Source organism: Leucobacter sp. OLIS6, from assembly GCF_002752355.1.
GTDB lineage: Bacteria > Actinomycetota > Actinomycetes > Actinomycetales > Microbacteriaceae > Leucobacter.
On sequence record NZ_MRAV01000013.1, the window covers coordinates 57,672 to 115,342 of the forward strand.

A 57,671-nucleotide genomic window follows, 5' to 3' on the forward strand; every position below is an offset into this window, starting at 1 on the left:
TGACCGCGAGGATCACGAGCAGCAGCCAGCCGTTCTCGACGAGGATCCGGCTCTCGGTGAGGGACTGCACGAGCAGGGCGATCATCATCAGGAAGGGCCAGAGCGCGCTGGTCGCGTAGGGCAGCGCGGCACCGGGGCCGCGGCGCGGCTGATCGACGGCGCGGAACCAGGTGCGGAGCAGGGTGAGTACGACGAGCGGTGCGAACACGAGCACGCCGAGCAGGCCGAGCTGGAACCAGACGTCCAGCCAGGCGTTGTGCGCGCTCGGCACGGGCAGCCCGACCTTCGTGTCGAGGCTCGCGAAGGGCTCGATCCAGGTGGGCCAGTAGCTGACCCAGCCCCACCCGACCCAGGGATGCTGCGATCCGTGATCGATGACCTTCTGCCAGATCTCGATGCGACCCGTGAGGTCCGAGCTCTTGCCGAACAGGCCGAAGACCGTGTCGCGGGCGAAGGCGACCGAGAGCACCCCGGCGAGGGCGAGGGCGAGGCCCGTGAGGTAGACGGGCACGCGGCCCTCGGGTCCGCGGCGGCGGGCCCAGAGCGCGAAGGCGAGCGCGGCGGCGACCGCGATGAACGCCACCCACACCGTCGCGCTCCGGGTGAGCACGATGCAGAGGAACGCGAGCACGACCCAGAACCAGCCGGCGACGGGGCGCACGAGACCCGCGCGGAGCTGAATGCCGAAGGCGATGAGGGCGAGCAGCGCGAGGAACCCGAACAGCACCGAGCTGCCGAGCAGTCCCTGGATCGGGCCGCCCGAGAACAGCAGGTCGCGGCTCCACCAGGTGAGCTTCGAGAACTTGCCGTCGGGCCCCGGTTCGATCCACCAGGGCACGACCGGGTGCTGCACGAAGACCGACACCCACAGTTCGAAGAGGATCGAGAGCCCGATCAGCCAGCGGAACGCCGACGCGAGGGTGCGCAGCAGTTCGTGCCAGCTGAGGACGAAGGCCAGAACCACCGCGACGGCGGTGGTCGCGAGCTGCACGGCGACGCCGATCGCCGACCAGGCGGTGTACTGCGACCAGGCGATCGAGACCAGCGCGACGCCCAGGAACCAATAGAGCGGAGCGGGCAGACGGTACCAACGGAAGTCCGCCGGGCGCAGCCGCACGAACAGCACGACGCTGACCACGACGATCACGCCGGCGATTGCGAAATACGCGGGGATTCCGACGAGATTCCGCACCGCGTTGCCGCCGAAGGTGAAGAGGAAGACGGCGATCGCGTGAGCGCTCACCCCGAGCCTGGTCTTCGTCTCTGCCACAGACGGTATGGTAAGCCATGCCCGCTGCCAGGACCCTATTCGTCGGAGGCGACGCACGTGCTGATCTTCATCCGGAACACTCCGCGCAACTACGCGTGGGGCTCCCGCGATGCGCTGCCGGAGCTGCTGGGAACCGCTCCGACGGGTGAGCCGCAGGCCGAGCTCTGGCTCGGCGCGCACCCGGGCAGCCCGGCCTCCGTGGCCAAGGCGACCCCCGTCGCGCACACGCTCATCGATCTGATCGCGAGCGACCCGGACCGCTACGGCGTCGACGGCGACCGCCTCCCGTTCCTGCTCAAGGTGCTCGCCATCGGCGCGCCGCTCTCGCTGCAGGTGCATCCCGACGCGGCGCAGGCCGCGGCCGGGTTCGCCGCCGAGGAGGCCGCGGGGATCCCGCTGGACGCCAGGGAGCGCAACTACGGGGACCCGGGACACAAGCCCGAGCTGCTGGTCGCACTGGGCGAGGTGAGCGCGCTGAGCGGGTTCCGCCCGCTCGCCGCCGCCCGCGACGACTACCGCGCGCTCGCCGCAGCGGCCGGCGGATCCGGAACCGCGGCGGGCCGCGCGCTCGCCGGCCTGGCCGAGCACTGCACGGCGGTCGGCGAGGGGGATCCCGCCGCAGAGAGTGCTCGCCGCCGTTCAGCGTTCCTCGCCTGGGCGTTCAGCGGAGCGCCCGAGGTGGACTCGGCCGGGCAGGCGCTCGCCGATGTCGTGCGGGGCAGCTCCGCGTCGATCGAGGGGATCGATGCCCATCGCCTCGCCGCGCTGCGCGGCCTCGTCGCCGCGCACGCCGGCGACCCGGGAGTGCTGGTCTCGGTGCTGCTCCACCTGGTGCGTCTCGCTCCGGGCGAGGCGATCTATCTCGGTGCCGGCCAGCTGCACGCCTATCTGAACGGGATCGCGGTCGAGGTGATGGCGGCGTCGGACAACGTGCTGCGCGCGGGGCTCACGCAGAAGCACGTCGACATCGCGGAGCTCACCCGCATCGTCGACCTCGGCGAGCTGGACGAGCCGCGGTGCGTCGCGGGGAACCCCGCTCCGGGGGTGCGGTCGTGGGAACCCGACATCCCGGACTTCCGGCTGATGCGGGTGCGGCTGCGCGAACCCGAGGAGCCGGGGCTGCCCGTCGGGGACGCGACGGACCGCGCCGTGATCGAGGCGCCGTTCCCGCTCGTGCTGATCGCGACCGAGGGGCGGGCCCGGGTGGAGCGCCCGGAGGCGGATCTCGCGGAGGTCGCGAACCTGCGCAGGGGGCAGTCCCTGTACGTCTCGGCGGGCGACCCGATCGAGCTGACGGGGACCGGCGAGGTGTTCCTCGCGACGGTCGGGCGCGGCTGGGCGGGACGCGGCGCGAGCGTGTCGCAGACCCTCAAGTAACACTTGAGGGTTTAGACTCTTCGGCTTGACTTCATCGAATTACACCGGTGTAATGATTCGAGGCGTCGGTTGACGCGACGGTTTTCGGGAAGGGAGAGAAGCACAGATGTCTGATACCTCCCCCACCTCGGTTCCGGGTAACTGGTTCGTCGACCCCGTATTCCTCGGGGTTCCCGGCGTCCGCCCCTCCGAGGACGAAACTCTCGCCTGGCAGTCGGATGCGCTCTGCGCGCAGACCGACCCCGAAGCGTTCTTCCCCGAGAAGGGCGGATCGACCCGCGAGGCCAAGCGCATCTGCGAAAGCTGCGAAGTGCGCTCCGAGTGCCTCGACTACGCGCTCGCCAACGACGAGCGCTTCGGCATCTGGGGCGGGCTCTCCGAGCGCGAACGTCGCCGCCTCCGTCGCGAAGCCATCTAGCCTTCCCGCGCTCGCCACCGGATCCGGCCGCTCCTCCCTGTGAGCTCGCCGCTCACCGGCATGGCGGATCGTCGCGGGCCCCATGCCCGCCTAGGCTGATTCCGATATGCGCACCAGAGTGACCGCCATCCTGGTCGCCCGGCAGGGCGGCGAATGGCTTGACCAGACCATTGCGGGGCTCGCCGCGCAGACGCGCCGACCCGACCGCGTCATCGCGGTCAGCAACGGGGGGTCCGAGCGCGTCGCGGGCCAGCTCGCCTCCGCGGGACCCGAGCGGGTCGTGACCACCACCGGTCAGCTGTCCTTCGGCCAGGCCGTGCAGCGCGCGATCGACACGCTGCCGGAGCCCGCGGGCGACGACGAGTGGTTCTGGCTGCTCAGCGAGGACTCCGCTCCCGAGCCCGCCGCGCTCGAGCGGGTGCTGTCGACGGTGCAGCGCGCGCCCTCGGTCGCCATCGCGGGCCCCAAGCTCGTCGACTGGGATCACCCCGAACGCATCATCGAGCTCGGGCAGAGCCTCACCCGCAGCGGGTCCCGCTGGATGCTCCGGCGTCAGGAACTCGATCAGCAGCAGTACGATCACCTGCAGGACGTGCTGGGCGTCGGCCCCGTCGGCATGCTGGCACGACGGGACGCGTGGGCCGAGCTCGGCGGCTTCGACCCGGCGCTTCCCGTCTTCGACGACGGCCTCGACTTCAGCGTACGCGCCCGCCTCGCGGGGTACCGCGTCGTGGTGTCGCCCGAGTCCCGGATCCGATTCGCGCAGAGCGGTGTCGCAGGCCCCCGGATCGACCGTCGCCGTTCCGTGATGCGCACGGCCCACCGGCAGGCGCGCACCGCGCACCTGCACCGGCGGATCGCCTACGCGCCCGGATTCCTCGCCTTCGTCATGTGGCTCGGGCTCCCGCTGCTCGGCATCGCGCGCGTGTTCTGGGCGCTGATCCGCGAGCAGCCCGGTCAGATGCTCGGCGAGTTCGCCGCGGCCTTCACCGTCTTCTTCCGCCCGGGCGCGATCCTGGCGTCGCGACGCAGGATCCGCGCGGCGAGCAGCGCGGGCTGGGCCGCGGTGCGGCCGCTCCGCATCGACCCGAAGGCGGTGCGCACCGCACGCATGATCGACCGGGAGGCGATCCTCGCCTCCCAGGGACGCCAGCGCCGCGAGCTGCACTTCATCTCGAGCGGCGGGCTCACCGTGCTCATCGTCTCGGTGTTCGCGGCCGTCGCGCTCTGCTGGTGGACGCTCAGCCGCACCAGCCTGGTCGGCGGCGCGCTCGCGCCGCTGAGCCCCATCGGCGAGCTCTGGCGGAACACCTTCATGCACGAGGGCGTGCCGGCCGATCCCTTCGCGTGGGTGCTCGCCGTGCTCGGCAGCCTGACCTTCTGGAACCCCTCGCACATCGTGGTGCTCATGTTCATCGCCGCGATCCCGCTCTCGGCGCTCGGCGGTTGGGTCTGGGGCGCGCAGCTCACCGAATCCCGCGCCGGACGCGTGCTCCTCGGCCTCGGCTGGGCGCTCAGCCCCGTGCTGCTCGGCTCGCTCTCCTCCGGCCGCCTGCCGACCCTGATCCTCGCGGTGGCGCTGCCCTGGCTGCTGCTCGCGGCCTCCCGGTGCCGGGAATCGTGGAGCTGGGCCGGGACCGCCTCGCTCCTGGCGGCGGTGGTGCTCGCCTGCGCGCCCGTGCTCATCCCCGCGGCGCTGCTGCTGCTGATCGTCGGACTCTGCACTTCGCTGCGCGGGATCGCCCGGGTCCTCTCGACCGCGATCGCACCGGTCGTGCTCTTCGCGCCGAAGGCGATCGCCGCTTTCGCAGCAGGCCGCCCGATCGACCTGCTGCTCGATCCCGGGATCACCCCGGCCTATCAGCCGGGCAACACCTGGCACCTCATGCTCGGATTCCCGGCGTTCGGCCTCGAAGGCTGGTCGGGCATCTTCGACGCGATGGGGCTCGGGGGCGCGCCGGCGACCCTGCTCGTCGGCGTGCTGCTCGCCCCGATCGCGCTGCTCGCCGTACTGGGACTTCTCACGGGACGCATCGCGGTCACGCTGCTGCTCGCGCTGGCCGGCGCCCTGGGGTTCCTCACCGCGATCGGTGCGGCGCAGCTGCACCTGCTGGTCGAGGGGCCCGACAGCGTGGCGCTCTGGACCGGATCCGGGGTCGCCCTCTACTGGCTCTCGGTCCTGGGCCTCGCGGCGGTGGGCTGCAGCGTGCTGCGTCGCGCCGCCGGTCCGCTCGTCGCCGTCGCGCTCGTCGCGGCGCTGCTGGCCGTCGCTCCGCTCGCCGTCCGACTCGTGACCGACCAGACCGGGCTCCGCTCGGCCGACGCGCAGATGCCGGCCATCGTGCAGGCCGCGGGCGCCACCGACCCCGAGATCCGCACGCTCGTGCTCACCGCGACCGGACCCCAAGAGGTCCGCGCCGAGCTCGTCACCGGAACGGGCGTGCGGCTCGACCAGGTCCGCACCGCGGAGCGCGCTCCGAGCCTGACCGCCGAGGACCGCGTCCTCGGTCGCCTCGTCGGAGGGCTCGCCAGCACGGGCGGCCCCGATCTGCGCGGAGATTTCGCGAAGGAGCGCATCGGCTTCGTGCTGCTCGCCGCGGGCGGCGACGACGGCGAGCGCGGCCTGCTGCAGTCGGCGTTCGACCAGCAGACCACGCTCTCGAGCGCGGGTCAGACGGCGCACGGACTGCTCTGGCGGGTCGAGGGCCAGGCCGCCTCGGACGGCGGCGATTCGCACTCCGACGGCAAGCTCACGGGCACCTCGCTGAGCGCGACCACCATCTGGTGGGCGCAGGCGATCGTGCTGCTGGCGATGCTGCTGCTCGCTCTGCCGACCGGTGAGGTGGTCGACCGCCCCGAGCGCCGCAAGAAGCCCAAGCGCCGCCGCGGGGACGAGCCCGGGACCGGGCCGAGCCTCGCCGTGACGCCCGAGGCGAGCGCTCCCGAGCCGGCGGAGGCTCCGGATCCCGGCGTCGATGCGATGCCCGAGATCCAGCCGCCGGTGCAGCCGGAGCCGGATTCCGCGCCGGAGCCGGTACCCGTGTCCGAGCCTGAGCCTGCGCCTGCGGCGGAATCGGCTCCCGGGACCGAGCCGGATCCTGAGCCGGAGACCGGGCCCTCGGACGATCCCGAGCCCGCTGCGGCGGTCGGCGCGGAGGCGGACGCGGAACACGAAGACGGACCCGAGGAGCAGAAGCGATGAACAACGCCCAGCGCGCCCTGCGCGGCGGACTCCGCGCGGCGACCGGTCTGATCGTGCTCGGCGCTGCGGCGGCGGGTACCGTGCTCGTCACCTCCGCGTCGCTCCCCACGGTGCGAAACGCTCCGCTCTCCGTCACCGCGAGCACGCAGGCGGACGCCGTGCGCTCGATCGTGTGCGCGGGATCGTTCGCCGAGCTCGGCGCGAACCCGCGGACCCCCGATGCCGCGGTCCCGACCGGCACCGCCGCCGTGACGCAGGTCGGTTCGACGGACGAGAAATCCGAACTGAAGCGCGACGTGCCCGGCGGCACGGCCCCCATGGTGCTGCGCGCGTCGGGCGCCAACCCGCTGGGAGCCGCGCAGACCCAGACGCTCGACACCGCCACGCTGCGCGGCCTCACCGCGACCGCGTGCGTCGAGCCGGCCAACGAGCAGTGGCTCGTCGGCGGGTCGACGGCGCTCGGGTCGAGTTCGACGGTCACCGTCGGCAACCCGAACACGGTTCCCGCCACCGTCAAGTTCAGCCTGTTCGATACCGCGGGCGAGGTCGCCTCGTCGCAGACCGTGGGCGTGCTGGTGCCGCCCGGCGCCGAGCGCACGGTCGCCCTCAACGGCTTCGCGCCCGGCCGGGACGGCCTTGCGGTCCGGGTGGAGAGCACCGGCGCTTCGGTGACCGCGGCGCTCGGGCTCTCCCAGACCGAGCAGCTCTCGCCCAAGGTCGCCGACATCGAGACTCGGCAGCTCGCACCGAGCACCCGGCTCGTGATCCCCGGGCCGACGAACATCTCGGGCGAGGACATGCACGGCGACGGCGACGGCGGCAGCGCGGGGGACTCCTCCGGCATGGTCGTGCGCGTCCTCGCCCCCGGACGCGACGGCGGCACCGCGACCGTCCGCGCGCTTCGTCCCAAGGGCGGAGCGGTCGAGCTCGGGACGGTCAAGCTGAAGGCCGGTGCGCTCGGGCAGCTGAAGGTCGCCAAGTGGCCGGCGGACGCGACCGCAGTGGTCGTCACCTCGGACGTTCCGGTGGTCGGCGGGGTGCTGGGCACCGCTTCGGCCGGGGGATTCTCGGACGGCGGCTGGTTCGCGCCGGCCCCAGAGGTCGCCGCCGGAACCACGGTCGCGGTTCCGATCGTCGCCGACGGGCAGCTCGTCATCGCGAACGACGGCGATTCGACGGCCACCGTGTCGCTCGGTCAGGGAGACGGCAAGCAGACCTCGACGGTCTCGGTTCCCGCCGGAGCCGCGGTGATCGCGCGGGCGCCGAAGAACGCCCAGCTGATCAGCGATCAGCCGGTGTCCGCCGGAGTCCGCGTGGTGAAGGGCTCGGGGATCGCGGGCTACCCGATCATGCCCGGCGAGGTGCGGGCGCGCACGATCACGGTCTTCACCGACTGAGCTCCTGCGGCTCGCGTCCGGGATCGTGACGCACGAGCGTCCAGCCCGCGGGCGGGGAGAGGCGGTCCCGGTGCCTGGCGCAGAGATCGAGCGCGGGAGGTGTGCGCTCAGGGCTCAGCGGACCGACGGCCATGACGCTGCCGCTGTAATCGGCCGTCAGCGTCGCGACCGCGGGCGCGCCGCATGCGACGCGTGCGCAGAGCCGGTCGCCCGGGCCGGGCTCGCGCGACGGGGTACCGCCTTCGGTGTTCGAATCGGGGGTCTCTTCGCTGGGAGCTGCGCTACTCATCGTCTCCAGCGTAGGCTCGGATCCTCGGAACGGTGGCCTAGACTGGCGGCATGTTCGGGCGCTCACGATCCGGCCGGGAGCGGCCTTCTCAGCCGGTCCCGGTGCGGGGCTCTGCCGCGGGCCGCCACCGCCACGGCCGCCGCCCCATCCGGTCGTCCCTGACCGGCCCCTCGCTCCCAGACCCCGACGCGCGGGTCGTCCGCTTCGAGATCGATGCGCGCGCCGCCCTCGAGGTGCTGCAGGCCGCGTTCCCCGACGAGCTCCGAGGCGTGCGCTTCGCCTACGCCACCGCTCCGAGCGGCCAGGGCGACAGCGAGCATCCCCAGTTCTACGCGATCGATCGGCGAGCCCGGTCCATCGTGCTGTTCCGCATGCCGATCCAGCGCGCGCGGGGCCTGCACATCGACGACGAGGAGCACCGCGCACTGTTCGTCGGGCGCTGCGTCTACCTCGCCGTGTGCGAATACCTGGGGCAGGATCCGTGGGATCTGCTGCCCGGCCGCTTCGAACATTTCTGATCCGGCCCTCAGCGGGGCGGGCCCGGGGGGCCCGGTTTCCGGACACCGGCACGGATTCCTCGGGAGATATCGGCGAAACCGCATCGCCGACCAGACATAATGGGTGCATGAGCGCGCGGATTCTGGTGGTTGACGACGACAGGTCGCTGGCTGAGATGCTCGGCATGGTGCTCGAAGGTGAGGGATTCCTCACCGACCACTCCGCCGACGGTTCCGAAGCCCTCGAAGCCTTCCGGGTCTCGCGACCGGACCTCGTGCTCCTCGACGTCATGCTGCCCGGCATCGACGGCATCGAGGTGTGCGCGCGGATCCGTGCGGAGTCCGGCGTCCCCATCATCATGCTCACGGCCCGCACCGACACGACCGATGTGGTGCGCGGCCTGGAGGCCGGGGCCGACGACTACGTCGTGAAGCCGTTCAACCCGGCGGAGCTGATCGCCCGCATCCGCGCCCGCCTCCGCGAACCGCAGCAGGAGGCGAACGAGCGTCTGCGCATCGGAGACCTCGACATCGACGTCGCCGCCCACGAGGTGCGTCGCGGCGAGACCGTGATCCCGCTGACCCCGCTCGAGTTCGATCTGCTCGTCATCCTGGCGCGCAAGCCCCAGCAGGTGTTCACCCGCGAGGTGCTGCTCGAGAAGGTGTGGGGCTACCAGTACAAGGCGGACACGCGACTGGTCAACGTGCACGTGCAGCGTCTGCGCGCCAAGATCGAGCAGGATCCCGATCGCCCCGCGATCGTGACCACCGTGCGCGGCGTGGGGTACCGCGCCGGCATCTCCGACGCCTAGCGGGTCGACATGGCGGGAGGACGCACAGCGCTCGGGCGGTGGCTGCGACGCGCGCGCATCCGCTGGATCCGGGCCAGCCAGCCGGTGCTCGGGCCGTTCCGCGCCCGCTGGCGCCGGTCGCTCCGCTTGCGCACCATGACCTACACGGGTCTCATCACGGGCGTCATGATCCTGATCTCGGGGACCTACATCCTGGCGAGCATCGGCGACGACCTCTATTCCTCGCGGCGCGATCAGGTGCTGCAGGACGCCGCGCGGGCGACGCTCGCCGCGCAGAGCCAGCTCGACGGATCCGACGCCGCCGACCGGAGCGCCCTCTCGTCGCTGGCCAACTCGGTGCGCGCCACGGTGGGCGACACCACCTCGAGCCAGATGATCTACGTCCGGCGGCAGCCGCACCAGACGCCCCTGGCGGACGCGCCGCTCGACAGCAACACCTCGCCCGACCTCGTCAACGCGATCACCGCGGAGCTCTCGGACGCGGTGATGTCGCGCAACCAGCCCCAGTACTGGCAAGCGGTCACGCTGCACTCGGCCAGCGGGGAGCCGGTGCCCGGCATCGTGGTCGCGTCGACGCTGACCTTCCCGTCGGGCACGGGCAACTACGACCTCTTCATCGGGTACAGCCTCGCCGATACGCAGCGCACGCTCGGGTTCATCCAGCGCACGCTCGTGCTGACCGCACTGATCCTGATGCTGCTCATCGGCGCGCTCGTCTGGATCATCGCCCGCATCGTGTTCCGACCGATCCGCGCCGCAGCCGATGTGAGCCGCCGCCTCGCATCGGGCGAGAGCCGAGCACGAATGCCGCTGCAGAACGACGAGCACTTCGACGAGCTGTCGGCGAACTTCAACGACATGGCCGACACGCTGCAGGCCCGCATCGACGAACTCGACCAGGTGTCCGAGATGCAGCAGCGTTTCGTCTCGGACGTCTCGCACGAGCTCCGCACTCCGCTCACGACGATCCGGCTCGCCAGCGAGGTGCTGCAGGCGCCGACCGCGGCGCCCGACGGGCCGGAGCTCACGGGTTCGCAGCAGCGCGCGCTCGAGGTGCTGGGAAACCAGGTCGAGCGCTTCGAGCAGCTGCTCGGCGACCTGCTCGAGATCTCGCGCTACGACGCCGGGCGCATCACCATCGAGACCGAGCCGACGAACCTCGTGTCGCTCACCCGCGAGGTCGTCGACGGCCTGCAGTCCCTCTCGCACGGACTCATCGAGGTCCGCGCGATCGGTGGCTACAGCCCGATCGAGGTCGACCCGCGGCGCATCCGGCGGATCGTGTCGAACCTCGTGGGCAACGCGATCGAGCACGGCGAGCGGAAGGCGATCGTGGTCACGATCGATTCCAACGCGGCGGCTGTCGCGATCTCGGTGCGCGACTGGGGCATCGGGATGAACACCGAGGATGTGGCGCACGCGTTCGACCGCTTCTGGCGCGCGGACCCCTCGCGCAAGCGCACGCTCGGCGGAACCGGCCTCGGCCTGGCGATCGCCCGGGAGGACGCCGCGGTGCACGGCGGGTTGCTGGAGGCGTGGTCGCGACCCGGTGAGGGATCGAACTTCCGGCTCACCCTGCCGAGGCGCGAGGGGACGGCGAGCTTCGTGTCGCCGATCCCGCTCGTGCCCGACGACGTGGTGCCCGACGCCGGCGACCCCCAAGCCACCGGGGGCTGGTTGCGGAGGCCGAAGCGACGCGTGAAGAAGGAGGGGCGATGACGGGGCGGATCCGGAACGTCGGGCGCATGGTCGGAATCGCGGCGATCGCCGCGAGCGCGCTGCTGCTCGCGGCCTGCAACGCGATCCCTCAGTCGGGGCCGGTCAACGTCGGTCTCTCGGACCTGACGAAGGGCGATCAGCTGGTCTCGTATTCTCCGCCGGGACCGGCGAAGGGCGCGAGCCAGAAGGACGTCGTGATCGGCTTCGTCAACGCCGCCTCGTCGAGTCAGGACGACTACCGGGTGGCGCGCGAATTCCTCACGCCCGAGTACTCCAGTCAGTGGGATCCTTCCACGGGGGTGTTCGTCTACGAGGGCGCCCGGCCCTACCGTTCCGAGGAGGACGACGTCGCCGTGCTCTCGCTGCCGGGTATCGCGACCGTCGATGAGCGCGGCGTGCTCACTCCGTCGCGACCGGGTGCGACGAGCGACGTGCGCTTCGAACTCGCCAAGGTCGACGGGCAGTGGCGCATCGCCTCCGCTCCGGCGGGCGTGATCCTCGACCGCAACGTGTTCCGGACGGTGTGGGCGCCGCGCGATATCTCGTTCCTCTCACCCGACGACCGGCTCATCACCGAGACCCGGTGGTTCCTGAACGGTCCGGGCATGGCGACCCAGGTCGTGAACGCGCTGCTCGGCGGTCCGTCGGAGGAACTGCGCGGGGCGATCCGCACGGCCTTCCCGGAGGGAACCGGCCTCGTCGCGAACTCGGTCACCGTGCTCGACGGCACGGCGAAGATCGACCTGACGGGTCAGGCCGCCTCCGCGGACCACGGCGCCCGCCAGCTGATCCTCCGCCAGCTCGCCGCGAGCCTGCAGTCGGTGCAGGGGGTGAACCGTTTCGACCTCTCGATCAACGGCTCGCTGATCGAGAGCTCCGCCGTGGGCTGGAGCGACGGGGGCACCCCGACCGCCGATCCGCGCAACACGCTCGTGCTGTCCCACGGAACCTTCGGCAGTCTGCTGGCGGGCAAGGTCGAGGCGCTGCCGAAACTCGGATCGCGTATCGCCGAGCTGCGTCCCGACGCGGTCACGGTCGCAGTCGACCGCAGCTCGGCCGTGGTGCGGTCCGGCGGAACTCTGACCTGGACGGACGGCGCTCAGGAGATCGAGATCCCGACGTCCGGTTCGCAGCCGCTCGACCCGTCGATCGACCGCTTCGGCTACGTCTGGAGCAGCGCGAAGGGGGTCGGAGGATCGATCATCGCGGTCAAGCCGGGCGAGGACCCGATCACCCTCGCCGTGCCCTGGGCCGCCGGGCTGCGGCCGGTCGGGATCCGGATCTCGCCCGACGGGGTCCGGCTCGCGATGCTGCTGGCCGACGGCGACGGCAGCACGGTGCGGGTCAGCGGGATCGTTCGCGACGCCCACGGGAAGCCGAGCGCGATCACCGCGCAGGGGCCCGAGCAGATGTGGGCCACCGGTGCACCCCTCGACCTGGATTGGAGCGACGCGCAGCACTTCGCGGTGCTGACGCGGGTCGGCGAGGCCGGGAAGGTGACGATCGGTGCGCCGAGGCAGTTCTCCGCCGAGTCCGGATCGGTCGCCGGCGCGACCCGGTTGAGCGGCGGCGGCAGCAAGGCGTTCCTGCGCGTGCTCAACGCGGACGGGCGGCTCTTCGCCGGTCAGGGGATCGGTTGGCAGCCGCAGTTCGAGGACGTGCAGGTGCTCGCGAAGGTCGGCTGAACCCGGACCTCGGGGTCGTCCTCCACCGCGTGCGCGGACGCGTGTTCTGTCCGGATCCCGATCGCGCGCTGCGTGCGGTGGGAAGCAGGCGTCCCCCGAGCGGAACGCTGGGCGCATGACCTCAGAATTCTCCGTCCGCGCACGATGGAACGCGCTCCTCTCCGACCTGCTCGCACTGCTCTGGCCGGGCAGCTGCGTCGCCTGCGGCGCACCCGATCGCGTGTGCTGCGAGCCCTGCCTTGCGGAGATCCGCGGACGGGACGGCGAAGCTCCGCGACCGCTCGAACGTCGGCTCCCGCGCCCGGAGCGAACGGCGCTCGAACTGCGCGCCGCCGGGCGCTACGACGGTGCCCTCCGCGCCGGGCTCGTCGCCTACAAGCACGCGGGCCGGGTCGGCCTCGCGAAACCGCTCGGTGCCCGGCTCGGCCCGGTGCTCGGCGCGGCGATCGCGGCGGCTCCCGAACCGCCGCTCGTCGTGGCGGTGCCCTCGCGACCGGCGCGCGTGCGGGAACGCGGGATCCGGCACCTCGAACCCGTCATCCGCACCGCGCTCCGGCGGTGCCCGCCTCGTGGCGGGACCGGGCTCGCGCTGCGGGCGCTCCGTACCACGCGCGGACGGCGCAGCCAGGTGGGGCTCGATCGCGCAGCGCGGCGGTGCAATGCGGCACTGGTCAGGGTTCGGCGGTCCCATGCGGGGCGCGTCCGGGGCCGGGCGGTCGTGCTCGTCGACGACGTCTGCACCAGCGGAGCCACGCTCTCGGCGGCCGCCGAAGCGCTCGAACGGGCGGGCGCCCGACCGGTTTCCGCGGTTTCGATCTGCGTTGTCGAAGAGAACGCTGAACCGGGTGGCAGCGGGGCCCGCGGAAGCGGTAGGGTGCCTGAAAGGCGTAACGGTGCGCCAGGCAGAAGGCCACCCGCCTGATCCCTTTACGGAGGTCACCATGGACGTGAACATCCACGGACGCAACGTCGGCATCACCGACCGGTTCGAATCCTATGTGGGCGCGAAGACGGAGAAGGTGGCCGGTCTGCTTCCGAAGGCGAGGTCCTTCGAAGTGCGGGTATCGCGGCTCAGCGACCGAAGTCCGCAGCACGGGGATCGCGTCGAGGTGACGATTCACGGTCCCGGCCCGATCATCCGGGCCGAGTCGGCCGCAGCCGACAAGTACTCCGCCTTCGACATCGCCTACGGGCGGGTGCTCGAGCGCATCCGTCGGGTGAAGGACCGCCGCAAGGTCCACCGCGGCAGCGGTCGCGTCTCGCTCGGCGAGGCCGCCGCGAACGATTTCCAGTCGGTCGATCTCACCCCCGCACCGCTCGAGGTCATCGAAGCGGTGGCGACCGGATCCGTGCCCGTCGTCACCGACGGCACGAGCGGTGAAGAGGCGTACTCGCCCGTGGTCATCCGATCCAAGGAGTTCCCGGCGGAGCACCTCAGCATCGAGGACGCGGTCGATCAGATGGAGCTCGTGGGTCACGACTTCTTCCTCTTCATCGAGCACGGCTCGCAGAAGCCGAGCGTGGTCTACCGGCGCAAGGGCTGGAACTACGGCGTGATCCACCTGGTGGACGAAGCAGACTGACGCACGACGGGGCGGGGCGGGGCGGTCGACTCTCGGGTCGGCCGCCCCGCCCCGTCTTCACAGGAACCCGCAGGCGACCTCTCAGCGCCCTTGCTAAGCTGAGTGAGTTGTCACAATTCGGCAACGGAAGCGGCGCGGGCGACCGGGCCACACCCCCACAGGAGACAACACGTGGCGACTGTCCTTGACCGGATCCTTCGCGTAGGCGAAGGCCGCACCCTGAAGAAGCTCGAGCGCATCGCGAAGACGGTCGCCGGGCTCGAGGAGTCGTTCGCGGCGCTCACCGACGAGGAGCTGCGCGGCGAGACCGAGGAGTTCCGCGCCCGGCTCGAGAAGGGCGAGACGCTCGACGACCTGCTGCCCGAGGCGTTCGCCGCGGTCCGCGAGGCGGCGAAGCGCACCATCGGGCTCAACCCGTTCCCCGTGCAGATCATGGGCGGCGCCAATCTCCACCTCGGCAACATCTCCGAGATGAAGACGGGCGAGGGCAAGACCCTCGTCGCGACCATGCCCGCCTACCTCAACGCCCTCGCGGGCAAGGGCGTGCACATCGTCACCGTCAACGACTACCTGGCGACCTACCAGAGCGACCTCATGGGCCGCGTCTTCCGCGCCCTCGGCATGACCACGGGCTGCATCGTCGCAGGCCAGGATCCGACCGAGCGCCGTAAGCAGTACGACGCCGACATCACCTACGGCACGAACAACGAGTTCGGCTTCGACTACCTGCGCGACAACATGGCCTCGACCTCCGAGGAGCGCGTCCAGCGCGGGCACTTCTTCGCCATCATCGACGAGGTCGACTCGATCCTCATCGACGAGGCCCGCACCCCGCTGATCATCTCGGGCCCCGCATCGGGTGAGGCGAACCGCTGGTTCGCCGAGTTCGCGCGGCTCGCGAAGCGCCTGAAGCCCGAGGTCGACTACGAAGTCGACGAGAAGAAGCGCACCGTCGGCGTGCTCGAGCCCGGCATCGAGAAGGTCGAGGACTACCTCGGCATCACCAACCTGTACGAGTCGGTCAACACCCCGCTCATCTCGTTCCTCAACAACGCGATCAAGGCCAACGCCCTGTTCACCCGCGACAAGGACTACGTCGTGCTGAACGGCGAAGTGCTCATCGTCGACGAGCACACCGGCCGCATCCTCGCCGGTCGCCGCTACAACGAGGGCATGCACCAGGCCATCGAGGCGAAGGAAGGGGTGCAGGTCAAGGCCGAGAACCAGATGCTCGCGACCGTCACCCTGCAGAACTACTTCCGCCTCTACGACAAGCTCTCGGGCATGACCGGTACCGCCGAGACCGAGGCGGGCGAGTTCTACTCGACCTACCAGCTCGGCGTGGTCCCCATCCCCACCAACAAGCCGCTGCTCCGCAAGGATCAGCCCGACCTCGTCTACAAGAACGAAGAGGCGAAGTTCGCCCAGGTCGTCGAAGACATCGCCGAGCGCCACGAGAAGGGCCAGCCCGTCCTCGTCGGCACCACCAGCGTCGAGAAGAGCGAGTACCTCTCGCGCCTCCTCGCGAAGGCCGGCGTCCGGCACGAGGTGCTGAACGCGAAGAACCACGGCCGGGAAGCCGCGATCATCGCGCAGGCCGGCCGCCTCGGCGCCGTCACCGTCGCCACCAACATGGCCGGTCGAGGCACCGACATCATGCTCGGCGGCAACGCCGAGTTCCTCGCCGTGCAGGAGATGACCGCGCGCGGCCTCTCCACCGACGAGGACCCCGACGGCTACGAAGCGGCCTGGGGCGACGTGTTCGCCGCGGTCAAGGAGGCCGTCGCAGCCGAGGCCGCGAAGGTGACCGAAGCCGGCGGGCTCTACGTGCTCGGCACCGAGCGCCACGAATCGCGGCGCATCGATAACCAGCTGCGCGGCCGCTCCGGCCGACAGGGCGATCCCGGCGAGAGCCGCTTCTACCTGTCGCTCACCGACGACCTGATGCGCCTGTTCAACTCCGGCGCCGCCGCGGCGCTCATGAACCGCTCAAGCTTCCCCGACGACCTCGCGATCGAATCGAAGGTCGTCACCCGCGCCATCCAGAGCGCGCAGAGCCAGGTCGAGCAGCGCAACTCCGAGATCCGCAAGAACGTCCTCAAGTACGACGACGTCCTCGACCGCCAGCGCAAGGCGATCTACACGGACCGTGCGCAGATCCTCGACGGCGAAGACATCGAGAACCGCATCGACGTGTTCCGCGAGCAGGTCATCGACGCGATCCTCGACTCTCACGGCACCGGCGACGAGTGGAACCTCGACGCGCTCTGGAACGATCTCAAGCAGATCTACCCCGTCGCCATCACCGTCGACGAGGTGCAGGCCGAGACCGGCGGACGCCGTGTCGACCGCGCCTTCCTGCGCCGCGAGATCCTCTCCGACGCCGAGGTCGCCTACGAGAAGCGCGAAGAGGCCCTCGGCGAGGAGGCGATGCGCGAGCTCGAGCGCCGTGTCGTGCTCTCGACCGTCGACCGCCGCTGGCGCGACCACCTCTACGAGATGGAATACCTCAAGGAGGGCATCGGCCTCCGCGCCATGGCGCAGCGCGACCCGCTCGTCGAGTACCAGCGCGAGGGCTACACCCTCTTCCAGAGCACCATGGGGCAGATCAAAGAAGAGTCCCTCGGGCTCCTCTACAACCTCGAAGTGCAGGTCCGTCCGGCCGAAGGGCCCCAGGACCACGTCCACCTCGAAGGCGGCGGACTCGAAACGCCCCAGACGACCGACGAGTCGCAGCTCAGCTACTCCGCGCCCAGCGAGAGCGGCGAGACCGAGGTGCACGGCGCCGGTGCCGACGAAGCGGATGCCCCGCAGCAGCGCGGCGCCTTCGGCCAGCCGGTCAACAGCTCGGCGCCCGTGAACCGCGCCCAGCGCCGCGCGAAGAAGAAGTAGACACGAGATCCATGATCGGCGACCACCCCGGAACGCCGGCTGAAACCTGGAGACGGTAATGGCAGACGACGCACGATCGCGCCCGACCAAGAACGAACGCCGACAGGCGGCCCGCGAGCAGGCCCGCCAGGCCCGCGAAGCGGAGAAGAAGCGCGAGAAGCGCAACCGGCTCTTCCTGCAGGGCGGCATCGTCGTCGGCGTCGTCGCGATCCTCGCGATCATCGGTCTCGTCATTACGACCGCGAACGCGCCCGCCGGCCCCGGGCCCAAGAACATGGCCTCCGGCGGCGTCACCTTCATCAAGGACCTCAAGGTGAAGGAAACCCCCGCGCTGGCGGCCGGCGCCGAGCGCAAGGCGCCCGAGGTCGACTGGAGCAAGTCGCCCGTCGACGTCACGGTCTACGCCGACTACATGTGCCCCGCCTGCGGCGCGTTCGAGCAGACCTACGGCACCATGCTCGAGAACTACGTCGGCTCCGGCGACATCACCCTGCGCATCTACCCGCTGAACTTCCTCGACAACGCGTCGCAGGGCACCAAGTACTCCACCCGCGCGGCAAACATGTTCAGCTGCGTCGTGCAGGAGCAGCCCGACGTCGCGTTCAAGCTGCACAACCTCCTCCTCAGCAAGGACGAGCAGCCGCAGGAGGGCACCCCGGGCCTCACCGACACGCAGCTCCTCGACGTCGCCAAGAAGGCCGGCGTGAAGGTCGACGACACCCTGAAGAACTGCGTCCAGGACGGCACCTTCAAGAAGTTCATCGACCAGAACACCAAGCAGGTGCTCGAGAACCAGATCCTCGGCCTCGCCAAGGGCGCCCAGCTCGTCGCCAACCCGCAGACCGGCGAACTGCAGAAGGCCGGCGATCCGCAGCGCCTCAAGAGCACCCCGACCGTCATCATCAACGGCAAGCAGTGGGTGCCGCAGCGCGACGGCGAACTCGAGCCTTACATCCTCAAGCTGAAGGCCGAGCTCGACGCCAACGCGGCGGACAGCGCCAAGAAGCAGTAGCCGTTAGGCTCGAGGGGTGCCCCGAACGGGGCGCCCCTCAGGCGGTCCCACGGGCCGCCGCATGCCGCCTTAGCTCATCTGGTAGAGCAGCGCCCTTGTAAAGCGCAGGTGGTCGGTTCGAGTCCGACAGGCGGCTCCAGTAAGAAACGCGCCAGCGTTTCGTCGCAGAGCCGCGGCGCCCACGGGCGCCGGCCACGGAGCGAAGCGAGGGCCGGGCTCCATACGTTGCTCTCCCGGGTGCCGGCGGCGGTGCAGTTCCGTGCGCCGATCCATCCGCGGTCCTCGTGAACGCTGGCGCGTTCGCGAGGACCGCTCCCGCCAAACCCGCCAGGCGCACGGAACACACCGGCGCACCGGAAACCCGGGCGCTGCGGGGGCTCCTTCCGTGGCGCGCGTCGGGCGATCCCGGGGGGAGGCACTCGCGATGATGCGCTGCGAGTGGCGGCAAACCGCTGGAACAGCGGGCGATTCGAGTGTTTTGCCGCCACTCGATGGAGACCCTGTGCGCGGACGCGCTCGCCCGCGCGCACGCCCGCCCGCGCCCACGCGCACGCACCAGGCGCCCGGCACGGCGAAGGCTAGAGTGGGCGGGTGACGCAGACGAACTCGCGATTCCCCGTGTGGGCGGCCCTCCTCGGCTCCGGGCTCGCCGGCATGCTCGTGGCCGTGCAGTCGCGCGTCAACGGCGGCCTCAGCCGCGAGATCGACAACGGCTTCCTCGCGGCACTCGTCTCCTTCGGCTCCGGTCTCGTCATCATCGGCGTCGTGCTGCTCTGCACGCCGTCCGCCCGCCGAGGCCTCACGCAGGTCGCCCGCACCGTGCGTGCGGGGGAGCTGCCCGTGTGGGGCCTGCTCGGCGGCACCTGCGGCGGCTTCTTCGTCCTCAGCCAGGGCCTCGTCGCGCCCGCGCTCGGCCTCGCCCTGTTCACTGTCGGCATCGTCGCCGGGCAGATCAGCGGCGGACTCGTGATGGACCGGGTCGGGCTCGGACCCGGCGGACGCGTCGATCCGACTGCGGCGCGCGTCATCGGCACCGTGCTCGCGATCGTCGCGGTCGTGTTCACCGTGTGGGCGGATCTGCGGCCCGGCTCGCCCATCTGGCTCGTCGTGGTGCCCGTCGTCGCCGGGGTCGGTATGGCCTGGCAGTCCGCCGTCAACGGACTCGTTCGGTCCGCCGCTCACAGCGCCATCACGGCGACGTTCATCAACTTCGTCACCGGTACCACGATGCTCGGGATCGCCGCCGCGATATCGCTCGCGGTGCGCGGCTGGCCCGCGCACTGGCCGAGCGAGCCGTGGTTCTACATCGGCGGCGTCATCGGCACCCTGTTCATCGCGGTCGCCGCGGTGCTCGTGCGGACCGCGGGCGTGCTGCTGCTGAGCATGTCGAACGTGGCCGGGCAGCTGATCGCGTCGGTGGCGCTCGAAGCCGGGCTGCCGCTCGCGAACGGCGTTACGCCCGGCCTCATCGCGGGTGCCGCGGTCGCGCTCATCGCCGTGGCCGTGGCGGCGTCGAACATCGGGAACCGGCGACGGCCCCGGCCCTGAGCCCCGTCAGTGCCCGGGCTCCGATCAGGCCTGCGGCTTGGCGCCCGCCTCGAAGTCGAGGGCGAGGCTGTTCATGCAGTAGCGGTCGCCGGTCGGCGTGCCGAATCCGTCCGGGAACACGTGGCCGAGGTGCGATCCGCACGCTGCGCAGCGCACCTCGGTGCGCACCATGCCGAGGCTGTGATCCTCGAGCAGTTCGACGGCCTCGGGGCGGACGCTCTCGTAGAAGCTCGGCCAGCCGCACCCGGAATCGAATTTGGTGCCCGCGACGAACAGCTCGTTGCCGCAGGCCCGGCAGCGGTAGAGCCCGTCGCGGTGCTCGTCGAGCAGTTCGCCGGTCCCGGCGCGCTCGGTCGCGGCCTGGCGCAAGATCGCGTACTCCTCGGGGGAGAGCTGCTCGCGCCACTCGGCGTCGCTGCGCTGCACCCGGTAGTCGCCTGAGGTCTCGGACTCGCCCATTCTCGCTCTCCCGTTCGCTGGTGAGTCCCCATTCTACGGTTCGGATCCGAGGGGGAGGAGGGTGCGGAGAGGCGCTGCGAGCGAACACGCCGAAGCCTGGGAAATGCCCCGGGCTTGCAACATCTGATGTTATTCATCAGACTAGAGGGGTAGTTAGGTGAGGGTAACCTCACTTCGATCCGATGTTGGATCCGCGTGGCGCTCGTCGCCCGGTTCCGCCGGGCGTGATCTCAGGGGATTTCGAGCGCCATGCGTCCATCCCCGACCGAAGGACACAGTCATGTCTGCCTCCACCCCCGTCCCGGTTCGCCACCGGTTGCGCAGCGTCGTCTCCGCGACGCTCGCCGGCGCGCTGATCGCGAGCGGTGCGCTGCTCGGATCCACGGCGGCATACGCCGAGACCGGGGAGGCGCCGGCTCCGGCGACTCCCGCGGCGGAGCAGCCCGCGGAGCAGACGCCCGCCACCGAGCCCGCGGCGGAGCCGACCGTCCCCACGGAATCGCCGGCCGCGACGCCCGCGGCTCCCTCGGCGCCGAAGACCGAGGCGAAGGCTGCGCCGCAGCAGGCGCCCGCCGCGGCAGAGCCCGCCGCAACCGGTTCGATCACCACCAGCGTGACCGGGACCAGCGCGGCAGACGGGCTCCGGCTCGCGGTGACCGGCACCGGCCTGCCCGACGGGCAGGTCTATGCGGGGCTCATCGAACGCGGGCGCGAGGCCGACGTCTCGAGCGGTGGCGGCTACGCCGCCTTCGCGCAGCCGTTCCCGACGGTCGCGAGCGGTGAGACCAGTTTCGCGCTGACGGCGCCGGTCGCGAACCTCGACCGTTCGAAGCAGTACGAGGTGCTCGTCTGGAAGCTGCACTCGCAGCCCGACGCCAGCACGATCCTCGCCCGCGCGAACGTGGACCTGACTCCGGCGCAGTGGAATGATCTGATCCCCGCCACTCCGCAGGTGATCGTGTCGCAGACGACCGGTCTGGATCCCGGGCAGACCACCGAGGTGACCGTGCGCGGCACCGGTTTCTTCCCGCACGCTCCCGAGACCAGCGGTACGCGTCCGCCGCTCGCCGGCAAGTTCACCGGTGTGTACGTCGCCTTCGGTTCGTACGCGCAGGCGTGGCAGCCCTCCACCGGCGCCGCGGCAGCGACCCGGTCGAACGTGGACCAGAAGTGGGCTGTGCCCGCCGAGAGCATGGGCGCCATCGGCGGTGCTGCCGCGGGTGCGATCGAGCTCACAGCCGACGGCACGTTCGAGACCGTGCTGAAGGTCTCGAAGAACGACGCCAAAGCGATCACCGACGGCTCGTGGGGCGTCGTCACGTACCCGGGCGGCGGGGCGAAGTACGCGCCGTTCGAAACGCTGACGCCCGTGACCTTCGCGGCCCCGACGCCCAAGGTCACCGTGTCGCAGACGACCGGCCTGGATCCCGAGCAGACCACCGAGGTGACCGTGCGCGGCACCGGCTTCACGCCGCGCGAGCCCGACACCACCGGTAAGCGTCCGCCGCTCGCAGGGAAGTTCTCGGGGACCTACGTCGTGTTCGGCTCCTTCGCCGAGAAGTGGCAGCCGTCCGCCGGTGCCGCGGCAGCGACCCGCAAGGCGTTCGATCAGAAGTGGGCCGTGCCCGCCGAGAGCATGGGCACCATCGGCGGTGCTGCCGCGGGTGCGATCGAGCTCAAGGCCGATGGCACGTTCGAGACGACGCTGAAGGTGTCGAAGGACGACGCCAAGGCCATCGAGGGCGGCACCTACGGCGTCGCGACATACTCGGGCAGCGGCGCGACCGCGGCCGCGTTCGAGACGTTCACCCCCGTGGCGTTCGTCGCTCCGAAGGCGACCGTCGCGTCGGCCGTGAAGGACGCCTCCGAGACCGGCCTCACCGTCGACGTCGCGATCGGCCGCATCGCGCTGCAGAGCGCTGACGCCGGCGTGTACGCCGCCCTCATCGAGCGCGGCACCGAGGGCTCGCTCTCGAGCGACAACATGGGAGCGGCCGTCGCATACGTGACCAAGGCGCGCATCGTCGACGGCGCGGCCACGGCCACTCTCGTGGCCCCCGCCGCGAAGCTGGATCGCAGCACGCAGTACGAGGTGCTGGTCTGGCGCGCCCACGGCAACGCCACCCCGGACCGGATCCTCGGCCGTGGCGACGTGACCGTGAGCGAAGCGCAGTGGAACGCGGTGTTCCCGGAGAAGGCATCGGGTACCGCCAAGGTGACCTCCGCCACCGTCGACGGGCTCGGCATCGATGTCGCGCTGGCGCATCTCGACCCGACGGCACTGCCGAACGGCGTCTACGCCGGACTGATCGAGCGGGGCACTGCGGACTCCGCCACCATGGCGACCGTCGCGGGCGCGAAGTGGATCCGTTCCATCCCGGCATCGGGCGAAGCCGCGCAGGCGCTCGCGATCGACGCCGCGAAGCTGGATCGCAGCAAGCAGTACGACGTGCTCGTCTGGAAGGGGCACACGAACCCCTCTCCCGAGACGAACGTCCTGGTGATCCCCGTCACCGTCTCCGCGGACCAGTGGAACGCGGTGTTCCCGGTCAAGGCTCCGAAGCTGACCGTCACCCCCTCGACCGGTCTGCGCGACGGCGACACCGTGACCGTGACCGGTGAGGGCTACGACCCGCAGAAGCCGATCTACGTCACGCTCTGCACCGACATCCCGCTCGAGCAGCTGACCTTCGACTTCATCAACGCCGGATGCACGAAGGGCGCGAAGGCCGTCGGCGGCAAGTACGGTGCCCCGTTCGGCGCCGACGGATCCTTCACGGTGCAGATGCAGGTCTCGCCCAAGGAGGGTTCGACCGCGGTCTACACGATCGCCGACCACACCGCGCGTGACGACCGCTCGCAGGACGCCAAGGCGGTGCTCCAGTTCACCTCCGACCCGGTCTCGCCGACGGCGGGCGCGAAGGTGTCGAACGCCGGCAAGGACGGCCTCGCGGTCGACTTCGCAGGAACCGGTCTCACCCCCGACGTCGCGCCGCTGGGCGTCTACATCGCCGTCGTCGAGACGGGAACCGCTCCCGGGACCAACTCGGACACCACCGCGGCATACGCCTACGTCCCGGCTCAGCAGATCGTCGAGGGCGCACTGGCGAAGCAGCTGGTCGTGCCGCCGTCGCGCCTCGACCGCGCCAAGGGCTACGAAGCCGTCGTCTGGAAGGCCCACGGCGAGGCGACTCCCGAGTCGACCTTCGCGCGTCAGGCGCTCACCGTGACCGACGCGCAGTGGAACGCGATCTTCCCGGATCCGATCGCGGCGAAGGTGACCCCGACCGTCACCGCCGCGACGGCGAAGGGGCTGACGATCGACGCCGCCGCGACCGGGCTGAGCCTCCAGGCGGGCGATGCCGGTGCGTACTTCGCGCTCATCGAGCGCGGCACCGCGGGCGATCTCACCAGCGACAACATGGGCGTGGCCGCGAGCTTCGTGCCCGCACAGCTCATCGTGAACGGTGCGGCGAAGGCGACGCTCGAGGCCGATACGGCCAAACTGGACCGGACGAAGCAGTACGAGGTGCTCGTCTGGCGTGCGCACGGCAACCCGACCGCCGACCGCATCCTGGGCAGCGGCGATGTCACCGTGACCGACGCGCAGTGGGATGCGGTCTTCCCCGCGGATCCCGCGCCCAAGGCTTCGGCGAAGGTGGCGAAGGCCGACACCTCGGGGCTCCAGGTCGCGTTCACCGGAACCGGCTTCACCGGGAAGCAGGCCCCTGCAGGCGTGTACGTCGCGGTCGTCGAGGCCGGGTCCGAACCCGAGCAGGGCGAGAAGAGCACGCTCGCGGCCGAGTACATCACTCCTCAGAACCTGGCCGGTGGAGCGCTCGCGAAGACCGTCTCGCTGACCAAGGCCCAGCTCGACCGCTCGAAGAACTACGAAGCCGTCGTCTGGCGGGCGCACGGCCCGGCGACGCCGAGCAGCACCTTCCTGCGCGAGAAGCTCGCGGTGTCCGAGGATCAGTGGAATGTCGTGTTCCCCACCAAGGCGGCCACCGGCAGCCTCGAGTGGGGCGTGCGGAAGGCCTTCCGCGATTATGTGCGCGGGCCGATCGCGAACGGGTCGATCACCCCTAAGGGGGTCGAAATCTTCACGTTCAAGCAGATCGCCGGCGGCACCTGGGACGCGCAGAAGCGCACCGGCACGATCCCGTTCTCGGGCAACGTGAACTTCTCGGGCCACGGCGGTCAGCTCAACCTGAACCTCGCGAACCCGGTCATCGAGGTGCGCGACGCCAAGACCGCACTGCTGCAGGTGAAGCAGAACGGCAAGGCCCTCACCATCGCGACGATCGACCTCGCATCGGCGAAGCAGTCGACGCTCGCGGGCGGCGCGGTGAAGTTCGCGGGCGCGACGGTGACGCTCACCGCAGACGGCGCGAAGGTGTTCTTCCAGGAGTACCTCCAGCAGGACTCGAAGATGGATCCGCTCACCTTCACCGCGGGTGCGGCGTCGGGCGAGAAGCCCGTCACCCCGCCGGTCGTGAAGCCCGTGCCCAAGCCGAAGCCCAAGCCGCAGCCGAAGCCGGCCCCGACGGGCGGCAGCGCGCAGCTCGCGGGCTCGCTGACCTGGGGCGTCTCGACCCCGTTCGCGAACTACGTGACCGGACCGATCGCCAAGGGCGGCATCAGCACCTCGGGCGTCGGCGGCGGTCGCGGCGGCTACGTGTTCCCGCAGGTCACCGGCGGATCCTGGAACCCCAAGACCCAGACCGGCACCGTGCAGTACTCGGGCGTGATCAACTACACCGGTCACAAGGGCGCGCTGAGCGAGAGCGTCGCGAACCCGACGATCCGCGTCACGAGCGCCACCAGCGGCGAGGTGCTCGTCGGCGGCCGCGTGTTCGGCACGCTGAACCTCGCGGCGGCGCAGAAGAGCGTCGGCAAGAACGGCGAGGTCACCTGGTCGGGCGTGCCCGTCTCGGGCGGCTTCAGCTACGGCAGCTACACGCTGGGCGCCGACCCGCTGACCTTCACCGTCGGTTCGGCGAATGGCGCGCGCTTCGGCAGCACCTCCGTCTCGGGCGAGACCCCCAAGCGCACCGCGAAGGACTCGGCTCCGACGAAGAGCGGCATCACGATCCTCACCCCGGCCGACAAACTCGTGCCCGGCGGCGAGATCGAGTTCGAGGCGACCGGCTTCACGCCGGGCGAGCGCGGCATCCTCGTGGTGATGTACTCGAAGCCCGTCGTGCTCGACGAGAACGCCGGCGCGAACGCGCAGGGCACGGTGCGCTGGATCGGCAAGCTGCCGAAGGACCTCACCGGCACCCACACGATCACGCTGCAGGGCAGCGTGGATCGCGGCGCCGTCGTGAAGCTCGGTCAGACGAAGGCCCTGCAGATCGCCGACGCGCAGGTGCTCGACGCCCCGGCTCCGGCCCTCGAGAAGCACCAGGCACCCGCCGTGGTCTCGAGCGAGACGCCCGTCTGGCTCTGGTGGACCGGCGCGATCGCCCTGCTGGTGATCGCCGCGACCCTCGTCGGACTCGTCATCGCGCAGCGTCGCGGTAACGTGGCCCGGTAGCCGGCATCCGCAGCCGACCCGTTCGAACTCTCCGAAAGCAGGATCCCGTGACCCAGTCCTCTCGTCGCCCCCTCGGCCTGCGAGCCGTCCTCGGCGGAACCGTGCTCGCGCTCGGCGCGATGCTCGCGGTCGCACCCGCCGTCGCGCAGCCCGCGCGGGCCGACGACGGCGGACTGACGGCGTGCGCCGTGCAGTCGGCCGAGTTCGGCTGGGGCGTCAAGGAGAGCTTCCGCTCGTACATCAGCGGGAGCATCGCGAACGGCAAGTGGGAGACGAGTGACGGCGCGAGCTACGCGACGCCGCAGTTCCACTGGAAGAACGGCACCGGTTCCGTCGGCACCGACCTCGCGTCGGGCACGGTGAGCTTCACCGGCGCCGTGCACTTCACCGGGCACGACGGCGCATTGCAGTTCGACCTCGCGAACCCCGCGATCGAGTTCTCCGACGGCAGCGCCACTCTGCTGCTGAACATCGGCGCGACCGACACGGCGCAGAGCGGTGCGCCGAAGAGCGCGCAGGTGCGGGCCGGCAAGATCGATACCGCCTCGCTGCAGGCCGACGGCAGCTCCTTCTCGCTGAAGGACGCGAAGGTACGGCTGACCTCCGAGGGCGCGACCGCGTTCAACGGGCAGTACGGCGACTACGTCGCGGGCGACGAGCTCGACCCGATCACCGTCGCCGGAGCGGTCGAGCCGGGTTGCACGCTCTCGGTCGGCGCGACGACGCCGAGCGCGACGCCGACGCCGAGCGCCACTGCTCAGCCGTCGACCAAGGCGGCGCCCGTGGTGCGGACCGAGGCGCAGGTGCCCTGGGTGCCCATCGCCGTCGGCGGCGTCGCGCTCGTCGTGATCGGCATCACCGTCGGCATGCTCGTCGCCGGCCGAGGCAAGAAGGCCGCGCCCGCAGCCGAGCCCGCGACGGACGAGACTCCCGCGGACCCGCAGAGCTGAACCGAGCGCACGCGCGATCGAGGGTGACCCGCCTAGGCGCCGGCGATCCAAGTGCGCGCGACCGCGAGGTCCGCCTCGAGCAGCACCGCGTCCGCGGCGTAGCCGGGATCCAGCCGGCCGAGTTCGGCGCCGAGCCCGAGCGCCGCGGCGGGCACGCGCGTGAGCGCCGAGACGGCGGTCTCGAGCGGTAGCCCGCAGGCCTCGACGGCCTGGCGCAGCGCGGCATCGAGCGTCAGCGTGGATCCCGCGATGGTGCCGCCCTCGGTCAGCCGGGCGACGCCGTCGGTCACCTCGACGGCGAGCGAACCGAGCAGGTAGGCGCCGTCCGGAGCGCCCGCAGCGGCCATCGCGTCGGTGATCATCGCCACACGTCCGGGGACCCCGTGGAACGCGAGGGCGACTACGTCGGGATGCACGTGCACGCCGTCGTTGATCACCTCGAGCGTGACGTGGGGCGATCGCATCGCGGCCGTGACCGGGCCGGGTGCGCGGTGGTGGATCCCGCGCATGCCGTTGAAGGCATGCGTCAGGATCGAGGCTCCCCGATCGAATGCGCGCAGCGCCGTGTCGAAGTCCGCCGAGGTGTGCCCGACGGCGGCGCGCACGCCCGCGCCGACGAGCGCATCGATCGCCTCGCCGGCACCCTCGTGCTCGGGCGCGATGGTCACCTGGCGCAGCATTCCGTCGCCCGCCTCGAGCAGGGCGTCGATCGCCGCGGCGTCGGCCGAGCGCAGCAGCGCGGGATCGTGGGCCCCGCGGAAGTCGTGGTCGAGGAACGGGCCCTCGAGGTGCGCGCCGAGGATCATGGGCTCGTCCGCGGCTGCGGTGCGGATCGCGCGGAGGCGCTCGGCGAGCGCGTCGACTGGGGCGGTGACGAGCGACAGCACGGCGCGGGTGGTGCCGTGCGCGCGGTGCACGGCGAGCGCCTCCGCGATGGCCGTGGGGTCGTCGGCGGCCTCGTCGAACGCGCGCGTGCCGGCGCCGTGGCCGTGCAGGTCGATGAACCCGGGGGCCAGGATCCGCCCGCTCGCGTCGACGACCTCGTCGGCCGAGCGGACCGCATCGCGCCAGCTCCCGCCGGCGCCGCGCGCGGCGACCCGGCCGCTCTCGAAGCGGATCCAGGAATCGGGGGTCCGGACCCCGTCGACGAGTTCGGCGGAGTGGATGACGGTGCTGCCCATGCCTGCCAGCCTAGGCCGCGCGGACATCGGCGCCCGCGACGATCACCGTGTAGCCGCGCTCGCGCAGGGCGTCGAGCTGCTCGGGATCCGCGTCGGCGTCGGTGAGGACGGTGTCGAACACCTCGGGGCCGCCCATGCTCGCGAACGCGGTGCGGCCGAGCTTGCTCGAGTCGAGCACCAGCACGGCGCGCTCAGCGCGCTGCGCCATGAGCCGGTTGACCACGGCCTCTCGCTCGTCGTGGGTGGCTGCGCCGCTGCGCACGTCCAGGGCGTTGGCCCCGACGAACGCGATGCTGAGCGCCACCGAGGCGATGACCTCCTCGGCGAAGCTGCCGACGAGCTCGTAGCTGCGCGGGTGCAGGACACCGCCCGTGACGACCAGCTTGACCTGCGGGCGCGTGGCGAGCTCCGTGGCGATGTTGACCGCGTTCGTCACGACCGTGAGGTTCGGCGTGTGCGACTTCACCATGATGTCGGCGCGCGTGGAGAGCTCCTCGACGATCCGCGTGGTGGTGGTGCCACCCGAGAAGCCGACGACATCGCCGACGCCGACGAGCGCGCTCGCGGCTTCCGCGATCAGCTGCTTGGCGTCGACGCGCTGCAGCCGTTTGTAGCGCAGCGGCAGGTCGTAGGCGACCGAGAGCGCCTGCGCGCCGCCGTGGGTGCGGGTGAGCAGTCCCTGGGATGCGAGGGTGTCGAGGTCGCGGCGGACGGTCGCGGGCGACGCGTCGAGCTCCTCGACGAGGTCGTCGACGCGCAGTTCGCCCTGCTCGGCGAGACCGGCGAGGATCGACTGGAACCGGTCGGAGCGCTTCATGCTGCCATTCTCCCGGATCAGGCGTCGCGGAGCGCGAAGAGCTGCAGCAGGCGAGCCGCCTCGGGCACGATCGCGGCGCGACCGGCGCGCACGTACTTGCGGGAGTCGACCGCGTCGGGCTGCGCGGCGAGGGCCTCGCGGACCGCCCGGGTGAAGAAGCCGTTCAGGTGGGTGGACACGTTGATCTTGGTCATGCCCGCACGCACGGCGGCATCGAGCGACTCGTCGGGCACGCCCGAGGACCCGTGCAGCACGAGCGGGACGTCGAGCGTCGCCCGGAGTTCGGCGATGCGCCCGAGGTCGAGGGCGGCGGTGCGCTGCTGCATGGCGTGGGACGAGCCGACGGCGACCGCGAGCGCGTCCACGCCGGTGTCGCGGACGAAGGCGAGCGCCTCGGCGGGGTCGGTGCGCACTCCCGGTGCGTGCGCGCCGTCCTTGCCGCCGACCTCGCCCAGCTCGCCCTCGACATACACGCCTGCGGCGTGCGCGCGCTCCGCGACCCGGGCGGTGAGGCGCACGTTCTCGTCGTAGGGGAGCGCCCCGCCGTCGAACATGACCGAGCCGAAACCGAGCTCGATCGCCTCGTCGACGAGCTCCGGCCGCTCGGCGTGGTCGAGGTGCACCGCGACGGGGGTCCCGGCGGCGCGGGCGAGCGCGAGGGTCGCGAGCCCGATGGGGGCGAGGGCGCCGTGGTAGTCGGCGCAGTTCTGCGAGATCTGGAGGATCACGGGGAGCCCCGACGACTCGGACGCCGCGACGAGCGCCTCGGCGGTCTCGAGGTGGACGACGTTGAAGGCGCCGATGCCGGTGCCGGCGGTGCGGGCGTCGGCGATGAGCCGGGCTGCGGGTGCGAGGGTCATGCGCGGTCCGTTCGGGGGAGGGAGAGGGGGACGGGAAGGAGGTCGAGGCGTTCGGCGAGCTCGGCGTGCGCGGGGTCGATCTCACCCGCGAGCGGGGCGAGCACCGCGGCGGCCGACCACGCGGTCGAGCGCCGCAGCAGACGCTCTGCGACGTCGCGGATCGGGACGTCCGCGGAGAGGAGCGAGGCGGCGCCGGCGACCGCGGCGTCGCCGGCCCCGGTGGGGTTGCCGGCGAGCGGTTCGGGGAGCCGGGCGCGCAGCGCCACTGCGGGAGCGCCGTCGTCGGCGATCGGGCCGGCGATCAGCAGCATGCCCTCCGCTCCGAGCGAGCAGAGCACGCCGCCCGCGCCGAGCTCGACGAGGGCGACGGCTCCGGCGATCGGGTCCGCGAGGCCCGTGGCGTGCGCGAGCTCCTCGCGGTTCGGTTTGAGGAGGTCGGCCCCCACGCGGGCCGCGCGCAGCAGAGCCGAGCCAGAGGTGTCGACGATCGCGGGGACGCCGCGCCCGTGCGCGGCCGAGACGAGCACCTCGACGATCGCCTCGGGGGCGCCGGGCGGCAGGCTGCCGGAGACCACGAGCACGGAGGCGCGCTCCAGCTCCTCGTCTGCGGCCGCGACGAGCTCGGCCCATTCGGCGGCGGTCGGATTCTCGCCGCGCTCGTTGAAGATGCTGGTGTCGCCGAGCGTCTCGTCGACGATGGCGGCGGAGCGCCTGGTGGATACCGCGACCGGCACGATCCGGTGCGGCACCCCGCTCTCGGCGAGCTCGTCGGCGAAGATCCGGCCGGTGGCGCCGCCCGCGGTCGTGAGCGCTCGGACGTCGATGCCCTGCGCGTGCAGCACGCGCGCGACGTTGACCCCCTTGCCGCCGGCGCGCACCCCGGCGGCCGGCACGCGGTGGCTGCCGCCCGGCACGACGCGTCCGGCGCGCCAGGTCAGATCGAGCGCGGGATTGGGGGTGACGGTCACGACGGTCATGCGATGCCGCCGTCCGTCGCGCGGGCGCGTGCGAACAGCGCGGCCCCGGCCAGGCCCGCGTCCTCGCCGAGCTCGGCCGGCAGGATCTCGGGGCGTCGGTGAAAGCTGAGCCGGTGGTCCACACGCTCGCGCAGCGGGGCGAACAGGGCGTCGCCCGCCCGGCTCAGGCCACCCGCGATGATGATCGCCTCGGGGGCGAGGAACGCGGCGATCTGGGTGAACGAGAGCGCCAGCGCATCGACCGCGCTGTCCCAGACCGCTGCGGCCACGGGGTCGCCGGCCTGCGCCCGGGCGAGCACATCGTGCGCGCCGGAAGCGGGCGCGGCGCCCGTCGGCCGGGCCGCCGTGTACCGGCGCGCGATGGCCCCGGCCGAGGCGACCGCCTCGAGACAGCCGGCCGCGCCGCAGGCGCACGCGGGACCGTCGGCCACGGGCGAGTGGCCGAACTCGCCGGCGTAGCCCTGCGCCAGGTGGGCGCGGCCGTCGACGATGATGGTGCCCGCGATCCCCGTGCCGATGATCATGACGACGACGTCGCGGAACCGCCCGGCCGAGCCGAGCCGGTACTCGGCCATGCTCGAGCCGTGGATGTCGTGGTTGAACGCGACGGGCAGGTCGAGGCGCTGTTCGGCGAGGTCGCGGATCGGGGCGTCGCGCCACCCGAGGTTGCTCGAGAACACCCCGATGCCGCGATCGGGGTCGACGATCCCGGGGACGAGGAGGCCCGCGGCCGTCGGCCGGATCCCGGGGAACTCCCGGCGGTAGTCGTCGCGCAGCTCCGCGAGCCGGGCGACGATCCGCTGGGGGTTGCCGGCCCCGTCACCGGGGTCGAGCGGCGTCGTCGTGCGCCGCAGGCCGAGCACCGCGCCCGACGCGTCGACGACTCCCGACTTGATGTCCGTTCCGCCCACGTCGAAGGCGAGCACGGGTTCGCCCGCGCGGAGGCTCGGCAATCGGGTCACGGTTCCAGGATGACGGATCGGGTGAGATTGCGGGGCTGATCCGGGTCGAGACCGCGCGCGAGGGCACGGGCGAGCGCGACCCGCTGCGCGCGCACCAGGTCGGCGAGCGGATCGAGAGCACTCGTCTCGAACCGGGCGCCCGTCGCCGCGACCTGCTCCGAGAGGCCCTCGGGGGCCGGCCCGAACTGCCAGGTGACGCGACCCGGTGCCGCGATCGAGATCGGGCCGTGGCGGTACTCCATCGACGGGTACGACTCGGTCCAGGACTGCGAGGCCTCGCGCATCTTGAGCGCGGCCTCGTGCGCGAGACCCACGGTCCAGCCCATGCCGAGGTAGCTCGTCTGCTCGGCGGCCACCAGCTCGGGATCGAGTTCCGCGGCGACGGCCGTCGCCGCGTCGGCGATGGCCGCGTCGAGGCCTTCGCCGAGGGAAGCGCGGAAGAGCGCGAGCGCGGTGGTCGCGAACCGGGTCTGCACGACCGACTGCTCGTCGGCGAAGGGCAGCAGCACGGCGTCGTCGACGAGGTCGACGAGCGGGGAATCGGGGTCGCCGATCACGCCGATGATGCGGGGGGCGCCGTCCGCGGCCTTGAGGTCCCGGACGAGCTCCAGCACCTCGCTCGTGGTGCCCGAGCGCGTGAGCGCGACGACGGCGTCGTAGCCGCGGTCGACGAAGGCCTCCGACGCCGCGAAGGCGTCGGTGACGCCCCGGCCCGCGCGCTCGCGGAGCACGGCGTAGCTCTGCGCCATGAACCAGGAGGTGCCGCAGCCGATCACGGCGACGCGCTCGCCGTGGGCGGGCAGCAGGGCCTGTTCGGCGCGCATCTGCTCGGCGCGCGCCCAGGTCTCGGGCTGGGTGGCGATCTCGGCGGCCATGTGGGCGCCGGGGGTGTGGGCGGCGGTCATTGCGCTCCTCCGAAGGATGTGGCGACATGCGTGAAAGATGATCGCTTCTGATTCAATCACGCAAAAACCCGCAAGACAATGAGCGAATTCGGAGAATCGTGAGGTGACTGCGTGAATCGATCACGTGAACGATCAACAGGTCACAATTTGGTCACCTTCTTGACGAATTATCCGATCGCCCCCGAAGATGAGGGGCAGACGAGCGCGGGGCCGCGTGCGGAACGAGTGCTCGTTGGCACAACCGCGCGCAGGGCTGCGCGCGGAGCACGCACCGGCGCGTGGTTTTCGTGGCGGTGTTCCATCAACGGTGAGGAACTGCACACATGAAGAAGTCAGTGAGGATCGGCGCGATCGCGCTCGCGGCCTCCGCCAGCCTGGCGCTCAGCGCCTGCGGGTTCGGCGGTGCGAGCGGCGGTGGATCGAGCGACTCCGGATCGAAGACCACGCTCAACCTGCTGGTCCCGAGCTACTCCGACAACACCCAGAAGCTCTGGAACGACGTGATCGCCGGCTTCGAGAAGAAGTACCCGGACATCAAGGTCAACCTCGAGGTGCAGTCCTGGGACAACCTCGAGTCCGTCGTCACCACCAAGGTGAGCGGCAACAAGGCCCCCGACATCTACAACGGCGGCCCGTTCGCCGGCTTCGCCGGCGACGACCTGCTCTACGACGTCTCGGAGGTGACCTCGAAGGACACCTTCGGCGACTTCCAGGAGTCCTTCATCAAGAACGAGCAGCTCAACGGCACGACCTACGCGCTGCCGTGGATCGCCTCTGCGCGCGCCCTGTTCGTCAATAACGACCTGCTCAAGCAGGCCGGGGTCTCGGCCGCGCCGAAGACCTGGGACGAGCTGCTCGACGCCGCGACCAAGGTGTCGAAGCTCGGCGGCGGCGTCGCGGGCTACGGACTGCCGCTCGGCTCCGAGGAGGCGCAGGCCGAGGCCGCGGTCTGGATGTGGGGCGGCGGCGGATCCTTCGGCGATGAGAAGAAACTCACCATCGACGACTCGAAGAACCTGCCGGGCGCCGAGCAGATCAAGAAGATGATCGACGCCGGGGCCACCCAGAAGAACCCCGGTTCGACCAACCGTTCCCCGCTGATGGACATCTTCGTGCAGGGCAAGATCGGCATGCAGGTCGGCCTGCCGCCGACCGTCGGGCAGATCAAGGAGAACAACCCGAAGCTGAACTACTCGATCGTCCCGATCCCGACCAAGGACGGCTCGCCGTTCACGCTGGGCGTCGCCGACCAGCTCATGGCGTTCAAGAACGACGGCAAGAAGAAGGACGCCATCACCAAGTTCTTCGACTACGTCTACAGCGCCGACGTCTACGTGCCGTGGGTCAAGGCCGAGGGCTTCCTCCCCGTCACCAAGTCGGGATCCGAGCAGCTGTCGAGTGAGGAGTCGCTCAAGCCGTTCCTCGATGTGCTGCCGAGCGCGAAGTTCTACCCGTCGACCAATCCCAAATGGTCGTCGGCCGACGCCGCGTTCAAGGCGCTCGCGGGCCAGCTCGAGAAGAAGCCGGCCCAGCAGGTGCTCACCGAGATCCAGAAGCAGGCGGACGCCGGCTGAGCCGGCTCGTCCGAACCGCAACGAGAGGGAACGGTGACCGCGACACCATGAGCACCACGATCGAATCGTCACCGCTTCCGAGCGGAGCCGCCGGGGGAGACCCCGGCGGCTCCACCCCGTCGCCGAAGCGCTCCGGCCGCCCCTCCGGCGGGCGCGAGCTGCTCCGCGCGCTCCCCTGGGTGGGACCCGCCCTGGCGCTCATCGTCGCCGTGGTCTTCTTCCCGGCCGGCGTCATGTTCTGGAACTCGACCCGGCACATCTCGCAGTCGGGCGTCGACAAGGGGTCGGCCGGGTTCGAGAACTTCGTCACGGTCTTCACCTTCGAGTCCTTCTGGCCCATCTTCTTCCGCACGATCCTCTGGGTCGTGGTGGTGGTGGGCGTCACGATCGTGCTCTCGCTCGTGATCGCCCAGGTGCTCAACAAGTCGTTCCCGGGGCGCAAGATCGTGCGCCTCGCGGTCATCATCCCGTGGGCGGCCTCCGTGGTCATGACCACGATGGTCGTGTACTACGGCCTGGAGCCGTACTTCGGCATCATCAACAAGTTCCTCGTCGACGTCGGGCTCATCTCGACGCCGGAGGGCTTCGGCTGGACCCGCAATCCCGGCACCGCTTTCATGTGGTCGATCATCGTCGCGATCTTCGTGTCGCTGCCGTTCACCACGTACACGATCCTCGCGGGGCTGCAGACGGTGCCGAGCGAGACGCTGGAGGCGGCCAAGGTCGACGGCGCCGGGCCCGCCCGCACCTACTTCACCGTGGTGCTGCCGCAGCTGCGCAGCGCGCTCGCGGTGGCGGCGCTCATCAACATCATCAACGTGTTCAACTCGCTGCCGATCCTCAAGGTCATGACGGGATCGATCCCGGGCTACGACGCCGACACGATCATGACGATGGTGTTCAAGTACATCGAGAACCAGCACCGGGTGGACGTCGCGAGCGCGCTCTCGGTCGTGGCCTTCGTCATCGTCATCGTGATCGTCGCGGTGTACGTGAAGGTCGTCAAGCCCATGCGGGAGGTCTGAACCGTGGCCGTCGTCGAACCCAGCACCCGCACCATGACCCTGCCCGTCGGGCGCCGCGCCAAGAGGGTTCGCACCGAGCGGGTCACCCCGGGCCGCATGGCCCTGCGCATGCTCGCGGGCTTCATCGTCCTCGTGATCTTCGTGCTGCCCTACACGATCATGTTCTTCGGGGCGGTCAAGACCAAGTCCGAGATCCGCTCGGTGGACCCGACCTACTTCCCGAAGGAGTTCCACTGGGACAACTTCGCGACCATGTGGTCGACGCCCGAGACGCCGCTGCTGCAGAACCTCGTCTCGACGATCATCATCTCGGTGTTCGCGACCCTGCTCGTGCTGCTCGTCGCGCTCCCGGCGGCGTACTACACGGCGCGGTTCCGCTTCCCCGGCCGCATGGTCTTCCTGTTCCTCGTGATCGTGACCCAGATGCTCCAGCCCGCGGTGCTCACCTCGGGTCTGTTCCGTCAGTTCTCGGCGCTCGGGCTGCTCGACACCTGGGCCGCGATGATCTTCGTGAACGCGGCGTTCAACCTCTCGTTCGCGGTCTGGATCATGCACTCCTTCTTCGCGGGGGTGCCCAAGGAGGTCGACGAGGCGGCGCAGATCGACGGGGCCGGCCGCTTCGCCGTGCTGTTCAAGATCAACCTGCCGCTCGTCTGGCCGGGCATCGTGACTGCGATCGTGTTCACCTTCGTCGCCTGCTGGAACGAGTTCGCGGCGTCGCTCGTGATCCTGCAGACCGCGGGCAATCAGCCGCTCTCGGTCGCGCTGACCAAGTTCGTGGGGCAGTACGAGACGAGCTGGCAGTACGTGTTCGCGGTGTCGCTCGTCGCGATCCTGCCCGTGGTGATCCTGTTCATGCTCATCGAGAAGCGCCTGGTCGGCGGGCTCACCGCCGGCAGCGTGAAGTAGCCGGATCGTTCGCCCAGGGGCCGGGCCGCGCATCGCGCGGCCCGGCCCCTGGCGCGTCGACGGGCTTCGGGGTATCGTTGCGCGTGCTATTGGTCATGTGACCAAAAGTGGACCGCGCGGGCGACCGCGACACCGAACACGACCGAGGAGCCACCGTGAGCGACGCCGAGACGATCCTGCGCGCAGGGAGCCTGCTCGACTTCGGCGCGGCGGGCCGGCGACCCGAATCGCTCGGCACGCGCCTCGCGATCGCGAGCGGCCGCATCGTCGCGGTCGGCGGCGCCGAGGTCGAGCGGGCGCACCCCGCCGCCGAGATCGTCGACTTCGGCGACGACGCGGCGATCCTGCCCGGTCTCATCGACTGCCACACGCACCCCGTCTGGGGCTCCGAGAGCCAGGGCGGCAGCATCGGCCTCGGCGGTGTGACCTCGCTCGTGCAGCTGCGCGAGCGGCTCGAAGCGGCGCACGCCGCGGCGGATCCCGACGCGTGGATCACCGGCTACGACCTCGACGTGAACGCGTTCGAGGGGGCCGAGCCGAACGGGCGGGTGTTCGAGGAGTGGCTGCCCGGCCGTCTTGTGTCGCTCATGACCCGGGACGCGCACGCGCTCGTCGTGAGTCCCGCAGTCGTCGCGGAGGTCGGGCTGACGGGTGACGAGGTCTTCGCCGACGCGTCATCGATCGTCGCGGACGTCGACGGGCCGACCGGCTGGGTGCTCGAGCTGCAGGCGATGGATCTGGTGTTCGCGCACGTCCCGCAGGCCCCCCTCGAGACACAGGTCGACTCCCTCGGCGAAGCGCTGCAGCGCTTCGCCGAGACCGGGCTCACCGAGGTGCACGCCCTCGATTTCCACGAGCCGTCGCGCGAGCTCTACGAGGAGCTCGAACGGCGCGGCGACCTGCCCGTGCGCGTACGGGTGTACCCCCTCGTTCCCGCCGACTCGACGCCCGAGGTCTGGGCCGGGATCGCCGCACTGCAGGGCGTCGGTGGGCGCCGCTGGCGGGTCGACGGGGCGAAGTTCATGCTCGACGGCACTGCCGACAACGGCACCGCCTGGTTCGCCGAGCCGGATCGCCTCGGCGAGAACCACGAGGCGCTGTGGCGCAGCACCGACGCGTACCGCGAGGCCGTGCGGTTCTTCACCGAGCGCGGCGTGCCGACCGCGACGCACGCCATCGGCGACGCCGCCGTCGACTTCGTGCTCGACGTCGTCGCCGAGGTCGGGCACGCGCCCTCCGCGCCGCACCGCATCGAGCACATCGAATCGATCCCCGACGCGACCGTGGCGCGCTTCGCCGAGCTGGGCGTCGTCGCGAGCATCCAGCCGACCCACGCCACCCGTCTGACGGAGCCCGACGGGAGTGACAACTGGTCGCGCCGGATCGGACCCGAGCGGGTCGCGCACGGCTGGCGGGTCCGCGACCTGCTCGCGCAGGGCGCGCCCGTCGTGCTCGGTTCGGACTGGCCCATCGGCATCGGCGACCCGCGGGTGTCGCTCGCCGATGCTCAGCTCCGGCGTCCGGTGGGGGAGCCGGACCGCGGCCAGCACCAGCCCGATCAGAAGATCGACGCGGCGGCGGCGTACCGCTGTATGACGAGCGTTCCTGCGGGGCTGTTCGGCGGCGGCGCTTCGAGCGATGCGTCGTGCGGCCGGTTCGAGCCGGACTCCGTCGCCGACCTCACCGTGTTCGCCGCCGATCCGATGAGCCTGTCGCCCGAGGCGCAGGCCGTGAACCCGGTGCTCGCGACCTTCGTCGACGGGCGGCGGATCGTCGGGGCGTAGCAGGGTTCGGCTTCCCGGCGCCTGGCGCGGAGATCTGCACGATTTCGGAAGTTCTTGCGCGAAGCGTCCGAAATCGTGCAGATCTCCGCTGACGTGAGCGGGCGCCCACCGCAGCCCGGACGATCGGTCGGATGCCCGAGACCCGAGGTCGGGCGCACCCGCCCATGCCCGGCCAGCATGGAACCATGACCACCACCGCCCCCGTCCCCACCGTCCCCCAGCCGGCCGACGCGAAGCCCGGGCGCCTCAACTACGGCGCCCTGATCGCGATGATGCTGATGAGCTTCTTCCTGGTCACTGCGGAGTTCCTGCCGAGCGGCATGCTCACCCGGATCGCCGATGGTCTGCATGTCACCTCGGGCCAGGCCGGCCAGATGGTCGCCGTGACCGCCTTCGCGGGTCTGCTCGCCGCGCCCACGGTCGGCCTGCTGTTCCCGCGCCTCGACCGGCGTTCGCTGCTCGTCTGGCTCTCGATCACCGCGGCAGTGTCGAACGCGCTCGTCGCGATCGCACCGAACCTGCTGCTCGTGATCCTCGCCCGGTTCCTGCTCGGCGCCGCGATCTCGGGCTTCTGGTCGATGTCGATCTCGGTCGCGGCGAAGATCGCGGGCCCCGAGCGGCTGGGGCGCGCGGTCATGTTCAACTCGGCGGGCGTCTCGCTCGCGACCGTCGCGGGAGTTCCGCTCGGCGTGATGCTCAGCGAGGCCATCGACTGGCGCGGCGTCTTCGGGGTCGCCGCCGTGGCGAGCGCGCTGCTCGCCGTCGTGCTGCGCTGGCTGCTGCCCGCGGTGCCGGCCGAGAGCTCGGCCAAGCTCTCGACGCTGCTCGCCGCGCTGCGCCGGCCCGGGATCGGCTTCGGCGTCGTCGCGAACATCTTCGTCGTGACCGGCCACTTCCTCGCCTACACCTACGTGCGCGTCGCGCTGGAGCGGGTGCGCGAGGGCGGCACGCCGGTCGAGGCGGACGCGATCGTGGTGCTGCTCGCCCTCTTCGGCGTCGGCGGCCTGATCGGCAACATCGTGTTCGGCTTCGTGGTGGACCGCGCCTACCGGGTGCTCGCGGTGCTCACCCCGGTCGTGATCGCGGGCCTCCTGCTGCTCGTGATCGCCGCATCGGGGTCCCTGTGGGCGACGGGCGCCGCGGTATTCGTCTGGGGCTTCTTCTTCGCCTCGTGGCTGCTCATCGCGAACACCTGGGCCGGCCACCGCATGCCCGACATGCTCGAGGCGGGCGGCAGCCTCGTCGTGGTCGGCTTCCAGAGCGGGATCATGATCGCCGCGGGGATCGGCGGCGCGCTGGTCGACGCCATGGGCATCGCCCCGGTCTACGCGGTCGGGGCGGCCCTGCTGCTGCTCGGCGCCGTGCAGTTCGGCCTCTCGGACCGGATCTCGGAGGCGCACCACCGGCTGCAGAACAACTGAGCGGGCACCGCGCGGGCGTCGGGGGTCAGGCCCTCGACGCCCGAAGCAGCGCGTCGGAGCGCCAGGCCGAGGGGGTGAGGCCGGTGCGGCGTCGGAACGCACGGCTGAACCCCTCGTCGGATCCGTACCCGATGGCGCGGGACACCTCGGACACGCCCCGGCCCTGCGCGAGCAGATCCTGCGCGGACCGGATCCGGACCTCGGCCACGTAGTTCGCGGGGGAGACGCCGAGGGCGCCGCGGAAGCGCTCGGCGAACACCGAGCGCGACATCGCGCCCGTACGGGCGAGATCCTCGAGACTCCACTCGCGGGCGGGGTCGGCGTGCACCGCCTCGACGACGCGGTCGAGGTAGGGGTCGCCCGTGCGCGACGGCCAGCCGGCCGGGGCGCAGCCGCGGATCGCCCAGGCGCGGATCACCGAGACGAGCACGGTGTTCGCCATCATGCGGCACACCACGGAGCTGCCGGGCTGGTCCGCGCAGAGATCGTCGCCGCTGCCGAGCTTCGGGCCCAGCTGCGCCGCCAGGGCGGCGACCGCGGGATCGCTGCCCGGCAGGTCCCGCACGTACAGCGATGCCGGCAGCAGCCCGAGGATCCCGTCGTCCGTCGCGGGCAGTTCGAGGGAGGAGACGAGTACGAACGCGTCCTCCGCCGCGTGCAGCAGTACGGCGCGGGGATCGGTGAACAGCAGGGCGTCGCCCGTATCGAGGGAGCCGGGGATCCCGTGCTCGACGCCCGTGGCGTGCCTGCCGGGCTCTGCCCGCAGCGAGCCGCAGATCACGTAGACGAGCGCGACCGCGCCACCGGGGATCGCGACGGGTTCGCCGGCGCGCAGGTCGACCCGATGCTGCCGGAGCAGCCGGGCGTCGACGCCCGAGAGCACCCGGTCGATCGCGGTCTCCGCGGGTTCGAGAGTCTGGGCCATGACAGGGGCAACCGGCGAGGAGCCCCCGGTATTCCGCTGTCGGCGTGTCGGGCGACTCAGCCGCGCGTCGTCGACTCGCGGATGTCGAGGGTCGCCGAGGGCACGGTCAGCGGTAGCTCGAGGTCGCGGCCCTCCGCGAGCCGCACCGCGATCTCGACCGCGCGCCGGGCGGTCTCCTCGGGGTGCAGGTCGAGCGTCGTGACGGTGGGGCTCGAAGTGCGGTTCTGCATGGCTCCGGACCCCGCGGCCACCAGCAGGTCCTCCGGCACCCGGATCCCGCGCCGGATCGCCGCGGCGGTGACGCCCGCCGCGTGCCGCCCGGTCAGGCAGAAGATCGCGTCGGGGCGCTCGACCGGATCCCCGTCGAAGAAATGCTCGACGATCGTCTCGCCGGCCTGCTCGCCCTCGGCTTCGGGCATCGCGAAGACGAGCGGTTCCTGGCCGCGCTCGGCGGCCCAGGCCTCGAGCGTGCGGATCGAGCCGAGGTTCCAGTCGTTGCGGTCGGTGCCCGCGACCAGGGCGATGCGGCGCGCGCCGACCTCCGCCAGGTGGGAGATCATGAGGCTGGCCTGCTGCTCCGCCCCCTCGTCGATCTCGAGGAACTCGCCGCGCCGGGCGGGGTCCGCACCGACGGTGACGAACGGGATCCGCTGCTCGGTGAGCATGGTGAGCACGGGATCGTCCTCGAACGGCTCGGTCACGATGTAGGCGTCGGCGGCGAGCGCGCTGAGCGGCACTCCCGGTCGGGTCGGGTCGTCGACGAGCATCATGCTGTATCCGTGCTCCATCGCGGTCAGCGATGCGGAGCCGGCGATGCGGAGGAAGTAGTCGACGCCCTCGGGGAGGAACGTGTCGAGGCTGTGGAAGGGGCGGATCACGAGGGCGAGGAGCCCGAGCCGGGAGTTCTGCAGCCCGCGCGCGATCGCGCTGGGGCGGTAGCCGATCTCGGCGGCGATCCGCTCGATGTTCTGGACGGTCTCGCGGCGTACGACGCCCTTGCCGTTGAGCGCGTGCGAGACCGTGGTCGGCGAGACGCCCGCCGCCTTCGCCACGTCCTTGATCGTCGGTCTCCCACTGGGTTTCACTCGGTCAGGATAGCCCGTTCCGACCTCCGTCATCGTATGCGCGTTCGACTTCGCCCCCGGATCGACCCGTTACCGAAAAGTGATGCCCAAAACGTTTTGCCCAAATCGTTTTGGGTGCTACTCTCACTCCCGGGTCTCGTCCGGCGCACGCAGGACGTCAGGGGATTCAATGACGAAACTTCGAATGGAGAACTCATCGTGAAATTCGCGAAGACGAGGGTCGCAGTCGCCCTCCTTGCAGTCACGGGTCTGGCGCTCGCCGGGTGCGCATCGGGCGCGCGCGGCGGCAGCGGCGAGGAGAAGGTCGACGACTCCAAGCTGCAGCAGACCACGCCCGCGGCGAAGGGCGACATCGACAAGGTGACGTGGAACTCGACCTACGGGGAGCTCGCTACGCTCGACCCGGCCAAGGCGTTCAACTACCCCGAGAACACGATCGTGGCGAACCTCTGCGAGCCGCTGTTCCAGATGCAGCCGGACTTCTCGATCAAGCCGAACCTCGCCACCGGGGCCGAGACCGCCGACGGGCTCACCTGGAAGATCGGCATCCGCGACAAGGTCACCTTCTGGGACGGCTCGCCGATGACCATGCAGGACGTGCTCTACTCGCTGAAGCGCCACAACGACCCCGCCGAGGGCAGCTACTGGACCGGCGGCGTCACCGCGAACATCGCGAAGGTCGAGCAGAGCGGCGAGCACGAGATCACCATCACGCTCAAGTCGCCCGACCAGATCCTGCCCTCGTCGCTCTCGACCGTGCTCGGCGTCGTCGTGCAGGAGAAGCAGCGCAAGGCGGCCGGCCAGAACTACGGCAACCCCGACACCGGCGTCATGTGCACCGGCCCGCTCTCCTACACCCCCGGTGACTGGAAGCAGGGGCAGTCGATCTCGCTGAAGCGCTTCGACGGCTACTGGAACGCCGACAAGAAGGCGAAGGCCAAGGAGGTCCAGATCGGCTTCGTCGTCGATCCGACCGCCATCGCCACCGGCCTGAAGAGCGGCGACATCCAGGGCTCCTACGACGTTCCGCTGCCCGCCCTCGGCGAGCTCTCCGGCAGCACGAGCGGATCGATGGTCTACGGCCAGGGCATGCAGATCATGGCCATCATCTCGACCGGCAAGGGCACCTTCGGCGACCCCGCCGTGCGCCGCGCGCTCACCCGCGCCACCGACCGGCAGGCCATCGCCGACACCGTCTACGAGGGCACCGCGACCCCGTCGCGTTCGGTCGTCCCGCAGTCGCCGTGGGACGCGATCCCCGACGCCGCGAAGCTCCGCGACAAGGAGCTGCCCGACCTGAGCTACGACGTCAAGGCCGCCAAGGAGGAGCTGAAGGCCGCCAAGGTCGACCTGTCGAAGCCGATCAAGATCGCCTACCCGTCGGAGCGCGGCTTCTACGCCGACATCCTGAACGAGATGGCGAACGGCGCGAAGGAGCTCGGCCTCACGCTGCAGCCCACCGGCGTGCCGAGCGCGCAGTTCGGCGCCTTCTTCTCGGATCCCAAGGCCCGTGAGGGCTTCGACGGCTTCGTCACGACCAACTACCTGAGCGCTCCGGACCCGCTGCTGCACCTCATCAGCGTCGCGAAGACCGGCAGCGACCAGAACTACTCGGGCTTCTCCGATCCGCAGGTCGACTCGGCGCTCGATGCCGCGCTCGCCGAGAAGGACGTGAAGAAGCGCACCGAGCTCACGGTGAAGGCCGAGGCGCTCGTCATGCAGCAGCAGCCCTGGGTCCCGATCGATGACCTGGCCGTGCGCATGTACCTGAACAAGAAGGTGACCGGCGCGCCCGCGTCGTTCGTCTACCTGTACTACCCCTGGGCCGCAGACCTCGGCTCCGCCGAGTAAGCGAACCCGCGGAAGGGATCGTCCATGACCTACGTGCTCAAACGGCTCGGCGCGCTCATCGCCGTGCTCATCGTGTCCAGCTTCATCGTGTTCTCGGGCATGTACCTCGCCCCGGGAAGCCCCGAGCAGTTCCTCGTGCAGGGGCGCACGGTGAGCCCGGAGGTGCTCGCGGCGATCCGCGCGCAGTACGGTCTGGACGATCCCTTCCTGCTCCGCTACTGGCATTGGCTGGTCGGAGTGATCCAGGGCGACTTCGGCCGCTCCCTGCTCACGCAGCAGGACGTGGCCTCGCTCATCGCCTCCCGCCTCCCCACCACGCTCTTCCTCGCGGCGTTCGCCGCGATCCTGATCGGCGTCTTCGGGGTCGGGCTCGGCGTGCTCGCCGCGACCCGCTCGGGCCTCTTCGAGAAGCTCGTCGTGTTCGGCTCGAACCTCGGCTTCGCGGTTCCCACGTTCTTCGCCGCGCTGATCCTCATGTTCGTGTTCGGCTCGAACCTCGGCTGGTTCCCGGTCTCGGGTTCCGGAACGGGCTTCGGCGACCGGCTCTGGCACCTCACGCTCCCGGCGATCGCGCTCGCGTTCCCCGGCATCGCCGTCGTCGCCCGCATCACGCGCACCGCCGTGCGCGAGGAGCAGGGATCCGAGCACGTGGTCATGGCGATCGCGCGCGGCGTGCCCAAGCAGCTCGTGCTGTGGCGGCACACGATCCGCAACTCGATGCTCCCCGTGAGCACCGTGCTCGGCACTCAGATCGCCGGCCTGCTCGCCAGCGCGTTCGTGATCGAGTACGCCTTCACCCTCGACGGGCTCGGCGCGCTGCTCGTGAACTCGGTGCAGAAGAAGGACTTCGCGGTGGTGCAGGCGATCGCCCTCATCATGGTGCTCGCCTTCGGCATCATCAACCTCATCGTCGACCTGCTCTACGCGGTGATCGACCCACGCGTTCGGCTGAGCAAGGGAGTGTCGGCACGATGAACGAGCGGAAGTTCAAGGGCGGGCCGGGTACGGACACCCGGTCCCAGGACACGGTCGCGGTGCAGCTGATCCGCAAGCACCGTGCGGACGCCCCGATCTCGGGCTGGCGTCGCTTCGTGCGCCGCCTCGGCCCGGTGGGCGTGGTCAGTCTCGCGATCATCGTGCTGGTGGTGCTGATGGCGGTGCTCGCGCCGATCCTCGCCCCGCAGGATCCATTCGCGGGCAGCGTCACCGGCCGGCACGAGGCGTGGAGCCTCGCGCACCTCATGGGCACCGACCAGTCGGGCCGCGACATCTTCTCGCGCATCATCTGGGGCGCGCGCACGAGCCTGCTCGGGCCGACGCTCGTGGTGCTCATCGCGGCGACGCTCGCCACCACGCTCGCGCTCACCGCGGTCTGGTTCGGCGGCAAGGTCGACGCGCTCATCAGCCGCGTGCTCGACATCCTCTTCGCCTTCCCCAACATGCTCCTCGCGATCCTCGCGGTCGCGATCTTCGGGCCGTCGCTGCTCACCGCGTCCATCGCGCTGGCCATCGGCTTCACCCCGTACTCCGCCCGAGTGATCCGCTCCGTCGCGCTCCGCGAGCGCGGCCTGCCCTACGTCTCCTCGGCGCAGCTGCAGGGCATCTCCGGGTTCCTCATCACGGTGCGGCACATCCTGCCGAACGTGCGCACCCAGATCCTCACCGGCATGACCATCAACTTCGGCTACGCCATGATCGAGCTCGCCGCGCTCTCGTTCCTCGGACTCGGCGTGCAGCCGCCCACCCCCGACTGGGGCCTCATGGTCTCGAACGGGCAGGCCTCGCTGCAGCAGGGCTTCTGGGAGCAGAGCGTCTTCGCCGGCCTCGCGATCGTGATCACCGTCGCGGCCTTCGGCTACGTCGGCGAGCAGCTCGGCGGCCGCCGCGCGGCAGGAAGGACCCGCTGATGCTGAACATCGAAGACCTCGTCCTCACCGTCGTCGATCCCGAGACCGGTCAGGAGACCGAGATCCTGCACGGCAGCACCATCGCGCTGCGGCAGGGGGAGGCGCTCGGCCTCGTCGGCGAATCCGGCTCGGGCAAGTCCATGACCCTCAAGTGCATCCTCGGCATCGAGCCCTCAGGCGCTCGCGTCGAGGGCCGGGTCGAGCTCGACGGCATGGACCTGCTCGCCGCGTCCGGCGACGTGCTGCGGAGGATCCGCGCGAACGACCTCGCGCTCATCGCGCAGAACCCGCACGGCGCCCTCAACCCCGTGCTGCCCGTCGAGCGCTTCCTCGTCGAAGGGATGAGCGATGCCCGGAGCCTGCCGAAGGCCGAGGCGCGCGAGCGCGCGGCCGAGCTGCTGCGACAGGTCGGGATCACCGACACGGACCGTGTGCTCGCCTCCTACCCGCACCAGCTCTCGGGAGGCATGCTGCAGCGCGTCGTGATCGCGGGCGCGATCTCGGGCGAGCCGAAGCTCCTGCTCGCCGACGAGCCCACGACCGCGCTCGACGTCACCACGCAGGCCGAGGTCGTCGCGATCCTCGACGAGATGCGGCGCGAGCACGGCCTCTCGATGATCTTCGTGACGCACGACCTCGACCTCGCGGCGGCCGTCTGCGACCGTCTCGCCGTGATGAAGGACGGCGAGATTCTCGAGGTCGGTACCCCGGAGGAGATCCGGGACCGTCCGAAGACCGACTACACCCGGGCACTCATGGCGGCGCGGCCGATGCTGTACCCCGAAGGGCACGAGGCGAACCGCGGAACGGACGAGGAGGCGGACGCATGAGCGAGCCGATCATCCAGGTCGAGCACCTGAAGCGCACCTTCAAGCTCGGACGCGGCGCGAGCGTCGCCGCGCTCGACGACGTCACGTGCGAGCTGCGCCCCGGCACCTGCCTCGCCGTCGTCGGCGAGTCCGGCTCGGGCAAGTCGACCCTCGCCCGCGTGGTCGTCGGCCTCGAGCGCGCCGACTCCGGCTCGGTGCGCATCGCCGGTACCGAGGTCAAGCCGACCACCGCCCGGAGCGCGCTCCGCGAGCGGGCGAAGCTCGTGCAGATGGTGTTCCAGGATCCCCAGGGATCCCTGAACCGCTCACTGCCCGTCTCGGCGACCATCGACGAGATGCTGCGCGCGCACCGCCCCGACCTCGACCGCGCGGGGCGCCGCGCCCGCGTGCTCGAACTGTTCGACGAGGTCGGCCTCACCGAGCGTCATGCGGACGCCAAGCCCGGCGCCCTCTCGGGCGGGCAGAAGCAGCGCGTCGCGATCGCCCGTGCGCTCGCCGCCGAGCCCGAGATCATCGTGCTCGACGAGGCCGTCTCGGCCCTCGACGTGTCGGTGCAGGCCCAGGTGCTCGACCTGCTCAAGCGCCTGCGCGCCGAGCACGGCCTGTCGTACCTGTTCATCACGCACGACCTCTCGGTGGTGCGCGACATCGCCGACGACGTCGTCGTGATGCGCACGGGACGGATCATCGAGCGCGGCACGGTGAGCGATGTGCTCGACCGCCCGCAGGAGCCCTATACCCGACTGCTCATCGCCTCGGCCCCCAGGCCGGGCTGGAAGCCGCAGCGCGGACTGCGCGACGCCCTGCTGGGCGGCGCCGCGGTCTGACCCCGGGCCCACGGGCCCCGCGGGCCGGTCGGCGCTCCGCCGACCGGCCCGCACCATCTCCACCGAACCGAGAGGATCACCATGACCACCACCGAGCGTCTTCACCTGCGAGTCTCGGGAGAGACCCGCGCTGAGCTCGGGCGCAGCCGCGGATCGCAGCTGCGGGACTCGCTTCCGGCCGCCTACGCGAAGTACGCCGAGCTGTTCCGGATCCTCGGAGTCGACGAGGAGACGGAACGGCAGGGTGCCGAGCGCGTCATCGCGGCGCTCGCCGACTGGCGTCCCGCGGTCGTCGAGGAGCTCGCGGGGATCGCGGAGGGGTCGGGGCTGACCCTCGCCCAGGTGGTCGCCCTCAACGCGCGCACCGAGATCCTCGCCCTCGGGAATGCGGCGTCGAGCGAGTGCTCGACCGTGACCGCCGTGATCGACGGGCGCCACCGCGCCGTGCAGACCTGGGACTGGCACATCGAGCTGGCCCCGTTCTGGCACACGCACGAGGTCGACGGCCCGGGCTACCGCTACGCGGGCCTCACCGAGCAGGGCATCGTCAGCAAGATCGGCGTGAACGAGGCCGGCCTCGCGCTCCACTTCAACATTCTCGGTCACCGCGAGGATGGCCCGTCGGGCGTGCCCATGCACGTGCTCTCGTCGATCGTGCTGACCGAGTGCGCGAGCGTCGACGAAGCCATCGCGCTGATCCGCAGCGCCCCCATCGCATCGTCGTCGGCCTTCACCATGCTCGACGCCGACCGCGCGGTCTCGGTCGAGATGAGCCCTGCGGGCGTCTTCGTGATCGAGGAGGTCGCGGGATCGGTGCAGCGCACCAACCACTTCCAGGACACGGAGCCGCTCTCCGGCCAGAAGTCCGAGATCTACGAGCCCGACTCGTCGGAGCGCCTGACCCTCGTGCGCGAGCGGCTCGCGGACGGCGGGCCCGCCGACACCGCGGCGCTCGTCGAACTGCTGGTGTCGGGCGAGGGACAGCCGCCGCTCACCTGCCACGCCGACATGGCGAAGAGCTACGGCGAGCGCTGGGCGACCCTCGCGACGATCGTCACGGATCCCGAGCGGCGCTCGATCCGGATCCTCGACGGCATGCCCACCGACGCGGCGACGGGTGAGTGGCGCGAGATCGACCTCGCGGGCTGATCGCCCGTCGCCTCCCCGCGGCCGTCCGCGCACCGCGCGGGCGGCCGCGTTCGAGCCGGCCGCTCTCCCGACGTCGGGATGCGCAAGAAGGCCCTGATCCGGATCTCTCCGAGTCAGGGCCTTCTGCATGGTTGCGGGGGCAGGATTTGAACCTACGACCTCCGGGTTATGAGCCCGGCGAGCTACCGAACTGCTCCACCCCGCGGCACCCCTCGAGGCTATCGACGAACGGGGCGTGAGCGCGAATCGGCGCGCGCCACGGCGCGGATGATCTGGGCCAGGCCGAGCACGCAGAGCGCTCCCGCAGCCACGAGCAGGGCGAGCGCGCCCATGGCCCGCCAGGCGAGCGAGCCGAGCAGCGCGCCGACGGTGATCGAGGCCCAGAGCAGGAGCGGCCGCACCCACCCGCCGCGGTGACCGCCGACGATGCGGTCCGCGAGGCCGATGCCGAAGCTCACGAGCGTCCCGGTCGCGTAGGTGATGGCGACCTGCGCGCGACCGGCGACGATGAAGAGCGTGTTCATCGCGCCCATGACCGCGGCGAGGGCGGCGAGCGAGAAGCCGGGGTGCGGCCACAGAGCGACGACCCCCGTGGCCGCGAACAGTGCCGCGCCCAGGCCGAGGATCCTCCCGCCGATCCGCACGCGCTCCGTGAGGAGTCCGAGCACCCGGCCGGCCAGCACGCCGAGCACGAAGCCCGCCACCAGGCTCAGGGCGACAGCGGCGGTCTGCACCTCGCCCCGGCTGATCTCGACCCCGGCCTGCGTCGAGTTGCCGCTCATGAAGGAGACGAAGAGGCCGCCCGAGAGGATGAACCCGATCGCGTCGACGAATCCGGCTGCTCCGGCGAGCAGGAGGGAGCCGCCGAACGAGGCGCGCGAGACCGTCTGCATGCTTCAGTTGTATCCGGCTTCGCGCGCCGCGGCGAATCGATGCCCCGCTAGCCGGCGAGCAGTTCCCGCACCCGCGGGATCACGTCGCGGCCGTAGCGCTCGATCGAGGCCATGAGCTGCTCGTGAGGCATGGTGCCGCTCGCGTACTTGAGGTCGAAGCGGTCGGCGCCCAGGGTGCGCACCGTGCGCGCGATGCGTTGCGCGACCGTCTCGGCCGATCCGACGTAGAGCGAACCCGAGTCGGCCTCCGCCTCGAACTCCTCGCGCCGGGCCTCGGGCCAGCCGCGCTCGCGGCCGATGCGGTTGCGGTTGTCGGCCCAGTGCTCCCACAGTTCGTCGCGCGCCTCGGCGTCGCTCGCGCCGATGTGCCCGGGGGAGTGCACGCCGAGCGGCATCGGCTCGCGGCCGAGCTCGTCCTGCGTCTGCCGGTAGAGGTTCGCGAACGGCAGGAAGCGTGCGGGGTCGCCGCCGATGATCGCGAGCATCATGGGGATCCCGACCTGCACCGAGCGCAGCACCGAGTGCGGGCTGCCGCCGACGCCGATCCAGGCGCGCACGCCGCCCTCCTGCTCGGTCTTGGGGAACACCTCCTGGTCGACGAGCGCGGTGCGGTGGCGGCCCGACCAGGTGACGGGGCCTTCGCTGCGCAGACGCGCGAAGAGCTCGAGCTTCTCGCTGAAGAGCGTCTCGTAGTCGGCGAGGTCGTAGCCGAACAGCGGGAAGGACTCGGTGAAGGAGCCGCGGCCGAGGATCACCTCGGAACGCCCGTTGCTGAGCGCGTCGAGCGTCGCGAAGCGCTCGTAGACCCGCACCGGGTCGTCGCTCGAGAGCACGGTGACGCCGGTGCCGAGCTGGATCCGATCGGTGCGCCCGGCGATCGTCGCGAGCACCATCTCGGGCGAGCTGATCGCGAAGTCGTCTCGGTGGTGCTCGCCGAGCGTGATGGCGTCGACACCGAGGCGGTCGGCGAGCACGGCCTGCTCGACGACGTCGCGGATCACCTGGGCGTGCGAGGTGCGCTCGCCATCGGCCGAGCGGGTGACGTCGCCGAAGGTGTCGAGTCCGAGGATCACGGGAGTCGCGGGTGCATCGTTCATGCTCGGAGGAACGTCGGATGCGTGCGGGCTATTCCGCGGGCGGTGCCTGCAGAGCGGCCCTTCAAAGTGGCGGCGCGGCCCACCGGGCTCAGCGCTTGCGCGAAGCGGCGGTGTAGCCGACGGCCACGGCGATCACGCCGAAGCCGAGCGCCCAGCCCCAGTGCACGCCCATGACGAGCAGGGCGGCCGCGGCGCCGGCGAAGAGCAGGAGCTCGACGAGCGCCTCGCCGAAGCGGTCGGTGCGCAGCACGGGGCGGGGCGACAGGAACAGCGCCCAGAGGAGCACCGCGAGCGCCAGGAACCCGATGCCGGTGAGGACGCCCGGGAAGGGCAGCGGCCAGCCGATGAAGCCCCACGCGGTCACGATCGCGATGGCGATGAGGTGCAGCACGCCGCGCAGCGTCGTCAGGATCGCCTTCGCAGGGGCGGTGGACGAGGAAGCGGGGGTGCTGGGGGGAGTATCGAGGCCGGTCACCCCTCTAGTTTACGTTGTGGTTCAGTGAGGTATCGCCCGAGTGGTCCATGCCTGTTCGCCGAGGTAGCGTGTGAGCATGAACCAAGGCGGGGTGGCGAACGTGCGCGTGCTCGACGAGCACGGCAGGTTCGGCGCGCCCGTCGACATCGCCTGGCGGGACGGCCGGTTCGTCGACGCCGTCGGGGGCCCGGGGGCGCCCTCGGCCGACGCCGGTGCCGGCACCGATTCCGATGCGGGTGCCGAGGCGACGATGATCGACGGCTCGGGGCGCTGGCTGATCCCCGGTCTGGTCGACGCGCACATCCACGCTGCCTGGCAGGCGTTCGACGCCGCGGGCCGGGACGCGATCCCCGAGACCGAGACCGTCGAACTGACTCGCCGCGCCCTGCGCGCGATGCTGCTGCGCGGCACGACGAGCGTGCGCGACGCCGGCGGGCTGCGCTCCGCCGCGCTCCGGGCGACCGATGCCGACACGCTTCCGCGCGTGCAGACCGCGGAGACGCTCATCGACCGCGAGGCCGCCGACACGGCGGGCGGCGTCGAGCGCGCGGCCGAGGCCGCGCTCGCCGCCGGCGCCCGCTGGATTAAGCTCGTCGGCACGGCAGGCATCGCGTCGCCGCCCGGATCCCGGCTCGAGCCGGCGTTCTCGCTCGAGGAGACGGCCGCCGCGGTCCGGCTCGCCGCGCAGACCGGTGCGGGAGTCATGGTGCACGCCTGGGGCGGGGCGGCCGTCGACCACGCCATCGAGGCGGGTGCTTCGAGCATCGAGCACAGCATGTTCCTCACCGCGGCGCAGGCCCGACGCGCCGCCGAACGGGGGCTCGTGCTCGTGCCGACGCTCCGCATCTACCGCCAGGTGCGCGCCATGATCGACGCCGGCGAACTGCCCGAGGCATTCGCCGCTCGCGTCGACGAGGCCGTCGCCGCGCACCCGGGCGCCGTACGGCTCGCGCGCGACGCGGGCCTCAGCATCGCGCTCGGCAGCGATTCCGGAACTCCCGCGCAGCATCGCACGGCGCTGCGCGAGTTCGCGGCGCTCGTCGACGCGGGCCTCGCCCCCGAGGAGGCGCTCGTCGCCGCGACCCGCACGGGCGCGGAACTGCTGGCCGGCGCCGCAGGCGAGGCGATCGCACCGAGCGGCCGGATCGCCCCGCGCGAGATCGCCGACGCGGTCCTGCTCAACATCGACCCGTCGGACCCCGCGAACCGCGACGCGATCGGCGACCCGTCGGCGGTCGATGCCGTGATCCTGGGCGGGCGCACGATCCTGCCCCGGGCCGCCGACCTGGGCCCGTGATCGCGGACCCCGCCATCCGTCCCGAACTCTTCCCACCCCGCACCGCACACTCGAGAATGAGGACCACCGTGATCCCCAAGCGATCCCGCACCGGCCGCGCGCAGCGCTTCGCCGCAGCGACCGCCGCCACCCTTGCCGCAGCGCTGCTGCTCGCCGGCTGCGCTCCCGCGAGCGGCGGCAGCGGCTCGGGCGATGCCGCCAAGCCCGTCTCGGGCGGTCAGCTGAAGCTCGGCCGCGCCGCCGCGGTCGACTCGCTCGATCTGAATCAGCAGATCACCGCGAACAACGCCTTCGCGATCGACCAGGTGTTCGAGCCGCTCGTGTCGTTCGACGAGACGGGCAAGATCGTGCCCTGGCTCGCCGAGAAGTACGACATCGACCAGGCCGGTCTCGTCTACACGTTCACGCTCCGATCCGGAGCGAAGTTCTCCGACGGCACCCCCGTGACCCCCGCCGATGTCGTGTTCTCGCTGCAGCGCCACCTGAAGGTCGGCGGACCGCTGCCGCTCGAGGCGCCCATCGCCTCGATCGAACCCGGCTCGGGCGACGCCGCGAAGAACACGGTCGTGATCACGCTGAAGCAGGCGTACACCCCGTTCCTCTCGGAGCTCTCGGGCTTCGCCAACGGCATCTTCCCGAAGGACTTCGGGGGGAAGACCGAGGCCGAGTTCTTCACGAAACCGGTCGGCACCGGCCCCTTCGCGGTCGAGTCCTGGGACCCGAACGGCGACCTCGTCTTCACCAAGAACACCCACTACTGGCAGTCGGGCAAGCCGTACCTCGACACGCTCGTCTACACCGTCGTGCCCGACGACACCCAGCTGCAGCAGCAGCTGACCGCGGGCCAGATCGACGCCATCGAGGACGTGCCGGCGTCGGCCGCGAAGCAGATCGGCTCGGGCTCCGCCACGAAGCTCGTGAAGAACGGCTCCTGGGAGATCGAGCAGCTGTTCTTCAATACGCAGGATCCCCGCTTCGCCGACGAGCACGTGCGCCGCGCCATCGCCCACGCGCTCGACCGCGACGGCATCACGAAGGCGACGACCTTCGGCACCGCGGAGGTCGCGAACAGCCTGATCCCGCCCACCATCGAGTATTCCGCCGACGCCGAGAAGGGCATCGCGCTCGCCTTCGACGAGCAGGCCGCGAAGGACGAGCTCGCGAAGTCGAAGTACCCGAAGGGCTTCGAGACCACCCTGCTGATCGCGAGCGGCAACTCGCAGCGCGCGCAGATCGCCCAGATCGTGCAGGAGGCGCTCGCGAAGATCGGCATCACCGTGAAGATCGAGCAGATCGACCTCGCCGCGTTCCGCGAGCGGTTCAAGGCCTACAAGTTCGATTTCATGATCAACAGCGGGCAGTCCGACGCCCCCGATCCGAACGGGCTGGTCACCTTCCAGGCCGATCCCGAGGGCTTCAGCAAGTCGTACTGGACCCACTACACCGATGCCAAGGTCACCGAGCTGATGCACGAGGGCCGCACCACGGCAGACGGCGACGCCCGCAAGAAGATCTACGTCGAGATCCAGCGGATCCTCGCGCAGCAGGTGCCCTACATCCCGCTGTTCTACCCGAGCAACCTCAAGGCGACCACCGCGAAGGTGCACGACCTCGCCGTGCGGCCGAACGGCAGCATCCGGTTCCAGGACGCCTGGATCGCGAAGTAGCCGTGCGCGAGCGGGCCGTCCGACGGGCGGCCCGCGGCCGGGCACGGAGATGATGGAATAGGACGCATGAGCAGCGTGCGCAGGATCGGCCTCGCGACCCTGCGCACGCTGGGCACCGTGCTCCCGGTGATGCTCGGGGTCGTCGTCGGCGTGTTCTTCCTGCTGCGGCTCGTGCCCGGCGACCCCGCCCAGATGATCCTGGGCGAGCGGGCGACGCCCCAGGCGGTCGCCGAGCTGCACGAGCAGCTCGGCCTCGACCTCCCGCTCTGGCAGCAGTTCGGCGACTTCCTCGGCCGACTCCTCACGCAGGGCGACACGGGCCCATCGCTCGTGTCGGGCGCGTCGACGCGAGACCTGATCCTCGAGCGCGCACCCATCAGCCTCGGCATCGTCGCCCTCGCCCTGCTGTTCGCCGTGCTCATCACGGTGCCGCTCGCGCTCGCCGCGGCGCGGCGGCCGAACGGGCCGATCGATCACGCGGTGCGGGTGATCCCGGCAATCGGCCTCGGCATGCCGATGTTCTGGATCGGCCTGCTGCTCATCATCGTGTTCGCGGTGCACCTGGGCTGGTTCCCCGTGGGCGGCGTCGGCACGGGAGCGGGCGAGCCGATCCGCAGCCTGATCCTGCCGGCGCTCGCGGTGTCGCTCAGCCTCGTGCCGCCCCTCATCCGCTCGCTGCGCGCGCAGCTGCTCGAGGTGGTGACGGCCGACTTCGTGACGACGCTGCGCGCCGCGCGCATCCCCGAGCTCCGCATCTGGACCCGGCACATCCTGCGCGGCGGGGCGCTGCCGACGCTCGCCCTGCTCAGCGTGAACGCGGCGACCCTCATCGGCGGCACGCTCGTGATCGAGAAGGTGTTCGCGATCAACGGGATCGGCATGCTGCTGTTCACCTCGATCGGCAGCCGCGACTTCCCGGTGGTGCAGGGCATCGCGCTCTACTGCGCGGTGCTCGTGGTGCTCGTGGGCCTCGCGGCCGACGCCCTGCTGGGGATCCTCGATCCGCGCCTGCGACGGGGGAGCGACCGATGACCGCGCCCGCACACGCACCCGCACCCGCACCCGCACCGGCGCCGCGCAGCGCCGCGCGCAGCACGTTCTGGAACCGAGCCCGCCGATCCCGCACCCTCGCGATCGGGACCGGTCTCGCCGTGCTCCTCGTGCTCGTCGCGCTCCTGGCTCCCGTGATCGCGCCGTACTCGCCGACCGCGCAGGATCTGACCGCGGGCCTGCTCCCGCCGTCGCCCGCGCACTGGCTCGGCACCGACGAGCTCGGTCGTGACGTCCTCTCGCGGATCCTGCACGCGGCGCAGACGGATCTGCGGATCGCCGTGACCGCGGCCGTCGCGCCCTTCGTCATCGGGGTCGTTGTCGGGCTGCTCTCGGGCTACTTCGGTGGTGCGGTCGACTGGACCCTCTCGCGTCTCGTCGACACCGTCATCGCATTCCCGTTCTACATCATCGTGATCGCGCTGGTCTTCGCGCTCGGTGCCGGAGAGTTCGGGATCGTCGTCGCCTTCGCGCTGGTCGGCTGGACCGGTTACGCGCGCGTGATCCGTGCGCTCGCCGCTTCGATGCGCGACGCCGGCTGGGTGCGAGCCGCCCGCGGCGGCGGGCTGTCCCACGCCCGCGTGATCCTGCGCCACCTGCTGCCGAACGCCCTGCCGCAGGCGATCGTGCTGCTCATGACCGAGATCGTGCTGATCATGGTCGCGATCGTCACGCTCGGCTACCTGGGGCTCGGGGTACGGCCGCCGACGCCCGATTGGGGCGCCATGCTCGCCGAGGCGCAGCCGTTCATCACCACCAACTGGTGGCTCGGAGTCGGGCCGGGCCTCGCCGTGGTACTCACGGGCGTCGCGCTCTCGCTCGTCGCAGACGGGCTCGGCGACGCCTGGCGGGTGAAACGATGAGCGCGGCGGAGCGTGACGGAGCGCGGCGGACCGGATCCTTGCCGACCGGATCCCTGCCGACCGGAGCGGTCGCGATCAGCGGGCTCGTCGTCGAGACCGGGGAGCGGGATCCGCGCCCGCTCGTCGACGGCGTGGATCTCGCGGTGGCACCGGGCGAGGCCCTCGGCATCGTCGGCGCCTCCGGATCTGGCAAGAGCCTGACCCTGCGGGCGGTGCTCGGACTGCTGCCCGGGGGGACGCGCGTCTCGGCTGGCTCGGCGGAGGCCGGCGGTCGCGCGGGGATGGTGTTCCAGGACCCCCAGACGGCGCTCGATCCGCTGACCCGGGTCGGCACCCACCTGGTCGAGGCACTGCGGGCGCGCGACGCCGAGCGGCGGATCCGCGCGGGGCGCGGCGCACTGCGCGCGGGGGCGCTCGCGCTGCTGGACCGCGTGCACCTGCCGGATCCCGAGCGCGCGTTCCGCGCGTACCCGCACGAGCTGTCGGGCGGCCAGCGCCAGCGCGTCGTCATCGCGCTGGCGCTCGCGGGCGACCCCGACGCGCTGCTGTGCGACGAACCGACCACGGCGCTCGATGTGACCGTGCAGCGGCGTGTGCTCGCCGAACTCGACGAGTTGCGCCGCGAACGCGGGCTCACCCTGCTGTTCGTGAGCCACGATCTCGCGGTGGTCGCGGCGCTCTGCGAGCGCATCGCGGTGATGGATCGCGGTCGCGTGGTCGAGACCGGCACGATCGAGCAGCTCCAGCGGGACCCGCGCCACCCGGCCACGCGGGCGCTGCTCGCTGCGGCGCCGCGCCTGCCCCGCCTCGAGCCGGTCGGCGAGCCGGGCTCCCCGTCGGACGGGGACGCCCCGTGAGCGCGGTGGCGGGCGCGGGGCTCCGGGTGGTCGACGCGCGCATCTCCTATGGCCGCGGGATCGCGGTCCACGGGGTCGGCTTCGACGTCCCGCCGGGCACGGCGCTCGGTCTCGTCGGCGAATCGGGATCGGGTAAGACCACGGTCGCCCGGGCGATCTGCGGGCAACTGCCGCTCGACGGCGGCGAGATCCTGCTCGACGGCGTCCCCATGCCCGCGCGGCGCACCCGCGAGCAGCTGCGCGCGATCCAGCTGATCCCGCAGGATCCCGGCTCGTCGCTCGATCCGCGCATGACCGTCTCGGCGACGCTCGGCGAACTGCTGCGTGCGCACCGGATCGTGCCGCGCGCGGACGTCCGAGCGCGTGCAGCGGAACTGCTCGCGCAGGTCCGGCTCGACTCCGCGCTGCTCGATGCGTTCCCGCACGAGCTGTCGGGCGGGCAGCGGCAGCGGGTCGCCATCGCCCGCGCGCTCGCGCTCGATCCGCGCGTGCTCGTCGCCGACGAGCCGACGAGCGCCCTCGACGTGGCCGTGCAGGTCGAGGTGCTCGCCCTGCTCGACCGCCTGCGCCGCGAGCTCGGGCTCGCGCTGCTGTTCATCTCGCACGACCTCGCCGCGGTGCACCGGCTCTGCGACCGGGTCGCGGTGCTGCGCGACGGCCGGCTCGTCGAACTCGGGGGAGCCGACTTCTTCCGCGCACCGCGCGAACCGTACTCGCGCGAGCTGCTCGCGGCGGTACCGCGGCTGCCGGAGCCTCGATAGACTCCCGTACTATCAGCCGGTTCGCGACCGAAGGAGGCGGCATGGACATCGTCCAGTGGTTCGAACGGCTGCTCGACGGCTCGCTCATGGCGGGCGGCATCTTCCTGCTGATCGGCATCCTGGGCGCGATCCTGCTCGTCATCTCCCTGGTGCTCGACGGCATCTTCGACGCCTTCGACTTCGGCGACGGCCCGCTGAGCCTCACCACCATCGCCGCGTTCACCTCGATCTTCGGCTTCGCGTCCTTCGCGTGCGTCGGGGCCGGGCTCTCGACCCCCATGGCGGCGATCATCGGTGCGCTCGCCGGGCTGCTGGGCGGCGCGCTCGCCTGGTGGCTGACCCGACTGATCCGCGGTGCCGAGTCCTCGACCGCGGTGAGCGGGGAGGAGCTCGTCGGCGCCGAAGCCGGCGTGGTGCTCCCGATCCCCGTCGGCGGACTCGGCGAGGTCGCGCTGGTGCGCCACGGCGAGCGCGTCTCGCTCGCGGCGACCGCCGACGCGAGCGAACCGCTGCCCCGCGGCACGCGGGTGCGGATCATCCAGACCCTCACCGCGACCTCCGTGCGGGTCGAACCGATCCCCGCCGCCGAAACCACGGCATCGCCGGCCATCTGACCCTCCCCGACCGCCCCCGATCCCGACCGGAGACGACATGTCACTCTTCGCCAGCCCAGCCATCATCGGCGTGTTCGGCGCGATCATCGCGCTCGTGCTGATCGCGCTCGTCATCATCAAGCGCTACCGCATCGCCAAACCCGACGAGGCCATCATCGTCACCGGCGGCAAGGGCAAGGAGGTGGTCGATGCCTCCGGCAACAAGAGTCGCGACCTCTCGGGTCAGAAGGTCGTGACCGGCGGAGGCGTCTTCGTCGTGCCCTTCGTGCAGAAGTCCTTCACCATCTCGCTGCGCTCGCGCCGGCTCTCCATCACCACCGAGGCGCAGACCACCGACGGCATCACCATGCAGGCGCAGGCCGTCGCGGTGGTCAAGGTCGGCGGCACGCAGGAGATGATCCGCGCGGCCGCCCAGCGATTCCTCTCGAACTCCGACGAGATCGACGAGTCGACGCAGGA

At 71.2% G+C, this 57,671-nt stretch carries 48 protein-coding genes and 2 tRNA genes (2 of these 50 cut by a window edge); 35 read left to right on the top strand and 15 right to left on the bottom strand.

Annotated elements, in window-relative coordinates:
• On the bottom strand, nt 1-1,270 hold the 5' portion of the coding sequence (locus tag BMH31_RS09770) for an O-antigen ligase family protein (RefSeq protein WP_099724164.1). The gene continues 128 nt to the left of window position 1, outside the view; only the first 1,270 of its 1,398 coding nucleotides appear in the window; the start codon lies at nt 1,268-1,270; the stop codon falls past the left edge of the window.
• 57 nt (nt 1,271-1,327) lie between these two features.
• On the opposite strand from BMH31_RS09770, the gene manA reads away from it, so the two are divergent.
• The 4 genes from manA (at nt 1,328) to BMH31_RS09790 (ending at nt 7,664) form a co-directional block, all read left to right on the top strand.
• Nucleotides 1,328-2,647 (top strand): mannose-6-phosphate isomerase, class I, encoded by a 1,320-nt coding sequence (gene manA / locus BMH31_RS09775; RefSeq protein WP_199068132.1) that lies wholly within the window; start codon nt 1,328-1,330, stop codon nt 2,645-2,647.
• A gap of 106 nt (nt 2,648-2,753) precedes the next feature.
• A complete protein-coding gene (locus BMH31_RS09780; RefSeq protein ID WP_099724163.1) occupies nt 2,754-3,065 on the top strand; it encodes a WhiB family transcriptional regulator in 312 nt (103 codons plus the stop codon).
• Between the two features lie 106 nt (nt 3,066-3,171).
• A complete protein-coding gene (locus BMH31_RS09785) occupies nt 3,172-6,267 on the top strand; it encodes a glycosyltransferase (RefSeq protein ID WP_241898228.1) in 3,096 nt (1,031 codons plus the stop codon).
• Entirely contained in the window at nt 6,264-7,664 is a 1,401-nt protein-coding gene (locus BMH31_RS09790; RefSeq protein ID WP_099724162.1) for a DUF5719 family protein, read from the top strand. The genes BMH31_RS09785 and BMH31_RS09790 overlap by 4 nt, the downstream gene beginning before the upstream one ends.
• Here BMH31_RS09790 and BMH31_RS09795 read toward each other — a convergent pair.
• Complete coding sequence (locus BMH31_RS09795) at nt 7,654-7,953, bottom strand: DUF3499 family protein (RefSeq protein WP_099724161.1); 300 nt, start codon at nt 7,951-7,953, stop codon at nt 7,654-7,656. The two genes, BMH31_RS09790 and BMH31_RS09795, sit on opposite strands and share 11 nt — an antisense overlap.
• A gap of 50 nt (nt 7,954-8,003) precedes the next feature.
• Here BMH31_RS09795 and BMH31_RS09800 point away from each other — a divergent pair, with 50 nt between their 5' ends.
• The 10 genes from BMH31_RS09800 to BMH31_RS09845 all read left to right on the top strand — a co-directional run bounded on the left by BMH31_RS09800 (nt 8,004) and on the right by BMH31_RS09845 (nt 19,701).
• Entirely contained in the window at nt 8,004-8,471 is a 468-nt protein-coding gene (locus BMH31_RS09800; RefSeq protein WP_099724160.1) for a hypothetical protein, read from the top strand.
• Nucleotides 8,472-8,578: 107 nt separating this feature from the next.
• A complete protein-coding gene (gene mtrA, locus BMH31_RS09805; protein WP_046454071.1) occupies nt 8,579-9,262 on the top strand; it encodes an MtrAB system response regulator MtrA in 684 nt (227 codons plus the stop codon).
• Between the two features lie 9 nt (nt 9,263-9,271).
• Entirely contained in the window at nt 9,272-10,981 is a 1,710-nt protein-coding gene (gene mtrB / locus BMH31_RS09810; protein WP_099724159.1) for an MtrAB system histidine kinase MtrB, read from the top strand.
• Nucleotides 10,978-12,666 carry an LpqB family beta-propeller domain-containing protein gene (locus BMH31_RS09815; RefSeq protein ID WP_099724158.1) on the top strand — a complete coding sequence of 563 codons (1,689 nt, stop codon included), beginning with the start codon at nt 10,978-10,980 and terminating at the stop codon, nt 12,664-12,666. Before mtrB ends, BMH31_RS09815 begins: the two co-directional genes overlap by 4 nt.
• Before the next feature lie 115 nt (nt 12,667-12,781).
• On the top strand, nt 12,782-13,588 hold the full coding sequence (locus tag BMH31_RS09820) for a phosphoribosyltransferase family protein (protein ID WP_099724157.1): 807 nt from the start codon (nt 12,782-12,784) through the stop codon (nt 13,586-13,588).
• A 19-nt stretch (nt 13,589-13,607) separates the two neighbouring features.
• Complete coding sequence (raiA, locus tag BMH31_RS09825; RefSeq protein ID WP_099724156.1) at nt 13,608-14,249, top strand: ribosome-associated translation inhibitor RaiA; 642 nt, start codon at nt 13,608-13,610, stop codon at nt 14,247-14,249.
• 171 nt (nt 14,250-14,420) lie between these two features.
• A complete protein-coding gene (secA, locus tag BMH31_RS09830; RefSeq protein WP_099724155.1) occupies nt 14,421-17,141 on the top strand; it encodes a preprotein translocase subunit SecA in 2,721 nt (906 codons plus the stop codon).
• 58 nt (nt 17,142-17,199) lie between these two features.
• Nucleotides 17,200-18,153: a thioredoxin domain-containing protein gene (locus tag BMH31_RS09835; RefSeq protein ID WP_099724154.1), complete on the top strand. Its 954-nt coding sequence runs from the start codon at nt 17,200-17,202 to the stop codon at nt 18,151-18,153.
• Between the two features lie 63 nt (nt 18,154-18,216).
• Nucleotides 18,217-18,292: transfer RNA gene (locus BMH31_RS09840), tRNA-Thr, on the top strand.
• A 452-nt stretch (nt 18,293-18,744) separates the two neighbouring features.
• On the top strand, nt 18,745-19,701 hold the full coding sequence (locus BMH31_RS09845; RefSeq protein ID WP_241898229.1) for a DMT family transporter: 957 nt from the start codon (nt 18,745-18,747) through the stop codon (nt 19,699-19,701).
• Nucleotides 19,702-19,725: 24 nt separating this feature from the next.
• On the opposite strand, the gene msrB is transcribed toward BMH31_RS09845, so the two are convergent.
• The gene (gene msrB, locus BMH31_RS09850; RefSeq protein WP_099724153.1) at nt 19,726-20,160 is read right to left on the bottom strand and encodes a peptide-methionine (R)-S-oxide reductase MsrB; all 435 of its coding nucleotides are present in this window, start codon (nt 20,158-20,160) and stop codon (nt 19,726-19,728) included.
• Between the two features lie 280 nt (nt 20,161-20,440).
• Here msrB and BMH31_RS09860 point away from each other — a divergent pair, with 280 nt between their 5' ends.
• Together BMH31_RS09860 and BMH31_RS09865 are read left to right on the top strand one after the other, a co-directional pair.
• Nucleotides 20,441-25,699: an HtaA domain-containing protein gene (locus BMH31_RS09860; RefSeq protein ID WP_099747361.1), complete on the top strand. Its 5,259-nt coding sequence runs from the start codon at nt 20,441-20,443 to the stop codon at nt 25,697-25,699.
• A 47-nt stretch (nt 25,700-25,746) separates the two neighbouring features.
• Complete coding sequence (locus BMH31_RS09865) at nt 25,747-26,649, top strand: HtaA domain-containing protein (RefSeq protein ID WP_099724151.1); 903 nt, start codon at nt 25,747-25,749, stop codon at nt 26,647-26,649.
• 32 nt (nt 26,650-26,681) lie between these two features.
• On the opposite strand, the gene nagA is transcribed toward BMH31_RS09865, so the two are convergent.
• Genes nagA through BMH31_RS09895 form a run of 6 tightly spaced genes read right to left on the bottom strand, consistent with a single transcriptional unit; the run spans nt 26,682 to nt 32,351 of the window.
• Entirely contained in the window at nt 26,682-27,830 is a 1,149-nt protein-coding gene (gene nagA, locus BMH31_RS09870) for an N-acetylglucosamine-6-phosphate deacetylase (protein ID WP_099724150.1), read from the bottom strand.
• A gap of 10 nt (nt 27,831-27,840) precedes the next feature.
• Nucleotides 27,841-28,647: a DeoR/GlpR family DNA-binding transcription regulator gene (locus BMH31_RS09875; protein WP_099724149.1), complete on the bottom strand. Its 807-nt coding sequence runs from the start codon at nt 28,645-28,647 to the stop codon at nt 27,841-27,843.
• Nucleotides 28,648-28,664: 17 nt separating this feature from the next.
• Nucleotides 28,665-29,507 carry a class II fructose-bisphosphate aldolase gene (locus tag BMH31_RS09880; protein ID WP_099724148.1) on the bottom strand — a complete coding sequence of 281 codons (843 nt, stop codon included), beginning with the start codon at nt 29,505-29,507 and terminating at the stop codon, nt 28,665-28,667.
• Entirely contained in the window at nt 29,504-30,484 is a 981-nt protein-coding gene (locus BMH31_RS09885; RefSeq protein ID WP_099724147.1) for a hexose kinase, read from the bottom strand. The genes BMH31_RS09880 and BMH31_RS09885 overlap by 4 nt, the downstream gene beginning before the upstream one ends.
• Entirely contained in the window at nt 30,481-31,446 is a 966-nt protein-coding gene (locus BMH31_RS09890) for an ROK family protein (protein WP_241898230.1), read from the bottom strand. The genes BMH31_RS09885 and BMH31_RS09890 overlap by 4 nt, the downstream gene beginning before the upstream one ends.
• Nucleotides 31,443-32,351, bottom strand: a complete 909-nt coding sequence (locus tag BMH31_RS09895; RefSeq protein ID WP_099724146.1) for an SIS domain-containing protein — start codon at nt 32,349-32,351, stop codon at nt 31,443-31,445. Before BMH31_RS09895 ends, BMH31_RS09890 begins: the two co-directional genes overlap by 4 nt.
• A 323-nt stretch (nt 32,352-32,674) precedes the next feature.
• On the opposite strand from BMH31_RS09895, the gene BMH31_RS09900 reads away from it, so the two are divergent.
• From BMH31_RS09900 to BMH31_RS09920, 5 genes are all read left to right on the top strand, one after another.
• Nucleotides 32,675-33,925: an extracellular solute-binding protein gene (locus BMH31_RS09900; RefSeq protein WP_099724145.1), complete on the top strand. Its 1,251-nt coding sequence runs from the start codon at nt 32,675-32,677 to the stop codon at nt 33,923-33,925.
• A gap of 47 nt (nt 33,926-33,972) precedes the next feature.
• Nucleotides 33,973-34,950, top strand: a complete 978-nt coding sequence (locus BMH31_RS09905) for a sugar ABC transporter permease (protein ID WP_099724144.1) — start codon at nt 33,973-33,975, stop codon at nt 34,948-34,950.
• Between the two features lie 3 nt (nt 34,951-34,953).
• Nucleotides 34,954-35,859: a carbohydrate ABC transporter permease gene (locus BMH31_RS09910; RefSeq protein ID WP_241898231.1), complete on the top strand. Its 906-nt coding sequence runs from the start codon at nt 34,954-34,956 to the stop codon at nt 35,857-35,859.
• A 155-nt stretch (nt 35,860-36,014) separates the two neighbouring features.
• On the top strand, nt 36,015-37,643 hold the full coding sequence (locus BMH31_RS09915) for an amidohydrolase family protein (RefSeq protein ID WP_199068128.1): 1,629 nt from the start codon (nt 36,015-36,017) through the stop codon (nt 37,641-37,643).
• A 185-nt stretch (nt 37,644-37,828) separates the two neighbouring features.
• Nucleotides 37,829-39,064 (top strand): MFS transporter, encoded by a 1,236-nt coding sequence (locus BMH31_RS09920; protein ID WP_099724142.1) that lies wholly within the window; start codon nt 37,829-37,831, stop codon nt 39,062-39,064.
• Nucleotides 39,065-39,089: 25 nt separating this feature from the next.
• Here BMH31_RS09920 and BMH31_RS15415 read toward each other — a convergent pair whose 3' ends face one another.
• Together BMH31_RS15415 and BMH31_RS09930 are read right to left on the bottom strand one after the other, a co-directional pair.
• Nucleotides 39,090-39,989 (bottom strand): AraC family transcriptional regulator, encoded by a 900-nt coding sequence (locus BMH31_RS15415; protein ID WP_143469843.1) that lies wholly within the window; start codon nt 39,987-39,989, stop codon nt 39,090-39,092.
• A 56-nt stretch (nt 39,990-40,045) separates the two neighbouring features.
• Complete coding sequence (locus BMH31_RS09930; RefSeq protein WP_241898232.1) at nt 40,046-41,074, bottom strand: LacI family DNA-binding transcriptional regulator; 1,029 nt, start codon at nt 41,072-41,074, stop codon at nt 40,046-40,048.
• Nucleotides 41,075-41,272: 198 nt separating this feature from the next.
• On the opposite strand from BMH31_RS09930, the gene BMH31_RS09935 reads away from it, so the two are divergent.
• From BMH31_RS09935 to BMH31_RS09960, 6 genes are all read left to right on the top strand, one after another.
• On the top strand, nt 41,273-42,925 hold the full coding sequence (locus BMH31_RS09935; RefSeq protein WP_241898233.1) for an ABC transporter substrate-binding protein: 1,653 nt from the start codon (nt 41,273-41,275) through the stop codon (nt 42,923-42,925).
• A 24-nt stretch (nt 42,926-42,949) separates the two neighbouring features.
• Complete coding sequence (locus tag BMH31_RS09940; protein WP_099724139.1) at nt 42,950-43,900, top strand: ABC transporter permease; 951 nt, start codon at nt 42,950-42,952, stop codon at nt 43,898-43,900.
• Nucleotides 43,897-44,832 (top strand): ABC transporter permease, encoded by a 936-nt coding sequence (locus BMH31_RS09945; RefSeq protein ID WP_099724138.1) that lies wholly within the window; start codon nt 43,897-43,899, stop codon nt 44,830-44,832. Before BMH31_RS09940 ends, BMH31_RS09945 begins: the two co-directional genes overlap by 4 nt.
• Nucleotides 44,832-45,662 carry an ABC transporter ATP-binding protein gene (locus BMH31_RS09950; RefSeq protein WP_099724137.1) on the top strand — a complete coding sequence of 277 codons (831 nt, stop codon included), beginning with the start codon at nt 44,832-44,834 and terminating at the stop codon, nt 45,660-45,662. The genes BMH31_RS09945 and BMH31_RS09950 overlap by 1 nt, the downstream gene beginning before the upstream one ends.
• Nucleotides 45,659-46,489, top strand: a complete 831-nt coding sequence (locus BMH31_RS09955; RefSeq protein ID WP_099724136.1) for an ATP-binding cassette domain-containing protein — start codon at nt 45,659-45,661, stop codon at nt 46,487-46,489. The genes BMH31_RS09950 and BMH31_RS09955 overlap by 4 nt, the downstream gene beginning before the upstream one ends.
• An 81-nt stretch (nt 46,490-46,570) precedes the next feature.
• Complete coding sequence (locus BMH31_RS09960; protein ID WP_099724135.1) at nt 46,571-47,638, top strand: C45 family peptidase; 1,068 nt, start codon at nt 46,571-46,573, stop codon at nt 47,636-47,638.
• A gap of 128 nt (nt 47,639-47,766) precedes the next feature.
• On the opposite strand, the gene BMH31_RS09965 is transcribed toward BMH31_RS09960, so the two are convergent.
• From BMH31_RS09965 to BMH31_RS09980, 4 genes are all read right to left on the bottom strand, one after another.
• Nucleotides 47,767-47,843, bottom strand: a tRNA-Met gene (locus BMH31_RS09965).
• Between the two features lie 13 nt (nt 47,844-47,856).
• Nucleotides 47,857-48,531, bottom strand: a complete 675-nt coding sequence (locus tag BMH31_RS09970; RefSeq protein ID WP_099724134.1) for a DUF1275 family protein — start codon at nt 48,529-48,531, stop codon at nt 47,857-47,859.
• A 47-nt stretch (nt 48,532-48,578) separates the two neighbouring features.
• Nucleotides 48,579-49,628 (bottom strand): Atu2307/SP_0267 family LLM class monooxygenase, encoded by a 1,050-nt coding sequence (locus tag BMH31_RS09975; RefSeq protein WP_099724133.1) that lies wholly within the window; start codon nt 49,626-49,628, stop codon nt 48,579-48,581.
• A gap of 88 nt (nt 49,629-49,716) precedes the next feature.
• On the bottom strand, nt 49,717-50,103 hold the full coding sequence (locus tag BMH31_RS09980) for a DUF2568 domain-containing protein (protein ID WP_099724132.1): 387 nt from the start codon (nt 50,101-50,103) through the stop codon (nt 49,717-49,719).
• A gap of 76 nt (nt 50,104-50,179) precedes the next feature.
• Here BMH31_RS09980 and BMH31_RS09985 point away from each other — a divergent pair, with 76 nt between their 5' ends.
• The 8 genes from BMH31_RS09985 to BMH31_RS10020 all read left to right on the top strand — a co-directional run.
• Nucleotides 50,180-51,400 (top strand): amidohydrolase family protein, encoded by a 1,221-nt coding sequence (locus BMH31_RS09985; protein WP_099770566.1) that lies wholly within the window; start codon nt 50,180-50,182, stop codon nt 51,398-51,400.
• 56 nt (nt 51,401-51,456) lie between these two features.
• Nucleotides 51,457-53,067 (top strand): ABC transporter substrate-binding protein, encoded by a 1,611-nt coding sequence (locus BMH31_RS09990; RefSeq protein WP_099724183.1) that lies wholly within the window; start codon nt 51,457-51,459, stop codon nt 53,065-53,067.
• Nucleotides 53,068-53,133: 66 nt separating this feature from the next.
• A complete protein-coding gene (locus BMH31_RS09995; RefSeq protein ID WP_241898234.1) occupies nt 53,134-54,099 on the top strand; it encodes an ABC transporter permease in 966 nt (321 codons plus the stop codon).
• Complete coding sequence (locus BMH31_RS10000) at nt 54,096-54,980, top strand: ABC transporter permease (protein ID WP_099724130.1); 885 nt, start codon at nt 54,096-54,098, stop codon at nt 54,978-54,980. Before BMH31_RS09995 ends, BMH31_RS10000 begins: the two co-directional genes overlap by 4 nt.
• The gene (locus BMH31_RS10005) at nt 54,977-55,837 is read left to right on the top strand and encodes an ABC transporter ATP-binding protein (protein ID WP_099724129.1); all 861 of its coding nucleotides are present in this window, start codon (nt 54,977-54,979) and stop codon (nt 55,835-55,837) included. Before BMH31_RS10000 ends, BMH31_RS10005 begins: the two co-directional genes overlap by 4 nt.
• Complete coding sequence (locus BMH31_RS10010; RefSeq protein ID WP_099724128.1) at nt 55,834-56,598, top strand: ABC transporter ATP-binding protein; 765 nt, start codon at nt 55,834-55,836, stop codon at nt 56,596-56,598. Before BMH31_RS10005 ends, BMH31_RS10010 begins: the two co-directional genes overlap by 4 nt.
• Before the next feature lie 41 nt (nt 56,599-56,639).
• Nucleotides 56,640-57,212: a hypothetical protein gene (locus tag BMH31_RS10015; protein ID WP_099724127.1), complete on the top strand. Its 573-nt coding sequence runs from the start codon at nt 56,640-56,642 to the stop codon at nt 57,210-57,212.
• Between the two features lie 37 nt (nt 57,213-57,249).
• Nucleotides 57,250-57,671 carry the beginning of a flotillin family protein gene (locus tag BMH31_RS10020; RefSeq protein WP_241898235.1) on the top strand. The gene runs 1,276 nt beyond the window's last position, so the window shows 422 of its 1,698 coding nt (coding positions 1-422); the start codon lies at nt 57,250-57,252; its stop codon lies off the right edge, out of view.

Excerpts from the sequence above, each read along its gene's own strand:
- BMH31_RS09950 (WP_099724137.1), top strand. The coding sequence starts at position 44,832 with ATGCTGAACATCGAAGACCTCGTCCTCACCGTCGTCGATCCCGAGACC.
- BMH31_RS09875 (WP_099724149.1), bottom strand. The coding sequence starts at position 28,647 with ATGAAGCGCTCCGACCGGTTCCAGTCGATCCTCGCCGGTCTCGCCGAG.
- BMH31_RS09785 (WP_241898228.1), top strand. The coding sequence starts at position 3,172 with ATGCGCACCAGAGTGACCGCCATCCTGGTCGCCCGGCAGGGCGGCGAA.
- BMH31_RS09985 (WP_099770566.1), top strand. The coding sequence starts at position 50,180 with ATGAACCAAGGCGGGGTGGCGAACGTGCGCGTGCTCGACGAGCACGGC.
- BMH31_RS09960 (WP_099724135.1), top strand. The coding sequence starts at position 46,571 with ATGACCACCACCGAGCGTCTTCACCTGCGAGTCTCGGGAGAGACCCGC.
- BMH31_RS09900 (WP_099724145.1), top strand. The coding sequence starts at position 32,675 with ATGAAGAAGTCAGTGAGGATCGGCGCGATCGCGCTCGCGGCCTCCGCC.
- BMH31_RS09790 (WP_099724162.1), top strand. The coding sequence starts at position 6,264 with ATGAACAACGCCCAGCGCGCCCTGCGCGGCGGACTCCGCGCGGCGACC.
- BMH31_RS09990 (WP_099724183.1), top strand. The coding sequence starts at position 51,457 with ATGAGGACCACCGTGATCCCCAAGCGATCCCGCACCGGCCGCGCGCAG.
- mtrA (WP_046454071.1), top strand. The coding sequence starts at position 8,579 with ATGAGCGCGCGGATTCTGGTGGTTGACGACGACAGGTCGCTGGCTGAG.
- BMH31_RS09860 (WP_099747361.1), top strand. The coding sequence starts at position 20,441 with ATGTCTGCCTCCACCCCCGTCCCGGTTCGCCACCGGTTGCGCAGCGTC.
- nagA (WP_099724150.1), bottom strand. The coding sequence starts at position 27,830 with ATGGGCAGCACCGTCATCCACTCCGCCGAACTCGTCGACGGGGTCCGG.
- BMH31_RS09970 (WP_099724134.1), bottom strand. The coding sequence starts at position 48,531 with ATGCAGACGGTCTCGCGCGCCTCGTTCGGCGGCTCCCTCCTGCTCGCC.
- BMH31_RS15415 (WP_143469843.1), bottom strand. The coding sequence starts at position 39,989 with ATGGCCCAGACTCTCGAACCCGCGGAGACCGCGATCGACCGGGTGCTC.
- raiA (WP_099724156.1), top strand. The coding sequence starts at position 13,608 with ATGGACGTGAACATCCACGGACGCAACGTCGGCATCACCGACCGGTTC.
- BMH31_RS09885 (WP_099724147.1), bottom strand. The coding sequence starts at position 30,484 with ATGACCGTCGTGACCGTCACCCCCAATCCCGCGCTCGATCTGACCTGG.
- mtrB (WP_099724159.1), top strand. The coding sequence starts at position 9,272 with ATGGCGGGAGGACGCACAGCGCTCGGGCGGTGGCTGCGACGCGCGCGC.
- BMH31_RS09800 (WP_099724160.1), top strand. The coding sequence starts at position 8,004 with ATGTTCGGGCGCTCACGATCCGGCCGGGAGCGGCCTTCTCAGCCGGTC.
- BMH31_RS09895 (WP_099724146.1), bottom strand. The coding sequence starts at position 32,351 with ATGACCGCCGCCCACACCCCCGGCGCCCACATGGCCGCCGAGATCGCC.
- BMH31_RS09920 (WP_099724142.1), top strand. The coding sequence starts at position 37,829 with ATGACCACCACCGCCCCCGTCCCCACCGTCCCCCAGCCGGCCGACGCG.
- BMH31_RS09955 (WP_099724136.1), top strand. The coding sequence starts at position 45,659 with ATGAGCGAGCCGATCATCCAGGTCGAGCACCTGAAGCGCACCTTCAAG.
- BMH31_RS09995 (WP_241898234.1), top strand. The coding sequence starts at position 53,134 with ATGAGCAGCGTGCGCAGGATCGGCCTCGCGACCCTGCGCACGCTGGGC.
- BMH31_RS09880 (WP_099724148.1), bottom strand. The coding sequence starts at position 29,507 with ATGACCCTCGCACCCGCAGCCCGGCTCATCGCCGACGCCCGCACCGCC.
- BMH31_RS09780 (WP_099724163.1), top strand. The coding sequence starts at position 2,754 with ATGTCTGATACCTCCCCCACCTCGGTTCCGGGTAACTGGTTCGTCGAC.
- BMH31_RS09820 (WP_099724157.1), top strand. The coding sequence starts at position 12,782 with ATGACCTCAGAATTCTCCGTCCGCGCACGATGGAACGCGCTCCTCTCC.
- BMH31_RS09795 (WP_099724161.1), bottom strand. The coding sequence starts at position 7,953 with ATGAGTAGCGCAGCTCCCAGCGAAGAGACCCCCGATTCGAACACCGAA.
- BMH31_RS10000 (WP_099724130.1), top strand. The coding sequence starts at position 54,096 with ATGACCGCGCCCGCACACGCACCCGCACCCGCACCCGCACCGGCGCCG.
- BMH31_RS09940 (WP_099724139.1), top strand. The coding sequence starts at position 42,950 with ATGACCTACGTGCTCAAACGGCTCGGCGCGCTCATCGCCGTGCTCATC.
- BMH31_RS09835 (WP_099724154.1), top strand. The coding sequence starts at position 17,200 with ATGGCAGACGACGCACGATCGCGCCCGACCAAGAACGAACGCCGACAG.
- BMH31_RS09905 (WP_099724144.1), top strand. The coding sequence starts at position 33,973 with ATGAGCACCACGATCGAATCGTCACCGCTTCCGAGCGGAGCCGCCGGG.
- BMH31_RS09975 (WP_099724133.1), bottom strand. The coding sequence starts at position 49,628 with ATGAACGATGCACCCGCGACTCCCGTGATCCTCGGACTCGACACCTTC.
- BMH31_RS09945 (WP_099724138.1), top strand. The coding sequence starts at position 43,897 with ATGAACGAGCGGAAGTTCAAGGGCGGGCCGGGTACGGACACCCGGTCC.
- msrB (WP_099724153.1), bottom strand. The coding sequence starts at position 20,160 with ATGGGCGAGTCCGAGACCTCAGGCGACTACCGGGTGCAGCGCAGCGAC.
- BMH31_RS09815 (WP_099724158.1), top strand. The coding sequence starts at position 10,978 with ATGACGGGGCGGATCCGGAACGTCGGGCGCATGGTCGGAATCGCGGCG.
- BMH31_RS10005 (WP_099724129.1), top strand. The coding sequence starts at position 54,977 with ATGAGCGCGGCGGAGCGTGACGGAGCGCGGCGGACCGGATCCTTGCCG.
- BMH31_RS10015 (WP_099724127.1), top strand. The coding sequence starts at position 56,640 with ATGGACATCGTCCAGTGGTTCGAACGGCTGCTCGACGGCTCGCTCATG.